Annotated in this window: 46 protein-coding genes, 1 tRNA gene, 1 pseudogene and 1 riboswitch (2 of these 49 cut by a window edge); of the genes and pseudogenes, 36 read left to right on the forward strand and 12 right to left on the reverse strand. The window is 69.5% G+C overall.

The window, feature by feature from the left end:
* From DKM19_RS09455 to DKM19_RS09475, 4 genes are all read right to left on the reverse strand, one after another.
* Positions 1–825 carry the 5' portion of a metal ABC transporter permease gene (locus tag DKM19_RS09455; RefSeq protein WP_110705593.1) on the reverse strand. 9 nt of this gene lie to the left of the window's left edge, so 825 of the gene's 834 nt are visible here — the first part of the coding sequence; it begins with the start codon at positions 823–825; its stop codon lies beyond the left edge, outside the window.
* A complete protein-coding gene (locus DKM19_RS09460) occupies positions 822–1601 on the reverse strand; it encodes a metal ABC transporter ATP-binding protein (RefSeq protein WP_369988431.1) in 780 nt (259 codons plus the stop codon). The genes DKM19_RS09455 and DKM19_RS09460 overlap by 4 nt, the downstream gene beginning before the upstream one ends.
* A 9-nt stretch (positions 1602–1610) precedes the next feature.
* Positions 1611–2546: a metal ABC transporter substrate-binding protein gene (locus tag DKM19_RS09465; RefSeq protein WP_204358721.1), complete on the reverse strand. Its 936-nt coding sequence runs from the start codon at positions 2544–2546 to the stop codon at positions 1611–1613.
* Positions 2547–3033: 487 nt separating this feature from the next.
* Complete coding sequence (locus tag DKM19_RS09475) at positions 3034–4023, reverse strand: 2-dehydropantoate 2-reductase (RefSeq protein ID WP_110695370.1); 990 nt, start codon at positions 4021–4023, stop codon at positions 3034–3036.
* 285 nt (positions 4024–4308) lie between these two features.
* On the opposite strand from DKM19_RS09475, the pseudogene DKM19_RS09480 reads away from it, so the two are divergent.
* From DKM19_RS09480 to DKM19_RS09510, 7 genes and pseudogenes are all read left to right on the forward strand, one after another.
* Positions 4309–5601 (forward strand): annotated as a pseudogene (locus DKM19_RS09480) (molybdopterin molybdotransferase MoeA); the annotation flags it as partial.
* Between the two features lie 76 nt (positions 5602–5677).
* Positions 5678–7369 (forward strand): thiamine pyrophosphate-binding protein, encoded by a 1692-nt coding sequence (locus DKM19_RS09485; protein WP_110695372.1) that lies wholly within the window; start codon positions 5678–5680, stop codon positions 7367–7369.
* 13 nt (positions 7370–7382) lie between these two features.
* Positions 7383–8606, forward strand: coding sequence for a formyl-CoA transferase (gene frc, locus DKM19_RS09490; protein WP_110695373.1), 1224 nt, complete (start codon positions 7383–7385; stop codon positions 8604–8606).
* Complete coding sequence (locus tag DKM19_RS09495) at positions 8606–10741, forward strand: acetate--CoA ligase family protein (protein WP_110695374.1); 2136 nt, start codon at positions 8606–8608, stop codon at positions 10739–10741. The genes frc and DKM19_RS09495 overlap by 1 nt, the downstream gene beginning before the upstream one ends.
* 68 nt (positions 10742–10809) lie before the next feature.
* Positions 10810–12315, forward strand: coding sequence for an Nramp family divalent metal transporter (locus DKM19_RS09500; RefSeq protein ID WP_239514170.1), 1506 nt, complete (start codon positions 10810–10812; stop codon positions 12313–12315).
* Positions 12316–12323: 8 nt separating this feature from the next.
* On the forward strand, positions 12324–12872 hold the full coding sequence (locus DKM19_RS09505; protein ID WP_110695375.1) for a hypothetical protein: 549 nt from the start codon (positions 12324–12326) through the stop codon (positions 12870–12872).
* Between the two features lie 58 nt (positions 12873–12930).
* Complete coding sequence (locus DKM19_RS09510) at positions 12931–13980, forward strand: TerC family protein (protein ID WP_110695376.1); 1050 nt, start codon at positions 12931–12933, stop codon at positions 13978–13980.
* Positions 13981–14035: 55 nt separating this feature from the next.
* On the opposite strand, the gene DKM19_RS09515 is transcribed toward DKM19_RS09510, so the two are convergent.
* The 3 genes from DKM19_RS09515 to DKM19_RS09525 all read right to left on the reverse strand — a co-directional run bounded on the left by DKM19_RS09515 (position 14036) and on the right by DKM19_RS09525 (position 17497).
* Positions 14036–14215, reverse strand: a complete 180-nt coding sequence (locus tag DKM19_RS09515; protein WP_110695377.1) for a hypothetical protein — start codon at positions 14213–14215, stop codon at positions 14036–14038.
* A gap of 1028 nt (positions 14216–15243) precedes the next feature.
* A complete protein-coding gene (locus DKM19_RS09520) occupies positions 15244–15996 on the reverse strand; it encodes a GntR family transcriptional regulator (protein WP_110695378.1) in 753 nt (250 codons plus the stop codon).
* 127 nt (positions 15997–16123) lie between these two features.
* Entirely contained in the window at positions 16124–17497 is a 1374-nt protein-coding gene (locus DKM19_RS09525; RefSeq protein ID WP_162641384.1) for an MFS transporter, read from the reverse strand.
* A 115-nt stretch (positions 17498–17612) separates the two neighbouring features.
* On the opposite strand from DKM19_RS09525, the gene sucC reads away from it, so the two are divergent.
* From sucC to DKM19_RS09555, 6 genes are all read left to right on the forward strand, one after another.
* Positions 17613–18776 carry an ADP-forming succinate--CoA ligase subunit beta gene (sucC, locus tag DKM19_RS09530; RefSeq protein ID WP_110695380.1) on the forward strand — a complete coding sequence of 388 codons (1164 nt, stop codon included), beginning with the start codon at positions 17613–17615 and terminating at the stop codon, positions 18774–18776.
* A gap of 79 nt (positions 18777–18855) precedes the next feature.
* Positions 18856–19839: a succinate--CoA ligase subunit alpha gene (gene sucD, locus DKM19_RS09535; protein WP_110695381.1), complete on the forward strand. Its 984-nt coding sequence runs from the start codon at positions 18856–18858 to the stop codon at positions 19837–19839.
* A complete protein-coding gene (locus DKM19_RS09540) occupies positions 19836–20771 on the forward strand; it encodes a hydroxypyruvate isomerase family protein (RefSeq protein WP_110695382.1) in 936 nt (311 codons plus the stop codon). Before sucD ends, DKM19_RS09540 begins: the two co-directional genes overlap by 4 nt.
* 39 nt (positions 20772–20810) lie before the next feature.
* A complete protein-coding gene (locus DKM19_RS09545; RefSeq protein ID WP_110695383.1) occupies positions 20811–21680 on the forward strand; it encodes a 2-hydroxy-3-oxopropionate reductase in 870 nt (289 codons plus the stop codon).
* A complete protein-coding gene (gene gcl, locus DKM19_RS09550) occupies positions 21677–23407 on the forward strand; it encodes a glyoxylate carboligase (protein WP_204358722.1) in 1731 nt (576 codons plus the stop codon). The genes DKM19_RS09545 and gcl overlap by 4 nt, the downstream gene beginning before the upstream one ends.
* 12 nt (positions 23408–23419) lie before the next feature.
* Complete coding sequence (locus tag DKM19_RS09555; protein ID WP_110695384.1) at positions 23420–24964, forward strand: aldehyde dehydrogenase family protein; 1545 nt, start codon at positions 23420–23422, stop codon at positions 24962–24964.
* A 338-nt stretch (positions 24965–25302) separates the two neighbouring features.
* Here DKM19_RS09555 and DKM19_RS09560 read toward each other — a convergent pair whose 3' ends face one another.
* Positions 25303–25692 (reverse strand): DUF6703 family protein, encoded by a 390-nt coding sequence (locus tag DKM19_RS09560; protein ID WP_110695385.1) that lies wholly within the window; start codon positions 25690–25692, stop codon positions 25303–25305.
* 304 nt (positions 25693–25996) lie between these two features.
* On the opposite strand from DKM19_RS09560, the gene DKM19_RS09565 reads away from it, so the two are divergent.
* The 4 genes from DKM19_RS09565 to DKM19_RS09580 all read left to right on the forward strand — a co-directional run bounded on the left by DKM19_RS09565 (position 25997) and on the right by DKM19_RS09580 (position 32301).
* The gene (locus DKM19_RS09565) at positions 25997–26275 is read left to right on the forward strand and encodes an antibiotic biosynthesis monooxygenase (protein WP_089212131.1); all 279 of its coding nucleotides are present in this window, start codon (positions 25997–25999) and stop codon (positions 26273–26275) included.
* A 139-nt stretch (positions 26276–26414) separates the two neighbouring features.
* A complete protein-coding gene (locus tag DKM19_RS09570; protein ID WP_204358723.1) occupies positions 26415–27800 on the forward strand; it encodes a glycine--tRNA ligase in 1386 nt (461 codons plus the stop codon).
* 477 nt (positions 27801–28277) lie between these two features.
* Positions 28278–30926, forward strand: a complete 2649-nt coding sequence (ppdK, locus tag DKM19_RS09575) for a pyruvate, phosphate dikinase (protein ID WP_110695386.1) — start codon at positions 28278–28280, stop codon at positions 30924–30926.
* Positions 30927–31068: 142 nt separating this feature from the next.
* A complete protein-coding gene (locus DKM19_RS09580; RefSeq protein ID WP_110695387.1) occupies positions 31069–32301 on the forward strand; it encodes a deoxyguanosinetriphosphate triphosphohydrolase in 1233 nt (410 codons plus the stop codon).
* A 177-nt stretch (positions 32302–32478) separates the two neighbouring features.
* Here DKM19_RS09580 and DKM19_RS09585 read toward each other — a convergent pair whose 3' ends face one another.
* Positions 32479–33330, reverse strand: coding sequence for a M23 family metallopeptidase (locus tag DKM19_RS09585; protein ID WP_239514171.1), 852 nt, complete (start codon positions 33328–33330; stop codon positions 32479–32481).
* 235 nt (positions 33331–33565) lie between these two features.
* Between DKM19_RS09585 and dnaG the strand changes: the two genes are divergently transcribed.
* From dnaG to DKM19_RS09610, 6 genes are all read left to right on the forward strand, one after another.
* Positions 33566–35440, forward strand: a complete 1875-nt coding sequence (gene dnaG, locus DKM19_RS09590; RefSeq protein ID WP_110695388.1) for a DNA primase — start codon at positions 33566–33568, stop codon at positions 35438–35440.
* 152 nt (positions 35441–35592) lie between these two features.
* Positions 35593–36729, forward strand: a complete 1137-nt coding sequence (gene rpoD, locus DKM19_RS09595) for an RNA polymerase sigma factor RpoD (protein ID WP_110695389.1) — start codon at positions 35593–35595, stop codon at positions 36727–36729.
* 450 nt (positions 36730–37179) lie between these two features.
* Complete coding sequence (locus tag DKM19_RS49355) at positions 37180–37326, forward strand: hypothetical protein (RefSeq protein WP_162641142.1); 147 nt, start codon at positions 37180–37182, stop codon at positions 37324–37326.
* A gap of 47 nt (positions 37327–37373) precedes the next feature.
* The gene (gene efeB, locus DKM19_RS09600; protein ID WP_110695390.1) at positions 37374–38588 is read left to right on the forward strand and encodes an iron uptake transporter deferrochelatase/peroxidase subunit; all 1215 of its coding nucleotides are present in this window, start codon (positions 37374–37376) and stop codon (positions 38586–38588) included.
* Positions 38589–38672: 84 nt separating this feature from the next.
* Positions 38673–39971: a hypothetical protein gene (locus tag DKM19_RS09605; protein ID WP_110695391.1), complete on the forward strand. Its 1299-nt coding sequence runs from the start codon at positions 38673–38675 to the stop codon at positions 39969–39971.
* Positions 39968–40429, forward strand: a complete 462-nt coding sequence (locus DKM19_RS09610) for a hypothetical protein (RefSeq protein ID WP_110695392.1) — start codon at positions 39968–39970, stop codon at positions 40427–40429. Before DKM19_RS09605 ends, DKM19_RS09610 begins: the two co-directional genes overlap by 4 nt.
* Positions 40430–40704: 275 nt before the next feature.
* On the opposite strand, the gene DKM19_RS09615 is transcribed toward DKM19_RS09610, so the two are convergent.
* Complete coding sequence (locus DKM19_RS09615; RefSeq protein WP_110705598.1) at positions 40705–41025, reverse strand: YtxH domain-containing protein; 321 nt, start codon at positions 41023–41025, stop codon at positions 40705–40707.
* Positions 41026–41199: 174 nt separating this feature from the next.
* Here DKM19_RS09615 and DKM19_RS09620 point away from each other — a divergent pair.
* From DKM19_RS09620 to DKM19_RS09650, 7 genes are all read left to right on the forward strand, one after another.
* Positions 41200–41275, forward strand: a tRNA-Asn gene (locus DKM19_RS09620).
* A gap of 330 nt (positions 41276–41605) precedes the next feature.
* The gene (locus DKM19_RS09625) at positions 41606–42718 is read left to right on the forward strand and encodes a nitric oxide synthase oxygenase (protein WP_239514172.1); all 1113 of its coding nucleotides are present in this window, start codon (positions 41606–41608) and stop codon (positions 42716–42718) included.
* 236 nt (positions 42719–42954) lie between these two features.
* Positions 42955–44121, forward strand: coding sequence for an agmatinase family protein (locus DKM19_RS09630; protein WP_110695394.1), 1167 nt, complete (start codon positions 42955–42957; stop codon positions 44119–44121).
* Positions 44118–45131 carry an ABC transporter substrate-binding protein gene (locus tag DKM19_RS09635; RefSeq protein ID WP_110695395.1) on the forward strand — a complete coding sequence of 338 codons (1014 nt, stop codon included), beginning with the start codon at positions 44118–44120 and terminating at the stop codon, positions 45129–45131. Before DKM19_RS09630 ends, DKM19_RS09635 begins: the two co-directional genes overlap by 4 nt.
* A gap of 16 nt (positions 45132–45147) precedes the next feature.
* Complete coding sequence (locus tag DKM19_RS09640) at positions 45148–46110, forward strand: ABC transporter permease (protein WP_204358724.1); 963 nt, start codon at positions 45148–45150, stop codon at positions 46108–46110.
* The gene (locus DKM19_RS09645; protein WP_110695396.1) at positions 46107–46874 is read left to right on the forward strand and encodes an ABC transporter ATP-binding protein; all 768 of its coding nucleotides are present in this window, start codon (positions 46107–46109) and stop codon (positions 46872–46874) included. Before DKM19_RS09640 ends, DKM19_RS09645 begins: the two co-directional genes overlap by 4 nt.
* Before the next feature lie 80 nt (positions 46875–46954).
* The gene (locus DKM19_RS09650) at positions 46955–47728 is read left to right on the forward strand and encodes an enoyl-CoA hydratase (RefSeq protein ID WP_110695397.1); all 774 of its coding nucleotides are present in this window, start codon (positions 46955–46957) and stop codon (positions 47726–47728) included.
* Between the two features lie 204 nt (positions 47729–47932).
* Here the strand turns inward: DKM19_RS09650 and DKM19_RS09655 are convergent, their stop codons facing one another.
* The gene (locus DKM19_RS09655) at positions 47933–48433 is read right to left on the reverse strand and encodes a DUF402 domain-containing protein (protein WP_110695398.1); all 501 of its coding nucleotides are present in this window, start codon (positions 48431–48433) and stop codon (positions 47933–47935) included.
* Positions 48434–48485: 52 nt separating this feature from the next.
* Positions 48486–48599: riboswitch (SAM riboswitch) on the forward strand.
* Between the two features lie 37 nt (positions 48600–48636).
* Here DKM19_RS09655 and DKM19_RS09660 point away from each other — a divergent pair.
* From DKM19_RS09660 to DKM19_RS09685, 6 genes are all read left to right on the forward strand, one after another.
* Complete coding sequence (locus DKM19_RS09660) at positions 48637–49569, forward strand: glutathione S-transferase C-terminal domain-containing protein (protein WP_110695399.1); 933 nt, start codon at positions 48637–48639, stop codon at positions 49567–49569.
* Between the two features lie 103 nt (positions 49570–49672).
* Positions 49673–51424 carry an FAD/NAD(P)-binding domain-containing protein gene (locus DKM19_RS09665; protein ID WP_110695400.1) on the forward strand — a complete coding sequence of 584 codons (1752 nt, stop codon included), beginning with the start codon at positions 49673–49675 and terminating at the stop codon, positions 51422–51424.
* 202 nt (positions 51425–51626) lie between these two features.
* Complete coding sequence (locus DKM19_RS09670) at positions 51627–53249, forward strand: ABC transporter substrate-binding protein (RefSeq protein WP_110695401.1); 1623 nt, start codon at positions 51627–51629, stop codon at positions 53247–53249.
* Complete coding sequence (locus tag DKM19_RS09675) at positions 53246–54217, forward strand: ABC transporter permease (protein ID WP_110695402.1); 972 nt, start codon at positions 53246–53248, stop codon at positions 54215–54217. Before DKM19_RS09670 ends, DKM19_RS09675 begins: the two co-directional genes overlap by 4 nt.
* 139 nt (positions 54218–54356) lie before the next feature.
* Positions 54357–55226, forward strand: coding sequence for an ABC transporter permease (locus tag DKM19_RS09680; protein ID WP_162641386.1), 870 nt, complete (start codon positions 54357–54359; stop codon positions 55224–55226).
* Complete coding sequence (locus DKM19_RS09685; protein ID WP_204358725.1) at positions 55223–56830, forward strand: ABC transporter ATP-binding protein; 1608 nt, start codon at positions 55223–55225, stop codon at positions 56828–56830. Before DKM19_RS09680 ends, DKM19_RS09685 begins: the two co-directional genes overlap by 4 nt.
* Positions 56831–56849: 19 nt before the next feature.
* On the opposite strand, the gene galK is transcribed toward DKM19_RS09685, so the two are convergent.
* On the reverse strand, positions 56850–57671 hold the 3' portion of the coding sequence (galK, locus tag DKM19_RS09690; protein ID WP_110695405.1) for a galactokinase. Its footprint extends 297 nt past the window's final position; only the last 822 of its 1119 coding nucleotides appear in the window; its start codon lies beyond the right edge, outside the window; its stop codon occupies positions 56850–56852.

The following is a 57671-nucleotide window of genomic DNA, read 5'->3' on the forward strand; positions in this document are numbered from 1 at the left end:
GGCCTCCTGTGGTCGGCTTCGGCGTACGAATCTACCGAGCCCGAGGGCGAGAACGAACCCTGCGAGGGCAACGATCACAATGATTGCGCCTGGCGGAACCTCGACATAGAACGAGGAGGTCAACCCGCCGACAGTAGCAATCATTCCGAAAAGCATAGAAAGCAGCATCGTGCTCCTGAAACCCCTGGTGAGCTGCTGACTTGTCGCCACGGGAACCACCATCAACGCGCTGACGAGAAGCAATCCAACCACACGCATGGCGATGACCACGGTCAGCGCGGCGGTGACGGCGATCAGCAAACTCAGGAAGCGCACCGGCAGGCCGCTGGCCTTGGCGACCTCCTCGTCCTGACAGAGCACATAGAGCTCGCGGCCGAAGAAGACGACCACGCCGAGCACGGCCACCGCCAGAACGCCGATGACCCACACGTCCTCCGTCGGGACGCTGCTGATCGAGCCGAACAGATAGGACATCAGCGTGGCGTTGCTGCCGCCGGGGGCGAGCGAGATCAGCAGCACGCCTCCGGCGATGCCGCCGTAGAACAGCAGCGCGAGCGCCACGTCGCCACTGGTCCTGCCGCGTGCGCGGACCAGTTCGATGGCCACGGCGCCGAGAACCGACACCACCACCGCGGTCAGCACGGGAGCCTGGTTGGTGAGGAAGCCGAGCGCCACGCCGGTCAGCGCGACGTGCCCGATGCCGTCACCCAGCAGGGCCAGGCGGCGCTGCACCATGAACGTGCCGATGGCGGGGGCGACCAGGCCGACCAGCAGGGCGGCGATCAGCGCCCGCCGCATGAAGTCGAACTGCAGAAGCTCGATCACGACGTGGGCCTCCATTCGAGCGGGCTCACGGGTGTCTCCGCGCAGTGGGGATGCACGTGGTCGTGGCCGGGCAGCGCGTGGGTGCCGACCGCCCGGGGCGGCGGGCCGTCATGGCAGACGAATCCGTCCCGGAGCACCACCGCGCGAGTGATCAGGGACTCCAGCGGGCCGAGCTCGTGAGCGACCAGCAGGACCGTTTTCCCCTGGTCGACGAGCCCGGACAGGGTGTCGGCGAGAAGCTGCTGGCTCTCGGAGTCGACGCCCGCCGTGGGTTCGTCCATGACAAAGGTGTCGGGCTCCCCGGCGAGGGCGCGGGCGATCAGCACCCGCTGCTGCTGCCCGCCGGACAGTGCCTGGACCGGGTCCGAGGCACGGTCGGTCATGCCGACGACCGCCAGCGCCCTGTCGGTCGCCTCACGGTCGGCCGCACCGGTCCGCCGGAGGCGTCGCTGTCTGGCGATCCTGCCGGAGGCGACGACCTCGCGGATCGTGGTCGGCACGCCGCCGCCCACCGAGAGCCGCTGCGGCACGTAGCCGATCCGCCACCACTCGCGGAACCGCGCGGGCGGAGTGTCGTAGAGCAGGGTCGTGCCGCCGGTCATGGGGATCAGGCCGAGCAGGGCGCGGATGAGGGTGGACTTGCCCGACCCGTTCGCGCCGAGCACGGCCACCACTTCGCCGGGCTTGACGGTCAGGTCTATGCCGCGCAACACCTGGCGGCGGTCCAGGCTGACCTGGCCGCCGATCATGGTGAAAACCGCTTGGTTGGATGTCACATGTGGCCTTTACGAGCAGCTGAGAGCCGCTTGAAGTGCGGTGAGGTTCTGGCGCATGGCGGACAGGTAGTCGCCGTTCGCCGGCTGGCTTTCGACCGGGTCGAGGACCGCGGTCTTGGCACCGACCTCCTGGGCGAGAACCTCGGCGACCTTTGGGCTGACGAGTGTCTCGGTGAAAATCGTAGTCACTTTCTCCTGCTTGGCCACTTTCGCCACTTCGGCGAGACGGGCGGGAGAGGGTTCGGCGTCCGGATCGAGGCCGCTGATCCCGACCTGGCGGAGCTTGTAGCGGTCGGCGAGATAGCCGAACGCGGCGTGGCTGGTGAAGATCGCGTCAGAGGCGCACGTGCTCAGGCCCTGGGCCATCTCGCCGTCCAGAGCGGTGAGGGCGGCCGCTGTTTTGGCCGCGCGGTCCTTGTAGCCCTGCGCGTGGGCGGGGTCGGCGGCGGCGAGTTTCTCGCCGAGCTGGGTCGCGACCGTCGCGAAGCGGGCCGGGTCGAGCCAGAGGTGGGGGTCATAGCTGACCTCGTGACCGTGTTCCTCTTGAGCATCGCCCTCGTGGCCCTCCTCGGCGACCGCAGGGAGGGTTTTGACCATGGTCGCCGCGTCGAAACCCCGGTCGGGGGCGTGCTCCTCGACCGCCTCGTCCACGGCGGGCTGGACACCTTTGATGTAGACGACGAGCCCGGTCTTCTCCAGCCCGGCCACCTGGGTCAGGGCCAGCTCCAGGTCGTGCGGCTCGGTGCCGGGCTTGGTCAGGCCGGTGACGGTCACATCGGGGCCGCCCACCTGCCCGGCGAGCCACTGCAGGGGATACATGGCGGCGGTGACGTCGGTCTTCTCTCCCTGTGAGCCGTCCGCCCGGGTGGCGGAGTCGGCCGGGTCGGCACCGCAGGCGGAGGTGGCGAGAACGGCGGTGAGTGCAAGCGGACCCGCGGTACGCATATAGATACGTCGGGAGAAGTCGGACATCATGAGTACCAGTATGCGCGTAAATGAAAATGGTTGTCAAAGTCGCACGTCAAGGTGCCCCGGGAAGACGCCCGCACGCCCGGGGAGGGTCTCGGGGTCTCCGGCGGACGTCAGAGAGCCCGGCCGGCGAAGGGGGCGAATCGCGGGCCGGGCTCTCGTCGTCGCGCCGGCGAACCGCCGTACCCCGGCGTCGACGGTCTGTGGGTGTTCTTGTCGGGTGGTGGGGGCGAGTGTCGCGGCGGGTGTCACGGCCCGGCGAGGATTCGGGCCGTGACACCCGCCGACGGAATCGGGCGGGCGGGGAGCCCGGGTTCAGTGATGATCCAGGTCAATCCGCCGCTCTCCGGTGTGGACGTTCATCGAGCTGCCCCTGACGAACCCGATGAGGGTGAGGCCCGCCTCGGCGGTCGGCGCCACGACCGGTGAGGAAGGAGCTGTATACGGTCTACGGTATTCCCTATTAGCTCGCCGCGACAAGGTTCTCCCGCACCTGCTCGTCGAGAAGGTCGGCGACCGCGTGGATCGCACGGAGCGTGGGGACCTCCGTCCCGGTGAGGTCGGCCAGTTCGACGACGGCGGCGAGGATCACGTCGAGCTCCAGGGGCTTGCCCTTCTCCAGGTCCTGGAGCGTGGAGGTCTTGTGCTCCCCGGCCCGCTCGGCGCCGGCGATCCTGCGTTCGATCGAGATCGCCGGGTCGCAGCCGACCCGGCGGGCCACCTCGACGGTCTCGCGCATCATGGAGACGACGAGGTCGCGCGTCCGCCGGTGGCGGCAGATGCCCGCCATCGTCGCCCGGGTGAGGGCGCTGATCGGGTTGAAGGCGATGTTGCCCATGAGCTTGATCCAGATGTCGCGTCGCAGGTCGGCCTCGACCGGGCACTTCAACCCGCCCTCGACCATGGCCTGGCTGAAGGCGACGCAGCGGGGGGAGAGGGAGCCGTCGGGCTCCCCTATGGAGAAACGGGTGCCCTCGAGGTGGCGGATCACGCCGGGCGCCTCGATCTCGGTCGCCGCGTAGACCACGCATCCGATCGCGCGCTCCAGTGGCAGTGCCGCGGTGACCGTCCCGCCGGGGTCGACGCTCTCGATCAGGTGGCCCTGGTAAGGGCCCGGCAGCCGATGGAAGTACCACCACGGGATGCCGTTCTGGGCCGCGATGATGCCGGTGGTCTCGTGGAGCAGGGGCTCGATCATGGGGCCGGCCGCCGCGTAGGAGTTGGCCTTCAGGCCGAGGAAGACGTGGTCCACCTTGCCGATCTCAAGGGGGTTGTCGGTGGTGTGGGGGTGGGCGGTGAAGTCTCCTCGCGGGCTCAGCACCCGCACGCCGGACTTCCGCATCGCCGCGAGGTGTTCGCCTCGGGCGATCAAATGCACCTCGGCACCGGCCCTGTGCAGGGCGGCGCCGACGTAGGCGCCGATAGCGCCGGCGCCAAGAACAGCGACTTTCACAAGTGACTCCGTTCTCGCGTCCATATTGCATTCGGTATACAGTATGGAAAAACGCCGGTCAAGGAGCCGCTGATGGTCATCATCCGGTCCGCCGTTCAAAGGATCTTCAAAGGTCAGGGCACACTCGGGGCGCCGCCAGGACGCTCGCGTGAGGGTCCCGGCGGGGAGCCGCCCGGGGGACCGCGCGAAGGTCAGGCCGGAGCGTCGTGCGCGGATCCGCCCTCCGGGACACGGCCGCCGCCCGCGGCGAGCGGGCATCGCGCCGGAGATGCCGGAGATACCGGGAGCCTCTCCTGGGAGTCCGCCCGCCGGGTGGCGGCGTCGGCCGCGGGGCCGCTTCCCGTCGCGGAGGTCCCCCTCCGGCTTGCGTACGGCCACCGCCTGGCGCGGCCGTTGCACGCCCTCGTTCCGGTCCCCGGGGCCGACGTGGCCGCCATGGACGGCTACGCGGTCGCGGGTGATCCGCCCTGGCGGGTCGTGGGCCTCGTGCTGGCCGGAGGGGCGGCCTTCGGCGCGGCACTCGTGCCGGGCACGGCGGTGGAGATCGCCACCGGTGCCCCCGTGCCGGAGGGCGCCGAGGCGGTGCTGCCCTACGAGGCGGCCGTGCGGGTGATCTCGCCGGCCGCGGAGCGGGCGAAGGTCGTCTCGGGGGTGATCGAGCCGGGGCGCCACATCCGCCGACGCGGCGAGGACTGCCCACAGGGGGCCGTCGTGCTCACCGCGGGGTCGGTCGTCACGCCCGCGGTCCTCGGTCTCGCGGCCGGGCTCGGGCACGACACGCTCCCGGTCAGGGCGAGACCCGTGGTGTCCGTGCTGGTCACCGGTGACGAGGTGGTCACCCGAGGGCTCCCGGGCCCCGGCCGGGTGCGTGACGCGATCGGGCCGATGCTGCCCGGCCTGGTCGAGTGGGCGGGAGGCCGGGCCGAGGAGCCGCTCTGGCTGCCCGACGGCGCCTCGGCCCTCGCCGCCGCGCTCTCGGGGGTCTCGGGGGCCGAAGGCGGCCCGCGGGGCGAGGTGGTCGTGGTGTGCGGCGCCTCCTCGAAGGGGCCCGCGGACCACCTGAGGGAGGTGCTCGCCGGGCTCGGCGCGGAGATCCTCGTCGACGGCGTCGCGGTGCGTCCGGGGCACCCGCAGCTTCTCGCCAGGCTCCCCGACGGGCGTCTGGCCGTCGGGCTTCCCGGAAATCCCTACGCGGCGCTGGTCGCCGCGCTGACGCTGCTCGTACCCGCGCTCAGGGCGCTCTCGGGAGAGCCGGAGATCCCCGGAGAGTCGGCTGCGCTGGTTGTGCCGGCCGGGCCGGACGAGCCGGTTGCGACGGCCGCGTCGCATGGGCCGGGCGAGTCGGTTGCGACGGCCGCGCCGGAGGTGACGGCCGCACCGGCCGGCTCGGTGCGGCCCCACGCCACCGACACCCGGATGGTCGCCGTACGGCGCTGTGCCCAGGGCGTGACGCCGGTCGGGCACGACCGGCCGGGATCGCTGTGGGGGGCGGCGCTCGCCGACGCGCTGGCGGTCGTGCCGCCCGGATGGGAGGGCGGACCGGTGGAGCTTGTGGCTCTGCCCGCACAAAGGGGCTAGACATCGCCCGACCGTGGGGGTAACCATTGCCCTCATACGGTATGCAGTATGGAGAACACAATCGAGAGGATCCAGAATGACCCAGCCAGCGGACACGGCACCGGAAACGATCTCCGGAGGTCACCTGGTGGCGAAGGCGCTGAAAGCGGAGGGGATCGATGTGATCTTCACGCTCTGCGGCGGCCACATCATCGACATCTACGACGGCTGCGTTGACGAGGGCATCGAGGTCATCGACGTCCGCCACGAGCAGGTGGCCGCGCACGCCGCCGACGGTTACGCGCGGATCACCGGCAAGCCGGGGTGCGCGGTTGTGACGGCGGGGCCGGGCACCACCGACGCGATCACCGGGGTGGCCAACGCCTTCAGGGCGGAGAGCCCCATGTTGCTCATCGGAGGTCAAGGGGCCCTCAGCCAGCACAAAATGGGCTCCCTACAGGATTTGCCGCACGTCGACATCATGACCCCGATCACCAAATTTGCGGCCACGGTCCCCTCGACCGAGCGGGTGGCGGACCTCGTTTCCATGGCCTTCAGGGAGTGCTTCAACGGAGCCCCGGGGCCGTCCTTCCTGGAGATTCCCCGCGACGTGCTCGACGCCAGCGTCCCGCTGTCCAAGGCGCGCATCCCCGAGGCCGGCCGCTACCGGGCCTCCACCCGCCAGGCCGGCGACCCCGAGGCGATCGAGCGGCTGGCCGACCTGCTGGCCCACGCCGAGAAGCCCTGCGTGCTGCTGGGCAGCCAGGTCTGGACCACCCGGGGCACCGACGACGCGATCGAGTTCGTCCGCGCCCTGAACGTGCCCGCCTACATGAACGGCTCCGCCCGCGGCACGCTGCCCCCCGGCGACCCGCACCACTACCAGCTCTCCCGGCGCTACGCCTTCAACAACGCCGATCTCATCATCATCGTCGGCACGCCGTTCGACTTCCGCATGGGATACGGCAAGCGCCTGTCGCCCACGGCGACCGTGGTCCAGATCGACCTCGACTACCGGACCGTCGGAAAGAACCGCGACGTCGACCTCGGCATCGTCGGCGACGCCGGGCTGATCCTCTCGGCCGCCGCCCAGGCGGCCTCCGGTCGCATCGAGAACGGCTCGGCCGGGCGCAAGGCGTGGCTGGAGGAGCTGCGCGCCGTCGAGACGGCCGCCTACGAGAAGCGGCTGCCCCGCCAGCTCTCCGACTCCAAGCCGATCGACCCCTACCGGCTCGTGCACGAGATCAACGAGTTCATCACCGAGGACAGCATCTACATCGGTGACGGCGGCGACATCGTCACCTTCTCCGGCCAGGTCGTCCAGCCCAAGTCCCCGGGCCACTGGATGGACCCCGGACCGCTCGGCACGCTCGGCGTCGGCGTCGCCTTCGCCATGGCCGCCAAGTACGCCCGGCCGGACAAGGAGGTGCTCTGCCTCTTCGGCGACGGAGCGTTCAGCCTCACCGGCTGGGACTTCGAGACCATGGTCCGCTTCAACCTCCCGTTCATCGGGGTCATCGGCAACAACTCCTCGATGAACCAGATCCGCTACGGCCAGGCCGCCAAATACGGCGACAACCGCGGCCGGGTCGGCAACACCCTCGGCGACGTCAGATACGACGAGTTCGCCCGGATGCTGGGCGGCCACGGCGAGGAGGTCAGGGACCCCGCGGACATCCGGCCGGCCCTGGAGCGGGCGCGTGAGTCCGGCAAGCCCGCGCTGATCAACGTATGGGTCGATCCGGACGTATACGCCCCCGGAACCATGAACCAGACCATGTACAAGTGAGGGAGAGCTCCCCATGAAGGCACTGGATGGTGTCCGCGTCCTCGACATGACCCATGTGCAGTCGGGTCCGTCCTGCACCCAGCTCCTGGCCTGGCTCGGCGCTGACGTGATCAAGCTGGAGGCGCCCTCGGGCGACATCACCCGCAAGCAGCTGCGCGACGTCCCCGGCGTCGACAGCCTCTACTTCACGATGCTGAACTGCAACAAGCGAAGCATCACCCTCAACATGAAGAGCGAGCGCGGCAAGGAGATCTTCACCAAGCTGGTCGCCGAGTCCGACATCCTCGTCGAGAACTTCGGCCCCGGTGCCGTCGACCGGATGGGCTTCCCCTGGGAGCGGCTCCAGGAGCTCAACCCCCGGCTGGTCTACGCCTCGATCAAGGGCTTCGGCCCGGGGCGCTACGCCGACTTCAAGGCCTACGAGGTGATCGCCCAGGCGATGGGCGGCTCGATGACCACCACCGGCTTCGAAGACGGGCCGCCGCTGGCCACGGGGGCACAGATCGGCGACTCGGGCACCGGCGTCCACGCCCTCGCCGGCATCCTGGCCGCCCTCTACCAGCGCGAGCAGACCGGCCGGGGCCAGCGCGTGCAGGTGGCCATGCAGCACGCCGTGCTCAACCTGTGCCGGGTGAAGCTCCGCGACCAGCAGAGACTCACCTCCGGCCCGCTGACGGAGTATCCCAACAAGACCTTCACCGACGAGGTCCCCCGTTCGGGCAACGCCTCGGGAGGCGGCCAGCCCGGCTGGGCCGTACGGTGCGCTCCCGGCGGTCCCAACGACTACATCTACGTCATCGTGCAGCCCGTCGGCTGGGCGCCGCTCGCCGGGATCATCGGACGCCCCGAGCTGGCCGACGACCCCGAGTGGGCCACCCCCGAGGCGCGGCTGCCCAAGCTCGACAAGATGTTCCAGCTCATCGAGGAGTGGAGCATCGGCCAGGACAAGTGGACGGTCCTCGACCGGCTCAACGCCGTCAGCATCCCCTGCGGGCCGATCCTGTCGACCAAGGAGCTGCTGGAGGACGAGAGCCTCAGGCGGGAGGGCGCGCTCGTCGAGGTCGACCATCCCGAGCGCGGCTCCTTCACGACGGTCGGCAGCCCGCTGCACATGTCCGACTCCCCGGTCGACATCACCAGCCCACCCCTGCTCGGCGAGCACAACACCGAGATCTACGCGGGTCTGGGCCTGACCGCCGAGGATCTGGCAGACCTGAAGACGAACGGAGTCATTTGATGACGCATGACCAGGCCGCCGTGCGAGAGGTGCTGGAGAAGGCCCGCGTGGAGGGCCGCACGGCGCTGACCGCCCCCGAGGGCAAGAGAATCTGCGACGCGTACGGCATCACGACGCCCGGCGAGGGGCTGGCGACCTCGGCGGACGAGGCGGTGTCCGTCGCGGAGGAGATCGGCCTGCCGGTGGTGCTGAAGATCGTCTCTCCCGACATCCTGCACAAGACCGAGGCGGGAGGCGTGCTCGTCGGCCTGCGCGACGCGGAGGCGGTGCGCGCCGGATACGACCAGATCATGGCCGCGGCGCGCGCCTACAACCCCGAGGCGGGCATCGACGGCATCCAGGTGCAGGCCATGGTCGGCGCCGGGCACGAGGTGATCATCGGCGCCGTCACCGACGACACCTTCGGAAAGATCGTCGCCTTCGGCCTCGGCGGCGTGCTGGTCGAGGTGCTCAAGGACGTGACCTTCCGGTTGGCCCCCCTTTCGGGTGATGATGCACTCGGGATGCTCGACGACATCAAGGCGGCCGAAGTGCTGCGTGGTGTCCGTGGTGCGGAGCCGGCGAACAGGGAGGCACTCGCGGACATGATCGAGCGGGTCGGCGCCCTGGTCGGCGACTTCCCGGAGATCGCGGAGGTGGACCTCAACCCCGTCTTCGCCACCGCGCACGGCGCGACGGCGGCCGACGTGCGGATCCTGCTCGCCGACGAGATCCCGCAGGAGAGGGTACGGCTGTCGCGCGAGGAGATCCTCGCCTCGATGAACCGGATCTTCAAGCCGCGGGCCGTCGCGGTGATCGGAGCGTCCGAGGAGACCGGGAAGATCGGCAACTCGGTCATGCGCAACCTGATCAACGGCGGCTACCGGGGCCACATCTACCCGATCAACCCGAAGTCCCCCGAGGTCCTCGGGCTGCCCGCCTACCGCAGCATCGCCGACGTGCCGGGCGAGGTCGACGTCGCGGTCTTCGCGATTCCCGCCAAGTTCGTGGCCGCCGCGCTGGAGGACGTCGGGCGCAAGGGTGTGGCGGGCGCGATCATGATCCCGTCCGGATTCGCCGAGACCGGGAACGTCGAGGGTCAGAACGAGATCGTCGAGATCGCCCGCAAACACGGCGTGCGGATGCTCGGCCCCAACATCTACGGCTACTACTACACCCCGGAAAACCTCTGCGCCACGTTCTGCACGCCGTACGACGTCAAGGGCGGTGTGGCGCTGACCTCGCAGAGCGGGGGCATCGGCATGGCCATCCTGGGCTTCAGCCGGTCGTCGGGCATGGGCGTGTCGGCGATCGTCGGGGTCGGCAACAAGGCCGACGTCGACGAGGACGACCTGCTCACGTTCTTCGAGCAGGACGACAACACCAACTGCGTGGCCATGCACCTGGAAGACCTCAAGGACGGGCGCGGGTTCGTCGAGGCCGCCCAGCGGATCATCCGCAACAAGCCGGTGATCGTGCTCAAGGCCGGGCGCACCGCGATGGGCGCCCGGGCGGCCGGTTCGCACACGGGCGCGCTGGCCGGCGACGACAAGGTCTACGACGACATCCTCCGCCAGGCCGGGGTCGTCCGGGCCCCGGGCCTCAACGACATGCTCGAATACGCGCGGTCGCTGCCGCTGATGCCCACGCCCCAGGGCGAGAACGTCGTCATCATCACCGGGGCGGGCGGCTCGGGAGTCCTGCTCTCCGACGCCTGCGTGGACAACGGACTGTCCCTCATGGAGATCCCGCCGGATCTCGATGAGGCCTTCCGCGCCTACATCCCGCCCTTCGGTGCGGCGGGCAACCCCATCGACATCACCGGTGGCGAGCCGCCCAGCACCTACGAGAACACGATCAGGCTCGGCCTGGCCGACCCGCGCGTCCACGCGCTGGTGATCGGCTACTGGCACACGATCGTGACCCCGCCGATGGTCTTCGCGGAACTGGTCGCGCGCGTGGTGGCCGAGGAGCGGGCCAAGGGCAACAACAAGCCCGTCGTGGCATCACTGGCAGGTGACACCGAGGTCGAGGAGGCCTGCGACCACCTGTTCGCCAACGGAGTCATCGCCTACCCCTACACGACCGAGAAGCCGGTGGCCGTGCTCGGCGCCAAATACCGCTGGGCACGGGCGGCAGGTCTGCTGCGCGGCTGATCGGGTCATGAGCTAGGGGGCGAATCGGGGCACTACCAGGATCAACCAACCCCCCAGGAGGTCCTCAGGTGGACACGTCAAAAACACCGGTGCCGGCGGAGGCCAGCCAGGTCAACGCCGCGCCGGGTCAGGAAGAACGAGTATGGCGGGCGGGCGGCCTGGAGCCGATGCCCATCCGCACCCTGCCCGATGCGCCCCCATCGATCCACATCCTCGGACCGACGGTGTTCCTCGTCGCCCTCGGCGTGGGCATGGGCGAGTCATACATGTGGCCCCGGCTCGTCCTGCTGTTCGGGCCCGAGATCCGCTGGCTGTTCCTCATCGGCGTCACCCTGCAGGCCGTGGTGATGCTGGAGATGGCCCGCTACGCCATGGCGACGGGGGAGAGCATCTTCTTCGGCGCCGCCCGGGTGTTCAAGCCCCTGATGTGGTTCTTCTTCGTCGTCGCGATACTCGTCTACATCTGGCCGGGTCACCTGTCGGCGGGTGCCGCGGCCCTGGAGCAGATAACCGGAATACCCTGGCTGGTCACAGCCTGTATAGGGCTGGTGCTGGTCGGCGTCGTCTTCAGCCTGGCAAAGGTGATCTACAACCTGCTGGAGAGCCTGCTGTCGATCCTGATCGGCACGCTTGTCGTCGGGACCGCCGTCGTGGCGGCGATGGTCGGCACCTGGGGCGACGTGACGAGCACGATCACCGGGATGTTCGCCTTCGGCTACCTGCCGGACCAGGCGCTCACCGCGGCCTGGTTCCCGGTCATCGTGGGCTCGATCGCCTTCGCGGGACCGTCCGGAATGCAGCAGATGTGGTACACCCTGCACCTGCGTGACTCCGGCGCCGGGATGGGCTCTCACATCCCGACCATCCGCGGCCTCCGGCACGCCGGTGAGGAAGAGGTCATGCCGGCGCGTGGCTTCATGTTCGACACCGACAACCCCGAGGAGATGCGCAAGTGGAAGGGATGGCGGCGCTGGGTCACCTTCGACGCCTTCCTGCTCTTCTGGGGCATCACGATGCTGGTGACGGTCTCCTTCACCGTGATCGCCCAGGCCGCGGCGAGGAACACCCCCGGGGTCCGCGCCGTGATCGAGACCGGTGACCGGGAGGTGGCGCTGAACGCGATGGCCAACTCCTTCGCCTCGGCCGGCAGCTCGGTTCTGGGCGCGGTCTTCCTCGGTTTCATCGCGCTGATCGGGCTGAACGCCACGCTCGGCCTGTTCGACTCCTTCTCCAGGGGTCAGGCGGACATGTCCTTCCACTTCGTACGCGGTGCGAAGAAGCTCGGGATGTCCCGCCTGTATGCGGCCTTCCTCTGGGGCGTCATCGGATTCGGCATCCTGATCCTGCTGTTCGGCCCCGCCGACGGCCCGAGCGGGATTCTCGACACGCTGGCCTTCCTGTCGACGTTCGCCATGGGCGCCTACTGCGTCACGCTGCTCCTGGTGAACAACCGCATGCTGCCCAAACCGATCCGGCCGAAGATCTGGACCAACCTGATCATCGGCTTCGGAGCGGTGTTCTACCTGGGAATGCTGTTCTACAGCCTGTTCGCCTTCGGCGTGGTCGTGGGTTGATCCGGCCGATGCGACACCTCACTGAACTCGCCCTTCCCGGGTCACTGATCGGAGTCGTCGCCGGTGCCATGGCAGGGGGGCTGACCCTGCTGGCGGGGCAGCCCGCCGGCTGGGCCGCGGTCTCCGCGCTGGCACTGGCCCTGGCCCTCGGGCTTCTCGGGACCGGATACAGCATGCTGCTGGGCCACGGCCTGTTCAGGCCCGGGGTGTTCGCCCCGGCCGGACTGTACTGGCTGGCCGGCTTCCCGCTGGCCCGGCTGTTCCAGGAGACCGTCACGGGCCTGACCATCCACGGGCAGATCTACCTGCCCGGAGGCGTGGGCGGTTTCCTGGCCTACCAGGCGATCGTGAGCCTCGGCTTCGCGATCGGCTTCATCTGGCTGCACGAGAGGCTCATGCCGCACTGGCTGATGCGTCTGAAGGGCAACCCGAAGGCGCGTGAGCTGCTCGCCACCTACGTCGTTCACGCCGAGTCGATGTGGACGGCCAAGGAGCGCCGCCGCGCTCAGATCCGCGCACAGAGAGCTCGGAATCGCGCGCAGAGAGGAGCGCGATGAGCATCGCCATCCGGGGGTGGCAGGTGAAAGAGCGCCGTCGGGCGCGGAAAGGAGCGCGATGAACCTCCCCACCTGGGTGTGGCTGGTCACGATCGCAGGGTTCATGCTCGTGCTGGCGGTCGACTTCTATCTTGTCGCGCGTAACCCGCGAGAGCCTTCCTTTCGCGAGTGCACATGGTGGGTGATCTTCTACGTACTTCTCGCCGGTGCCTTCGGTACGGGAATACTGCTGATCGGCGGACCCGCCCACGGCGGCGAGTTCTTCGCGGGCTGGATCACCGAATACTCGCTCAGCGTCGACAACCTGTTCGTCTTCCTGCTCATCATGAGCCGTTTCTCGGTGCCGACCCGCTACCGGCAGAAGGTGCTCCTGGTCGGGGTCGTCCTGGCCCTCCTCCTGCGGGGTGTCTTCATCGCGGCCGGTGCGGAGGCCGTGACCCGGTTCGACTGGCTCTTCTACATCTTCGGCGCCTTCCTCATCTACACCGCGTGGAAGCTGATAGGCCACGAGGACGAGGAGGCGGAGTTCTCCGAGAACATCGCGCTCCGCACGGTCAGGCGGATCGTCCCCACGACGGACGCCTATCACGGCTCGGCACTCGCCGTGAAGATCGACGGCCGCCGGGCCGTCACACCGATGCTGATCGTGATGGTGGCGATCGGGACCACGGACCTGTTGTTCGCCCTGGACTCGATCCCCGCCATCTTCGGGCTCACCAAGGAGCCCTACCTGGTGTTCACCGCCAACGCCTTCGCGCTGATGGGGCTGAGGCAGTTGTTCTTCCTGATCGGAGGGCTGCTGGATCGCCTGGTCTATCTCAGCAAGGGCCTGTCGATCGTCCTGGCCTTCATCGGTGTGAAGCTCGTGCTGGAGGCGCTGCACCACGACGGCGTCTCCTGGGCTCCGGAGATCCCCATCATGGTCTCGCTCGGGGTCATCGTCGGCACTCTGCTGATCACCGCCGTCCTCAGCCTGATCAAGTCGAGGGGCGACCGCAGTCGCGCCCTCGCCGACCCACCGGCCGGTTCCGGCCCGGGTGACCTGGCCGGCCAGGTCGATTCCACTGATCCGGACGGAAAGCGGAGCGAGGTTCACGCCGACGGCTGAGGCACGGATGGTCGTCGCGAGCGGGTGGTCTCCTCGGGGGAGGCCTCCCGCTCGCTCACTTGCGCACGTTGACCCTCTGCTCGGTCGTCCAGCGGCCCAGATGGCGCTCGGCGCCGTCGGCCGAGCCGTACTTCCGCATGGCCGTCGCGAGGCCGAGCCCCATCATCCGGCCGTCGGCGTTGTAGCCTCCGAACCTGTCGGAGAGAGAACGGAAGCGCCGAAGAAACGCTTTCATCGATCATCACCACCAATTCTGTTCTTAAGTATCTGCCCCGGGTGTTTCGTTGAAACAATCCGCGGGTGAACTCTGTGTCAACTGAGCTTGGCCGGCTCGCGCCGGGCCTTTCATCTGCGTCTTTCCAGCGTGAAAACCTCCGATTTCAATCCCGGGAGGGAAACGCGGCGGAGTGTCGCGCGGTTCGGTGGCGCGTTCGGCGACGGCGATGACCATGCCGCTCGCGCGCGCGAGCGGCAGTGCGCTTCCCGCCGGTCGGCGGTGCGTTCTCCGCGATCGGCGGAGAGGTGAAACGCCTGTGGAGGCGGTGTGAACCCGAATGGCGTGGGCCGGGCGGGCGGTTGTCGGTGAGGCGGGAGACCCGGTCCGTGAGGGACGGAATTTCCCGGGTTCGACATGGAGAGGATGCCGGTCGGGTTTAACCGGGTTGGAAATGGTCAGCTTGAGGTAGTCCGTCGCAAATGACCGATTCGCATCAGGCTGGTCGAAGTGGCTTGACGCGCGTTTGGTTTTTTGGAAATTCCCGAATCGCGACAGATCAATGAGAAGCGCCCCCGGTCGGCGGTCAGGCCGATCCGGGAATGGCCGACCAGCCTCAGGCCGGTTCGGGAATTGCTCGGCCCGCCCCAGGTTGGTTCGGCAACGGCCCGGCCCGCGTCAGGCCGGCCCGTGTCGTCTCGGGCGTGAGCCGGATCGGCTCACGCTGAGCGAGCTCGTGCCGGGTTCGGTCGCGCGCGGGGTCCGCACGGACCTGCTTGAACTCACGTCGGGTCCGGTACGTGTCCGGTCGACTCGCGCGGGGTCCGCACGGACCGCTTGAGCTCGCGTCGGGTTCGGGTACGTGTCCGGTCGGCTCGTGCCGGGTCCGCACGCGCTGCTCGAACTCGCTCGGGTCGGCGCGCACCAGAGCGAACGCGTCATATCGGTCCAGGTCAACATTGGTCCGGGTCAGCCCGGCCCGGACCGGCTCGGCGTGGGCCGGATCGCTCCGGATCGGCTCGGCGTGGGCCGGATCGCTCCGGATCGGGTCAGCTTGGGCTCAGTGAGCGCGGGCGCCTCCGGCGTGCGGCGGGTGCCTCGGGCTCGTCGGCTCCGTCCGGTTGGGACGTCCGCTGGTCGAGGTATGACGAGCGGGTGTGCTCGGTGTGGTCGCGCATGATCTGCGCGGCGCGCGTCTCGTCGCCCGCCTCGATGGCGTCGATCAGCAGCTCGTGCTCCTCCCAGGAGGCACGGCCGCGCTGGCGGGCCACCGGCGTGTGGTACCACCGGACGCGGCGGGAGACCTGGGATGCCAGCTCGGCCAGCACCTTGTTGCCGGAGAGCTCGGTGACCAGGGCGTGCAGGTCCGAGTTGGCCGCCACCGAGGTTTCGATGTCGTCGGCCTCCAGCGCGCTGAGCCCCCGCGCGCACAGCTCGCGGAGCCGTGCCACGCCGTCGGCCTCGCGGTTCAGGGCGGCCAGCCGTGCGGACTCGGTCTCCAGCAGCGAGCGTACGGCGAGCAGCTGGTCGGCCTCCTGCACGGTCGGCGCGTGGACGAACGCCCCGTGACCGGGACGCAGGTCTACCCAGCCCTCTCCGTTGAGCATCTGCAGAGCCTCGCGGACCGGCTGTCGGGAGACGCCCAGCAACTCCGCGAGATCGCTCTCCGCGAGATGCCGACCGGGGCTGAGACTGCCGTTGATAATGAGCTCCAGGATCGCCTCGAAGACGCTCTCCCGGAGAGTGGCCGGGCGCGGGATCTTGGGCGCCGCCCCCGAATTCGCCAATTCCGACCGCACCATGTGTGTTCAGCTCCAGGATGAGACGACCCGGCCCCCCTTTGTTTGGATGGCCTATTGTCTGTCGTCGACTGCCTACAGTATACAGTTCAGGGTGGACTCTCCGTGGTGAGCCTGATCACATCATCGCTCATCGCGGGAGTGTGACCGGGTGACCCGGCTGACGCAGTGTGACACTGAGGACCGCGGCGGCCAGCACCACTGCCGCGGCGAGGAAGAGAACCGCCGCGTGATCCGACACGGTCAGTGCGAGGCCCGCGAGGCCGACGCCGACCAGTCCGGCGACCGCCTTGGCGCTGTAGACCACGCCGTTGATCGGAGCGGTGTGCTCCTCGCCGAAGTATTCGCGCACCAGGCTGGCGATGAGTGGGTAGAACGCCCCCCCACCGAAGCCGGCGGGCACCGTCGCCACCAAAAGCATAGCTTCCGATCCTGTCACGGCACCCCAGGCCAGGAGTAACTGTCCGAGGGTGAGCAGCGCGAGGACGGCGCTGAGGGTGCGTCCGCGCCCGGCGACCTCGGCGGCGAGCATCGCGCAGGCGCGGCCGACGCCGTTCAGCACCAGCAGCAGCGCCACCGCGGCCCAGGGCGCCACACCGCCGAAGATCGCACCGGCGATCTCGGGCGTGGTCGCCACACCGCTCAAGGTCGCACCGGCGATCTCGGGCGTGGTCGCCGAGGGCACCAGGGCGCCGGAGGTCGCCAGGGCGATCACGTCGAAGATGGAGACCGCGCCCGCGCAGACCAGGATCGACACCAGTGTGGGCAGCGAGCCCGTCCGCAGCGCCTGGCCCAGGGAGAACTGCCGCACCGCCCGGGGCTCCCTGCGCAGCGCCATTCTGTCGAGGGCCCAGATGCGCGGGTCGAGGTGCGAGGGCCACCAGTTCCTGGGCGGCAGGCGCACGAACACCGCCGCCGCGCCCACGGCCGCCCAGGCGACGACCGCCGCCGCCACGAACAACGGCTGGAGGCCACGCCCGTCGAGGCCGATCGCCACCGCGAGCGGGGCGGTGCCGTAGGCGAAGGCCCCGGTCGTGAAACCCACGCGCGCGGCCGGGCGCTCGGGATACCAGCGGGCCACGGCCTCGGTGCACGCGCCGTACACCAGGCCGGCGCCCACGCCGCCGAGCAGCGCGTAGCCGGCGATGATCGTCGGGAGGTCGCGGGCCAGGGCCACGGTGAGCAGCGCCGCTCCGCTGAGCAGGCCCCCGGCCCACAGCGCGACGCGGATCCCGAGCGCGCCGCGCCGCAGGAGGAGGGCTGCGGGCAGGGCGACGGCGGCCTGGCAGACGATCCAGACTGCCAGCGGTGTCAGGGTCGCGATCGCCGACCATCCGTGTGTCTCCAGCAGAGCGGGCACGGCGGCGGCGTAGCCGTACTGCATGGGGCCTATGGCGGCCATGGCCGCCCAGGGGAGCCAGAACATCCATGACCTGGGGCGGTTGATCAGTTCTTGCGGGGTGTCGCCGACGAGATAGTCACGCCCGCGCCAGTCTCGGATCAATTGAGTTTTTTCCATACTGTATGGAATATCCGCCGCGGATGGTCCTTGTCGAGGTCTGGACGGCCAGATTTCCATACGGTATACCGTCTACAAGAACCGTATTCAGGGAGGCCGCGTGGACCTGTTCGAGTACCAGGCGAAGGAGCTCTTCGCACGGCACGGGGTTCCCGTCCCCGAAGGCGCGGTCGCGGGGACTCCTGAGGACGCCCGCCGGATCGCGACGGACCTGGGAGTCCCGGTGGTCGTCAAGGCCCAGGTGAAGACCGGCGGCCGGGGCAAGGCCGGGGGCGTGCGGGCCGCCCCCGGCCCGGCCTCCGCGGAGGACGAGGCGCGGCGGATCCTCGGCATGGACATCAAGGGCCACATCGCGGAGACCGTGCTGGTGGAGTCGGCCACAGTCGCCGTGGAGGAGTACTACGCCGCCTATCTCGTCGACCGGGCCAACCGGTGTTTCCTCGCCATGGCCTCGACCGAGGGCGGCATGGACATCGAGGAGGTCGCCGCCAACCGGCCGGAGGCGCTGATCAGGATGGAGATCGACCCCCTGACCGGGATGACCGCGAGCGCCGCGCACGAGCTCCTGTCGCGCGCGGGGTTTCCGGCCGAGGTCCGGGAGTCCGCGGCCGAGGTGCTGGTCAGCCTCTGGCGGGTCATGGTGGAGGAGGACGCCCTCCTGGTGGAGGTCAACCCGCTGGCCTGGACCGCCGGCGGCGCGATCCTCGCCCTCGACGGCAAGGTCAGCCTGGACGCCGGGGCCGCGTTCCGCCACGACCACGCGGCGCTCGCCGGTCAGGAGGGAGACGGCGGGCTCGAGTCCCGCGCCCACGCCAAGGGCCTGAACTACGTCAAGCTCGACGGCCAGGTGGGCGTCGTCGGCAACGGCGCGGGCCTGGTGATGAGCACCCTCGACGTCGTCGCCCAGGCCGGTACGCGTTTCGGCGGCGTCCGCCCGGCCAACTTCCTCGACATCGGAGGCGGGGCCTCGGCACAGGTCATGGCCGACAGCCTGGAGATCATCCTTTCCGATCCCGACGTCAGGTCGGTCCTCGTCAACGTCTTCGGCGGCATCACGGCCTGCGACGCGGTCGCCGACGGCATCGTCTCCGCCCTCGAACTGCTCGGCGACCGCGGCCTGGGCCGCCCCATCGTCGTACGGCTCGACGGCAACAACGCCGAGCTCGGCCGCCAGATCCTCAGCCAGGCCGGACATCCGGCGGTCCACCAGATCACGACCATGGACGGCGCCGCCGACGAGGCCGCCAGGCTCGCGGCGGCATGAGCCGGCCGACCACCAGACACGGCCAGCCCGCGGATCCGGCAGACGGAGGGCACGCGGGCGCTGAGAGGGAGTGGCAATTATGGCGATCTTCTTGACCGGCGACAGCAGGGTGGTCGTGCAGGGCATGACCGGCTCGGAGGGGAAACGGCACACGGCGAGGATGCTCGCGGCGGGCACCGACGTGGTCGCGGGGGTCACGCCCGGCAAGGGCGGCGGCACGGTCGACTTCGCCGAGCGGCAGGTTCCGGTGTTCGGAACGGTCGCCGAGGCGATCGCCGAGACCCGGGCGGACGTGTCGGTGGTCTTCGTACCGCCGAGGTTCGCCAAGGCCGCGGTCATCGAGGCGATCGACGCGGGGATAGGCCTCTGCGTGGTGATCACCGAGGGCATCCCCGTCCACGACACGCTGACCTTCTGGGCGCACGCCCGGGCCGCCGGCGGCAGGACCCGCGTCATCGGCCCCAACTGCCCCGGGCTGATCAGTCCCGGCGCCTCCAACGCGGGCATCATCCCGGCCGACATCACCAGCGCCGGCCGGATCGGCCTGGTGTCGAAGTCGGGCACGCTGACCTACCAGCTCATGTACGAGCTGCGCGACATCGGGTTCTCCACCGCGGTCGGCATCGGCGGCGACCCGGTCATCGGCACCACCCACATCGATGCCCTGCAGGCCTTCCAGGACGACCCGGGCACCGACGCGATCGTGATGATCGGGGAGATCGGCGGAGACGCCGAGGAGCGTGCCGCCGCCTACATCGAGCAGCACGTGACCAAACCGGTCGTCGCCTACGTCGCGGGCTTCACCGCCCCCGAGGGCAAGACCATGGGCCACGCGGGCGCGATCGTGTCCGGCTCGGCCGGCACCGCGCAGGGCAAGAAGGAGGCTCTGGAGAAGGTCGGCGTCCGCGTCGGCAGAACCCCGAGCGAGACCGCCCGCCTCATGCGCTCGGCGCTGGCCCAGCTCGGCACCGGCATCGACACCGGCACCGGCACCGGCACCGGCGTCGGTGCCGGTGCCGGTGAGGCCTCACTGGCGGCCGTGGCGTCCGGGGAGGCGCCGTGAAGTTCGACGTCAACCTCTCCATCCTCTTCACGGAGCTGCCGCTCCTGGAGCGGCCCGCCGCCGCGGCCAAGGCGGGGTTCGACGCGGTCGAGCTCTGGTGGCCCTTCGACCGTCCCTGCCCGGCCGACCGCGAGATCGACGCCCTGCGGCGCTCGATCGAGGACGCCGGGGTGCGCCTGGTCGGCCTGAACTTCGACGCGGGAGACATGGCGGCGGGCGACCGCGGCCTGCTGTCCAGGCCCGACGGATCCGCGCGGTTCCAGGCCAACATCGACGTCGCGGTGGGCCTGGCCGGCGCGCTCGGCTGCCGGGTGCTCAACGCCCTCTACGGCAACGGCGTGCCCGAGCTGTCCCCGGACGCCCAGCACGACCTGGCGCTGTCCAACCTGTCGCGGGCGGCCGAGGCGGCGGACCGGATCGGGGCCACGGTCGTGGTCGAGGCGCTCAACTCCTACGAGAGCCCCACCTACCCGATCACGTCCTCCGCCGCGGCCTTCGAGGTGATCGACCGGGTGGGCGCCGCCAACGTGGCCTTCCTCGCCGATCTCTACCACCTCCATCGCATGGGCGAGGACGTGCTCGACCTCATCGACGCGAGCGCCGGCAGGTTCGGCCACGTGCAGATCGCCGACGACCCCGGGCGGGGCCGGCCGGGCACCGGCGCCATGCCGTACGACCAGATCCTCGAGCGCCTGGACGCCTCGGCGTACCGGGGGCCCGTCGGGCTCGAATACCGCCCCGACGGCCCGAGCGCGGAGAGCTTCGGGTGGGCGGACCGATGGATGCCGGACGGGCCGGCGAGCGGAGCGGACGCCCGGGGAGCCCTGGACGGCCGGAACTCCCAAGGCGTCCAAGAAGGCCGGGGAGCCCGGGATACCCAAGACACCCGGGACGCACAGCCGTCCGCGGAGCAGGCGAAGAGCGGTGAGTGACCGATGAGTGCGGAGCGTGGAAGGAATGGTGAGTCGCTGATGAACATCGGATTCATCGGTCTCGGGATCATGGGCAGCCCGATGGCCGCCAACCTGGTCCGGGCCGGGCACACCGTCGTCGGCTACGACATGAGCGCGGACCGGATGGACGCGCTCGCCGAGGCCGGGGGCAAGTCCGCGGGCAGCGTGGCGGAGACCATCGCGCAGGCGGAGGTCGTGATCACCATGTTGCCGGACTCACCCCAGGTGGAGGAGGTGACCTTCGGCGAGGACGGACTGCTGGAGCATGGCAGGGCCGGTCTGATCCACCTCGACATGAGCACCGTGAAGCCGGAGACCTCACGCAGGGTCGCGCAGGCCGCGGCCGTCAAGGGGATCGCCGCACTCGACGCTCCGGTGAGCGGCGGAGAGCGCGGCGCGGTCGACGGCACCCTTTCGATCATGGTCGGCGGGCGTCCCGAGGACTTCGCGGCCGTCCGCCCGATCCTGGGGGTCGTGGGCACGACGATCGTGCACGTCGGGCCCTCGGGGGCCGGGCAGACGGTGAAGGCGGCCAACCAGCTCGTCGTCGGAGGGATCTACGGCCTGGTCGCCGAGGCGATCGTGCTGCTCGAGGCCTCGGGGGTCGATCCGAACAGCGGGCTCGACGTTCTGGCGGGCGGGCTGGCGGGCTCCCGGATCCTCGACCTCAAACGGCAATCCATGATCAAGCGGGAGTTCGCCCCCGGATTCCGCATCGACCTGCACCACAAGGACATGGGCATCGCGATCGCCGCCGCACGGGAGGCGGGCGTCTCGCTCCCGCTCACCGGCCTGGTCGCCCAGCTCATCGCCGCCGCCCGTGCCCAGGGGCACGGATCGCTGGACCACTCCGCCCTGCTCAAGGTGATTGAAAGGATCAACCGGTGAAGCGGATCCCCTGCATGGAGGCCGTGGTCGCCGTCCTGGAGTCCGAGGGCGTCGACACCGTCTTCGGCATTCCGGGCGCGGCCATTCTCCCTCTCTACGCCGCACTTCAGCACAGCGACATACGGAACATCACCGTCCGGCACGAAGAGGGCGGCACGCACGCGGCCGACGGCTGGGCACGCGTCACGGGCAACGTCGGCGTCTGCATCGGCACCTCGGGCCCGGCCGGCACCAACATGATCACCGGTCTCTACACCGCGCTCGCCGACTCGATCCCGATGATCTGCATCACCGGACAGGCGCCCCGGGCCAAGCTGCACCAGGAGTCGTTCCAGGCGGTCGACATCGTGGAGATCGCCAGGCCGGTCACCAAGTGGGCGGTCCAGCTCAAGGAGCCGGCCCAGGCGCCCTGGGTGTTCAGGGAGGCCTTCAGGATCGCGCGGTCGGGACGGCCGGGCCCCGTCCTCATCGACCTGCCGATCGACGTGCAGCGCGGCACCTGCCTGTACGACCGGGAGATCGACAGCCCGTTCTCCGTGGAGGTTCCCGAACCCCAGCCGGCGTCCGTCAGAGCCGCGATCGACATGCTCATGGGCGCGTCACGGCCGCTGATCCTGGCCGGTGGAGGGGTCGTCATCGCCGATGCCGCCGCCGAGCTCCGCGCGCTGGCCGAGCATCTGCAGATCCCCGTCCAGGTGACGCTGATGGGCAAGGGATCCTTTCCCGAGGACCACCCCCTCTTCGCGGGCATGGCGGGCATCCAGACCCAGACACGCTGGGGCAACGCGGCTCTGCTGGAGAGTGACCTGGTCCTGGCGGTGGGCGCCCGGTTCGGCGACCGGCACACCGGCGACCTGGAGACCTACCGGAAGGGGCGCAAATTCATCCACGTCGATATCGAACCCACTCAGATCGGGCGGGTCTTCGAGCCCGACCTGGGGGTGGTCGGCCATGCCCGGCCCACGCTGGCGGCCATGGGCCAGGAGGCGCGCCGCCGTACCAAGGAGCGCGCTCCCGGACGGTGGCCCGAGCGGGTCACCGAGCTGCGCCGGACGCTGCTCCGGCGCGACGACTTCGACGACGTGCCGATCAAGCCGCCGCGGGTCTTCCGTGAGATCAACGACTACTTCGGCCCCGACACGACGTTCGTCACCGCGATCGGCCTCTACCAGATCTGGTCGGGACAGTTCCAGAAGACCTATCTGCCGCGGCGCTACCTGGTCTGCGGGCAGGCGGGACCGCTGGGCTGGGAGGTGCCCGCCGCGATGGGGGTCAAGTGCGCCTTCCCCGAGCGCCAGGTGGTGGCCGTCGCGGGCGACTACTCCTTCCAGTTCCTGATGGAGGAGATCGCGGTGGCCGCCCAGTACCGCATCCCCTTTGTCATCGTGATGATCAACAACGAGTATCTGGGTCTGATCCGGCAGGCAGAAATGCCCTACGACATGAATTACGCGGTCGACCTACACTACGGGGAGGGCGGCGTCGACCACGTGAAACTCATGGAGGCGTTCGGCTGCCCGGCCCGGCGTGTCGAGCAGCCGGGTGACATTCGTGACGCGCTGGCCTGGGCCTCGGCCGAATCCGAGCGCGAGCGCCTCCCCGTACTGGTCGAGGTGATGGTCGAGCGCGAAGCCAACGCGGCCATGGGCGCCTCTCTCAACACGATCAAGGAATTCGAGCCGCTGCCCGAGCAGGAACTCGCCCTGGCCATCGACTGGTCCGACTGAGAAGAGGAATCCATGTCGTTCATGCTCAAGCCTGGCACGGCCTGGTCCGACGCCTACGACCGGTGCGTGTCGGCGGTGCCCGAGGCGTTCCACGACGATCGAGTCCTCAACCACTGGGGCGGTTTCTGGCAGCGCGACGGCCGTCCGTCGCCCGGCGTCTCGCCGGTCGACGGAACCGCCATCGCCGGGCCGCCCCGGCTCGACCGGGCCGTGGCCTCCCGCGCGGTGCAGGCGAGCCTCGACGAGCACCGCCTGTGGCGGCACGTTCCGCTCGCCGAGCGTAAGGCGCGTGTCACGGCGGCGCTGGAGGCGATGACCGCCCACCGCGACCTGCTGGCCCTGCTGCTGGTGTGGGAGATCGGCAAGCCGTGGAAGCTGGCGACCGCCGACGTCGACCGGTGCATCGAGGGGGTGCACTGGTACGTGGCCGAGATCGACCGGATGGTCGCGGGCCGGACCCCGCTGCACGGGCCGGTCAGCAACATCGCCAGCTGGAACTACCCGATGAGCGTGCTGATGCACGCCATGCTCGTACAGGTCCTCGCGGGCAACGCGGTCATCGCCAAGGCGCCCACGGACGGCGGCCTGGCCTGCCTCACCCTCGCCTGCGCCCTGGCCGCCAGGGAGGGGTTGCCGATCACCCTGGTCAGCGGGGGAGGGGCCGAGCTCTCCCCGGCACTGGTGCGCGGCAAGGAGCTGGGCTGTGTCTCCTTCGTCGGCGGGCGCGACGCCGGCGGGCAGGTGGCCACCTCGCTCGCCGATCTCGGGCACCGGCACGTCCTCGAACAGGAGGGGCTCAACTGCTGGGGGGTGTGGGAGTACGGCAACTGGGAGCTGCTGACCGGGCAGATCCGTAAGAGCTTCGACTATGCCAAGCAGCGCTGCACGGCCTACCCGCGCTTCGTGGTCCAGCGTTCGCTGTTCCACGAGTTCCTGGCCGCCTACCTGCCGGCGATCCACTCCGTGCGGTTCGGCCACCCGCTGGCCGTGGAGGCCCCCGATGATCCGCTACCGGATCTCGACTTCGGCCCGCTGATCACCAACGCGAAGGTCAAGGAGCTCGCCGACCAGATCGACGAGGCGGTGGCCAAGGGCGGGGTGCCCCTGTACCGGGGGTCCCTCGACGACGGCCGCTTCCTTCCCGGCCAGGACACCTCCGCGTACCTCGCACCCGTCGCCATCCTCACCCCGCCCCGCTCGTCGCCGCTGTTCCACGCCGAGCCGTTCGGGCCGGTCGACACCATCGTGCTGGTCGACACCGAGGCCGAGCTGCTGGCCGCGATGAACGCCAGCAACGGAGCGCTGGTCGCCACGATCTCCTGCGACGAGGAGGAGACGGCCAGACGGCTGGCCTCCGAGGTGCGGGCGTTCAAGGTGGGCGTCAACGTGCCGCGCTCGCGCGGCGACCGCGAAGAGCTGTTCGGCGGCCTCGGCGCGTCGTGGCGGGGCGCGTTCGTGGGTGGCGAGCTGCTTGTCCGGGCCGTCACCCAGGGGCCCGACACGGAGCGTCTGCCGGGCAACTTCCCCGGCTACACGATGCTGCCGCCCTCCGGCTAGCCGACCAGCCACCAGGCCGTCCGGAGCCCGGCCAGAGCACACCCTCGCCCTGGCCGGCCGCTCCGGCTGAGCGGTACGGCGTCCGGCCGTACCGCTCAGAGGTCGTGGCGCTCAGCGCTGAGAGGTCGTACCGCTCAGAGGACGTGGCGCTGGGAGCGTCCAGAGGTCGCGGCACCGAGAGGTCGCGGTGCTGAGCGTTGAGAAAGTCGTACGCTCGGAGGCCGTCGCGCTGCGAGCGTCCAGAAGCTGTGGCGCTGAGAGCGCTCAGAGATCGCGGCACCAAGAGGTCGTGGCGCTGAGCGTTGAGAGGCCGTGGCTTTCAAAAGGCGTCGCGGTCTTCAGAAAGCGCCGAGACGGTCGGCGATCAGCAGGATCAGGAAGGTGAGCAGCGCCACCCGCAGGAGGCGGCCCCCGGCGCCCAGCGACGGCCACGACATGTAGGCGAGCCAGCCGACGAACCCGAGCACCGGCAGCACCGCGACCCCGCCCCAGAAGGACGGCACCGCGAAGCCGACCAGGAGAAGGACGACGAGCAGCACGGGGGCGATCCAGCGGGGCAGCTGGAAGAGGAAGACGAGCGGGGCCGCGCTGCGTAGCTCGATCTTCCGCCGCAGGCCCGTCGCGCCAGGCGTGAAGAACTGCTCGCCCGGCGGCAGCGGGCGCTTGGCCTGCTGAGGACGGCGCTGGGACAGAGGATGTGAGGGGCGTTCACTGCGCTTGTCGGCCACAGCCCGAGCCTAACGCCGCCAAGCCCGGAGCGGCAGACACTGGAGGGCGGACCGGGTCACGGATGGTGCGGACGGTAAGACAGTGGCAGACGGTAGGGCAGAGCAGGCGGTGGACGGCGGGTAGCACGGGACAGGGCGGACAGGGCGGCGAGTGAGCAGGCCAGGGCAAACAGAACAGGCAGCAGGCTGAGTGGGCCGAGTGGGCCGGCCGAACAGGCAGCAGGCCGAGTGGACCGAGCAGGCAGTGGGCAGCCGGCGGAAGGGTCGGAGCGGGGAGGGGACGGGGCTCTGGCATGCTGGGCGGATGCTTGCTCTCATCCGTTACTCGGTGCCGTCCGGCCAGACCGAAGAGTTTCTGACCCAGGCCCACGACATCGTCGACACCCTGGCCGGGCAGCCCGGATATGTGCGTGGCCGGGTGTCCAGGTCGGTGGACGAGCCGGAGCTGTGGGCGCTCGTCAGTGAGTGGGAGGGCGCCGGGTTCTACCGGCGGGCACTGGGCGCGGCGCGGATGTCGATGTATCCGCTGATGACGCTGATGATCAACGAGCCGAGCGCCTTCGAGGACGTCGATAGGCCCTGACGTCCCTTATGCGTCCCGCCGGACAAGGAAAGTGAGGTGGGCGTCATGGTTTAAGCGCATGTCCTGGGGGTCCGGCTCCCCTAAGCTGGATACCCAATCACTTCCTCGCCGACCTCCAGCCGGATGGAGATTTTCCCTTATGGCACGCCGTACGGACATCATGGACACCATCGTCAGCCTCTCCAAGAGACGCGGGCTTGTGTATCCCTCAAGCGAGATCTACGGCGGCCTGCGCGCGTCGTGGGACTACGGTCCGCTTGGCGTGGAGCTCAAGAACAACGTGAAGCGGCAGTGGTGGAAGAGCGTGGTGCAGGGCCGTGACGATGTGGTCGGCCTTGACTCCTCTGTGATCCTGGCCCGTGAGGTGTGGCAGGCCAGCGGCCATGTTGAGACCTTCACGGATCCGTTGACCGAGTGCCAGTCGTGCCACAAGCGCTACCGCGCCGACCACCTCGAAGAGGCCTACGAGGAGAAGCACGGCAAGCCGCCGGTGGGCGGCCTGGCCGAGATCACCTGCCCCAACTGCGGCAACAAGGGCTCCTTCACCACGCCCAAGCAGTTCAGCGGTCTGCTGAAGACCTACCTGGGCGCGGTCGAGGACGAGTCCGGCCTCGCCTACCTGAGGCCGGAGACCGCCCAGGGCATCTTCATCAACTACCTCAACGTGCAGCAGTCGGCGCGTAAGAAGATCCCGTTCGGCATCGGCCAGATCGGCAAGTCGTTCCGCAACGAGATCACTCCGGGCAACTTCATCTTCCGCACCCGCGAGTTCGAGCAGATGGAGATGGAGTTCTTCGTCAAGCCTGGCAGCGACGAGGAGTGGCACCAGTACTGGATCGACGAGCGCTTCCGCTGGTACACCGACCTGGGCATCAACAAGGACAACTTGCGCATCTACGAGCACCCGCAGGAGAAGCTGGCCCACTACGCCAAGCGGACCGTCGACATCGAATACCGCTTCAACTTCACCGGCGGTGAGTGGGGCGAGCTTGAGGGCGTCGCCAACCGCACCGACTTCGACCTGACCGCGCACGGCAAGGCCTCCGGCACCGACCTCAGCTTCTTCGAGCAGGACACCGGCGAGCGTTACGTCCCCTACGTGATCGAGCCGGCGGCCGGTGTCGACCGCGCCACGCTCACCTTCATGATGGACGCCTACACCGAGGACGAGGCGCCCAACGCCAAGGGCGTCATGGAGAAGCGCACGGTCATGCGCCTCGACCACCGCCTCGCGCCGGTCAAGGTCGCGGTGCTTCCGCTGTCGCGTAACGCGGACCTGTCGCCCAAGGCCAAGGACCTGGCCGCCCAGCTCCGCCGCCGCTGGAACGTCGAGTTCGACGACGCGGGCGCGATCGGCCGCCGTTACCGCCGCCAGGACGAGATCGGCACGCCGTTCTGCATCACCGTCGACTTCGACACCCTTGAGGATCACGCGGTGACCATCCGCGAGCGTGACTCCATGGCCCAGGAGCGTGTGGCCCTCGACCAGGTCGAGTCCTACCTCCGCCAGCACCTCAACGACTGATCTTCACGATCCGCTCTTCAGATACGGCTCCCGCCACACAGGCGGGGGCCGTATCTGTATGTGGGGCCCTTCCCGGCCCGGATTTCCTGATCCGTCGGGATCAGGAAACCCGGGCCCGGCCGATCCCGACGGATCAGGAAACAGCCCGGGACGCGGCCCGTATAAGGGAGAGCCGCCTTCACCGGACGGGGTGATCGCGCGGTTGGTCGCGATCTTCTACCACGGATCCTGAAGCTCCCGTGAACGTGTTTGAATGCTGAGAAAATTGGTTTACACCAATTGGTTTATACCAATTCTTGGGGAAGATGATATGGCGATTGATTTTGTTCTGGAGTGAATTGGATTAGACCGCCCTATGGGTCCTGACCTGGGTAAACGTTGTGTTGTCTATCGAGTGACGTTTCATCGGGTCTTCCGTCGGTAGAGTCCGAAGAGAGGCGGAACCAAACGCCGTTTGAAGTCGAAGAAGGAGCAACCGTGCCCAAGTACGTTTACGACTTCACCGAGGGCAACAAAGATCTCAAGGATCTGCTCGGCGGTAAGGGGGCCAACCTGGCGGAGATGACCAATCTCGGACTGCCGGTGCCTCCTGGCTTCACGATCACCAGTGAGGCGTGTCGCAGGTTCCTGGAGGAGGAAGCCCTCCCGGAAGGCCTGGAAGAGGAGATCACCGAGCACCTGGACGCGCTGGAGAGCCGGATGGGCCGTCGCCTGGGGCAGGCGGACGACCCGTTGCTGGTGAGCGTGCGATCCGGGGCCAAGTTCTCGATGCCGGGCATGATGGACACGGTTCTCAACATCGGGCTGAACGACGAGTCGGTGCACGGCCTGACCAAGCAGTCGGGTGGCAACGAGCGCTTCGCCTGGGACTCCTACCGGCGTCTCATCCAGATGTTCGGCAAGACGGTCCAGGGCATCGACGGCGAGCTGTTCGACGGGGCTTTCGAGGAGCTCAAGGGCGGGCGCGACGACCTGGAGCTGGACGCGGCCGACTTCCAGCGTCTGGTGACGACCTACAAGGGCATCGTCCGGGACCAGACCGGCGAGGATTTCCCCGCCGACCCGTACCGGCAGATGAGCATGGCGATGAAGGCCGTCTTCGAGTCCTGGAACGCCCCGCGGGCCGTCATCTACCGCCGCCAGGAGCGCATTCCGACCGACCTGGGCACGGCGGTCAACATCTGCTCGATGGTCTTCGGCAACTGGGGCATGGACTCCGGCACCGGCGTGGCCTTCACCCGGGACCCCGGCACCGGTCACCAGGGCGTGTACGGCGACTACCTGCAGAACGCCCAGGGCGAGGACGTGGTCGCGGGCATCCGCAACACCATCTCCCTGCAGGATCTGGAGGACATCGACAAGCCCGTCTACGACGAGCTCATGAAGATCATGGACAAGCTGGAGAACCACTACCGCGACCTGTGCGACATCGAGTTCACGGTCGAGCGCGGCAAGCTCTGGATGCTCCAGACCCGCGTGGGCAAGCGGACCCCGGGCGCCGCGTTCCGCATCGCCGTGCAGCTGGTGGACCAGGGCATGATCGACATCGACGAGGCCATGACCAGGGTCACCGGCGCCCAGCTCGCCCAGCTCATGTTCCCCCGGTTCGCCAAGGACGCGGAGAGCAAGGTGATCACAAAGGGGATGAACGCCTCGCCGGGCGCCGCCGTCGGCAAGGCCGTCTTCTCCACGGAGAGGGCCGTCGAGCTCGCCGCCCGGGGTGAGTCCGTCATCCTGGTCAGCCGCGAGACCACCCCCGACGACCTGGCCGGAATGATCGCCGCCCAGGGGGTCCTGACGAGCCGCGGAGGCAAGACCTCGCACGCGGCCGTAGTCGCCAGGGGCATGGGCAAGACCTGTGTCTGCGGGGCCGAGGAGCTGGAGGTCTCGGTCGCGGAGCGCAGGTTCACCGCGCCCGGAGGCGTCGTGGTCTCCGAGGGGGACGTCATCTCCATCGACGGCACCAACGGCGCCGTCTATCTCGGAGAGGTGCCCGTGGTCGCCTCCCCGGTCATGGAGTACTTCGAAGGTTCGGGTGAACTCGGCGACGAGGACGAGCTCGTCCAGGCCGTGCACCGCATCATGTCCCACGCCGACGCGTCCCGGAGGCTGGAGGTGCGGGCGAACGCCGACAACGCCGAGGACTCCGCCCGGGCCCGCCGGTTCGGCGCCCAGGGCGTCGGGCTCTGCCGTACGGAGCACATGTTCCTCGGCGACCGCCGCCAGCTGGTCGAGGATCTGGTCCTGGCCACCTCCTCCGAGGAGCGTGAGCAGGCGCTGGCCGCGCTGAAGCCGCTGCAGGAGGCGGACTTCACCGAGATCTTCCAGGAGATGGAAGGCCTGCCCGTCACGATTCGCCTGATCGACCCGCCGTTGCATGAGTTTTTGCCTGACTACACCGAACTGTCGGTGAAGGTCGCCCTCGCGGGTGACCAGGCCGGCGAGAAGGACCGCAAGCTGCTCGCCGCGGTCAAGCGGCTGCACGAGCAGAACCCCATGCTGGGCCTCCGCGGCGTACGGCTCGGCCTGGTCATCCCCGGCCTGTTCGCCATGCAGGTCCGGGCGATCGCGGAGGCGGCCAAGGCCGTCCCGGGCGCCCAGGCGGAGGTCATGATCCCGCTCGTCGGCGCGGTCCAGGAGCTGGAGCACGTGAGGGACGAGGCGCAGAAGATCCTTGCCGAGGTCGGGGTCGAGGCGCTGATCGGCACGATGATCGAGGTGCCGCGCGCGGCGCTGACCGCCGGGCAGATCGCCGAGGCCGCCGAGTTCTTCTCCTTCGGAACCAACGACCTGACCCAGATGACCTGGGGCTTCTCTCGCGACGATGTCGAAGCCGCCTTCTTCTCCAAATATCTGGAGCTGGGGGTTTTCGGCGTCTCCCCGTTCGAGACCCTGGACCGCGACGGTGTCGGCAGGCTCGTCCTGCTCGCCGTGGAGGAGGGCCGCAGGACCCGGCCCGATCTCAAGCTCGGCATCTGCGGTGAGCACGGCGGCGACCCCGACTCCATCCACTTCTGTCACCAGGCGGGTCTCGACTACGTGTCCTGCTCGCCGTTCCGCATTCCGGTCGCCCGGTTGGAGGCCGGCCGCGCTGCCCTGATCGGTGCCGGCTCCGACACCCGCTGACGGCGGCCCTTCGCGATCCGCGATCTCGCGGATCACGAAGGGCTCCGCGGCCCCGCCCCAGGTAGGACATAGGCCTGGTCACCAGGTGTTTCCTCGCCGTTCGGCGTGGACTGACTCTTTCCCGGATAAAATCACAGCACTTATGCATGGTTACGACGAGCACGACCAAGCCCGGTGGGTGCCGGAACCTCCCGGCAACCCTGAGAGACGCCCGTTCGAGCGCGACCGGGCGCGAGTGCTGCACAGCGCGGGACTACGCCGGCTCGCGGCCAAGACCCAGGTGGTCGGTCCGGGGGAGACCCTCGGCAGCGGGCAGCACATGCCCCGCACCCGTCTGACCCACTCCCTGGAGTGCGCGCAGATCGGCCGGGAGATGGGCGAGACGCTCGGCCTGGACCCCGACCTGGTGGAGACCGCCTGCCTGGCCCACGATCTCGGGCATCCGCCGTTCGGCCACAACGGGGAGACCGCGCTCAACGAGCTCGCCGCCGGATGCGGCGGGTTCGAAGGCAACGCGCAGAGCCTGCGCCTGCTGACCCGGCTGGAGGCCAAGGTCGTCACCGAGGACGGCCGCAGCGCCGGGCTCAACCTCACCCGCGCCTCCCTGGACGCCGCGATCAAATATCCGTGGACCCGCGAGACGAGTTCCAAATACTGCGCCTACGACGACGACATGCCGGTCTTCGACTGGATCAGGGAGGGCGCGCCCGCCGGGCGGGTCAGCTTCGAGGCCCAGATCATGGACTGGGCCGACGACGTCGCCTACTCGGTGCACGACCTCGAGGACGCGCTCCACTCCGGCGACGTCGTGCTGGAGATGCTGCGCGACCCGGCGGAGCGCCGCGAGGTCTGCGAGACCACCCGGGCCTGGTACGTCGACGACGCCGATCCCGGCGAGCTGGAGGAGATCTTCGGCCGCCTCGTCGCCCAGCCGCTCTGGCCCCGCCACTTCGACGCCTCCCTTGCCGACCTCGCCGCGATCAAGGGCCTCACCAGCGCGCTCATCGGCCACCTCTGCAGGTCCGCGCAGGTCGCCACCCAGGAGGTGTACGGCCCCACCGTGGGCCGCCACAGCGCCGACCTGATCGTGCCCAGGACCACCCGGCTGGAGTGCGCGGTGCTGAAGGGGCTCACCGTCCACTACGTGATAACCAGGGACGCGCACAACGCCAACCGGGTCAAGCAGCGCGAGCTCATCCACGACCTGGCGCACCTGATCATGCTGGGCGCGCCGGGCACCCTGGAGCCCGCGCTCAGGCCCTTCTTCACCAAGGCCACCACGGACGCCGGACGGCTCCGCGTGGTCGTCGACCAGATCGCCTCGCTCACCGACACCTCGGCGGTCACCTGGCACCGGCACCTCTCCGGACGCTGAGGCCCCGGACCTCCCCGATTTCCAGCCGTCCGGGTTTCCGGTGGTGCCCGGCTTCGGTCGTTCAGAGCTCCGATCATGTCGGTGTCCGGCATTCAGGCCATGCCGGCCTGAGCCGGGCGGTGTTCAGACGGTGCCCGGCCCTCTTGAGCCGTCCGGGGTTCCGGACGGCGTTCAGCCCTAGCCGTTCAGCGTGGTCGGGGGGTTCAGCGTGACCTGGGGAATGGGCTTCGGCGGCCGCTTCGTCGGCTTGCTGACGGGCGGTGTCTTGGACGCGCACAGGGTCGTGCAGCCGGGCGTGGCTCCCGTCCGGTTCATCACGGCCCGCACCTCGTCCTTGGGGGACAGCGTGGCGTTGCCCTTCAGCCAGGCGTCCAGGTAGTCCCACGGCTTGACCATGCCTCGCCGTACCCACCAGAGCGAGGGGTCGGTCTTCCAGGAGATCGCGAAGTAGAGGTTGCTGGCGGTGGAGCGGGCGTTGCCGGAGTTGCCGACCTGGCCGAGGACCTGACCCGCGCTGACCCGGACTCCGGGCTTGATTCCCAGAGCGACCTTGTCCAGGTGGCCGCCCAGGTAGCGCACGCCGTCGTCCCCGATGACCGTGACGAACCGGCCCTCGCGGTCCGCCCCGCGGTCGGTGGAGGGCGTCCACCGGTTCTGGGTGTTGACCTCGTAGACCACGCCGCTCACGGGGGAGACGAAGGAGCATCCCTGCCCGGCCCAGATCGTGGTCTTCGGCAGCACCAGCAACGCGCTCTCATAGGTCACCCGGCACCCCTTCACGGGGAAGACGTAGGCGTACTCGGAGAGCTTCGGAGGCGGGACCTGCACCGGGGCGTCGGGCTTGGGCCGGTCCACCGCCGTCTGAGGAATCGGTGTCGCCGTCGGTGTCGCCTCCGGAATCGTCGCGGTGATCTCGTCCGTCTGCGCCGAGATGACCTTGTCCGCCGCGGGGGTGGGAGGCAGCGTGCTGATGCCGGCCACCCCGCCCGGTGACGCGCAGGCTCCCGTTACGAGAACCGCGCTGGTCACGGCGGTCAATCGTGCTATATGCCCCGATCGCATGATCTCCACCCGCGTAACATTATCGAGAATCCACCTTTACCTTTGTAACCGACCTCCTGATTGGTTATGACCGCTTCGGGAAAGTCGCCCCCTTGTGTGTCCTTCGCGTCCACGTCCCCGTACCCTCCGGGTCCGCATTCGTGCCCGGTCCCGCGTCCGCCGGGGGCTCCGAGTTGTCGGGATGCCGGACTAGACTCACGGCGTGGCAGGCCGGATCAGTGACGAGGACATCGCGCTCGTGCGGGAGCGCTCGCCGATCGCGGACATCGTGGGTGAGCACATCCAGCTCCGCAACGCGGGCGGCGGAAATCTGAAGGGGCTGTGCCCCTTCCATGACGAGAAGAGTCCATCGTTCAACGTCACCCCCGCCCGGGGTTACTGGTACTGCTTCGGGTGCGCGGAGGGCGGCGACGTCATCACCTTCGTCAGGCGCCTGGAGCACCTGTCGTTCGGCGAGGCCGTGGAACAGCTGGCCAACCGGGCGGGCATCCAGCTCCGCTACGAGCAGGGCGGTTACGTCCCCGGGCGGGAGCAGGGCGAGCGCAGCCGCCTCATCGAGGCGCACAAGGCGGCGGCGGAGTTCTACGTCTCGAAGCTGGCCGGCCCCGACGCCGCGATCGGGCGCAAGTTCCTGTCGGAGCGCGGGTTCGAGCGGGTCGACGCCGAGCACTTCGGGGTGGGTTACGCACCCGCCGAGTGGGAGGCGCTCTCGCGGCACCTGATGGGCCGGGGGTTCACCTCGGCCGAGCTGGTCAAGGGCGGGCTCGCCAAGGAGGGACGGCGCGGCCCGATCGACCGGTTCCGGGGACGGCTGGTCTGGCCGATCCGCGACATCACCGGTGACGTGATCGGTTTCGGCGCGCGGAAGCTGAACGAGGCCGAGGACGGCCCCAAATACCTGAACACCCCGGAGAGCCCGCTCTACAAGAAGGGCGAGGTCCTCTACGGCGTCGACCTGGCCAAGCGGGAGATCTCCAAGCGCTCCCAGGCCGTGATCGTCGAGGGCTACACCGACGTGATGGCCTGCCACCTGGCGGGCGTGCCGACGGCGGTGGCCACCTGCGGCACCGCGTTCGGCGAGGAGCACATCAAGGTGCTGCGACGGCTGTTGCTGGACCAGTCGGGGTCGCACGGCGAGGTGGTCTTCACGTTCGACGGCGACGCGGCCGGGCAGAAGGCGGCGCTGCGGGCCTTCGCCGACGAGCAGAAGTTCGTCACCCAGACCTTCGTGGCCGTGCAGCCGGACGGGCTCGACCCGTGCGATCTGCGCATCAAGCACGGCGAGGCGGCCGTGCGCGATCTGATCGCCAGCAGGGAGCCGCTGTTCGCGTTCGCGATCCGCAACGTGATCTCCCGCTACGACGTGAGCACCAACGAGGGCCGGCTGTCCGCGCTGGACGCCGCCGCGCCGATCGTGGCCGGGATCAAGGACCGTTCCCTCCGCCAGCTGTACGGGGTCGACCTCGACCGCTGGCTGGGTTTCAACAACGAGCGGTTCGTCATGGATCGGATCGCCGAGATCTCCGCCGTGGCCCAGCCGCAGGCGCAGCGCGGCGCGGGACCACAGGCACAGCGCCGCGCCGCGCCGCGCAAGGTCGCCGACCTCACCGACCCCGGTGTGCGGACCGAGGCAGAGGTGCTGAAGCTGGCCGTGCAGCGTCCGGCGTTGCTCGGTCCCGGCTTCGAGGCGCTCGGCCCGGAGTCGTTCACGCTCGCCGAGCACACGGCGCTGTACAAGCTGATCGTGGACGCGGGCGGTATGGCGGCGGCCGGCCAGGGCGGGCGTGAGTGGGTGGACCGGCTGCTCGCCGAGGTCAGCGACTCCCTGCGCGGGGTGGTCACCCGGTTCGCGGTGGAGGAGCTCCGGGCGGACCTGGCGAACGAGGAGCGCTACGCCTCGGACCTGCTGGCGGCCCTGGAGCTCGTCTCGGTGGCCCGGGCGATCGAGCAGCTGAAGTCACGCATGCAGCGGACCAACCCGGTCGAGGAGCAGCAGGAGTACAACCGGCTGTTCGGCGAACTGGTCGCGCTGGAGCAGCAGCGACGGTTACTGAAGGAACGCATCGCCTCAAGCTGATGTCGTAATTAGCTTTAATGTCCGCGAGTCGATTCGATCAAACCCTAATAAGGTCTCGATCCGATAATGATCGCGGCCTTACCTTCGGTGACAAAAATAGGTCTGCCATTTAGGGGGACTAATACAGCAGACTGTCTCCCGTGGGTGCATCGGTGCTGCCAAGTGGGCCGCCATCGGTAGACCAGGTGGCCGACCTCGTCACGAAAGGAAGAGAGCGCGGAAGCGTCACGGTTGACGACGTGGCCGCCGCGCTCGACAAGTCCGAGCTGCCGTCCGACGCGCTGGAACGCGTCGTCCGCATGCTCGCCGAGCACGGAGTGGAGGTCCTCGAGCCTCAGGGCGACGAGGAGCCCACCCGGTCCGATGAGGAGGATGTCGGAAAACGGGCGCCGACGAGCGACCTGGTCCGCATCTACCTGCGGGAGATCGGTCGTGTGCCACTGCTCACGGCCGAGGAGGAGGTGGAGCTCGCCAAGTCGATCGAAGCCGGGCTGTTCGCCGAGGACAAGCTGACCAGTGTCGTGTCGCGGTTGGTCTTCCCGGAGTTCAAAGAGCTCGTCTGGCAGGGAACGCGAGCCAAGCAACGGCTGATTGAGGCCAATCTTCGGCTTGTCGTGTCAATCGCCAAAAGATATGTGGGACGCGGCATGCTGTTCCTGGATCTCATCCAGGAGGGCAACCTCGGGCTCATCCGGGCGGTCGAGAAATTCGACTACACCAAGGGCTACAAGTTCTCCACATATGCCACATGGTGGATTCGCCAGGCGATCACCAGGGCCATCGCCGATCAGGCGCGCACCATTCGCATTCCGGTGCATATGGTCGAGACGATCAACAAGCTGGTCCGGGTCCAGCGTCAGCTCCACCAGGATCTCGGTCGCGAGCCCGCGCCCGAGGAGATCGCGTTGGAGATGGATCTCCCGATCGATCGGGTGATCGAGATCCAGCGCATCGCCCAGGAGCCGGTCTCGCTGCAGTCGCCGATCGGCGAGGAGGACTCCGACCTCGGTGACTTCATCGAAGACGCGGACGCGGTCGTCCCGATGGAGGCGGCGGCCTTCATCATGCTGCAGGACCAGCTCGACGACATCCTCGCGACGCTGTCCGAGCGTGAGCAGCGCATCATCCAGTTGCGCTTCGGCCTCGCCGACGGCCACCCCCGGACGTTGGAGGAGGTCGGCCGGGAGTTCGGTGTGACCCGGGAGCGTATCCGGCAGATCGAGTCCAAGACCCTGGCCAAACTCCGTCATCCGACCAGAGCTCAGATGCTCCGCGACTACCTCGACTGAGCGTCCGTCGTCTCGACGGAGAATCGAGAGTCCTTATGGCGAAGGCCCCCGGGAATCCATGATCCGGGGGCCTTCGCCGTTCCCTCGGGCCTTCGCCGTTCCCTCGGGCCTTCGCCGTTTCCTCGGGCCTTCGCCGTTTCCTCGGGCCTTCGCCGTTTCCTCGGGCCTTCGCCGTTTCCTCGGGTTTTCGCCGTTCCACGAGGGCTTTCGCCGCTCCAACGGAGCGCAGCCGGGGGCCTTGGCCGGTTCGCCGGACCGGTCGCGCCGGGCCCTGTCGCTCCGCGCGGGCCCCTGCCGAGGGCATCGGGCAACGGACGTCGAGGCGCCGGCAATGAGAGCCGGGCGATGAGGGTGGCGCCTATCACGCCGATCTGAAGGGGGGTCCGATTGGCTATACAAGGTTAGGGAAAGCTAAGTTAGGGACGCCTAACTGACTATGCAGGAGCCTCCATGTCCGCAGCATTCCGTACCGTCGCCACCTGCGGTGTCCTCGCCTCCTGCGCCAAGCCGCCCAGGGATCGGGTCAAGGAACGCTCCGACGCGGTCAACGCCCTCGCCGAGCCGCTCTCCGGTCTCGTCGCGGTTTCCGCAGACTGATCTTTTTCCAGGGCGGAAGAGATGACCGATTTCCCAGAGGGGGAGAGATGACCGATCTCAGTCGACGCAGGCTCCTGACCGGAGCGGGCCTCGCCGTGGGCGGTGGAGCCGTCGTGGCCGCCGGCGCCGGCCTGCTCCGGCAGACGGAGCAGGGGCCGAGATCGGTCTTGGCCGCGGACTCCGGCCAGTCGATCGCGTTCCACGGTTCCCACCAGGCCGGGATCGCCACCCCGGTCCAGGACCGGCTTCATTTCGCCGCCTTCGACCTGAGCACGGACTCCAAGGAGGACGTGGCGACGATGCTGAAGGCCTGGGCGGCGGCGGCCGTCCAGATGACCGAGGCGAAAGAGGTCGGCGGCGGGGCGACCGGGGCCGAGCTGGCCCCGCCGGACGACACGGGCGAGGCCATCGGACTGCCCGCCTCGCGGCTCACGCTGACGGTCGGGTTCGGCCCCTCGTTCTTCGACAAGCTGAAGCTGCCCAAGCCGGACGGGCTCAAGGAGCTGCCGCACTTTCCCGCGGACAAGCTCGACCCGGCCCGCAGCGGCGGGGACATCTGCGTGCAGGCGTGTGCGGACGACCCCCAGGTCGCGGTGCACGCCATCCGGAACCTGGTGCGCATGGGCTTCGGCGTGGCGTCGATCCGATGGTCCCAGCTCGGTTTCGGCAAGACGTCGTCGACCACGCCGGACGCGCAGACCCCCCGCAACCTCATGGGCTTCAAGGACGGCACCGACAACATCGCGGCGACCGACGAGAAGAAACTGGACACCCACGTCTGGGTCGGGGACGAGGGTCCCGAGTGGATGCGCGGCGGCTCCTACCTGGTCGCCCGGCGGATCCGGATGCACATCGAGACCTGGGATCGCACCTCGCTGAAGGAGCAGGAGGACATCTTCGGCCGCACCAAGCGCGAGGGCGCCCCCTACGGAGGCACCCGCGAGCATGATCCCGTGGTCCTGGACAAGCTTCCGATCGACTCCCACGTACGGCTGGCGCACCCGGACTCCCTGTCCGGGGCGACGATCCTGCGCCGGGGCTACTCCTTCACCGACGGCAGCGACGGCCTGGGACGGCTGGACGCGGGCCTGTTCTTCCTCGCCTACCAGCGTGATCTGGAGAAGGGTTTCATCCCGATCCAGCGGGCCCTGGCGGCCAAGGACACGCTCAACGAATACATCCAGCACGTCGGCTCGGGCGTCTTCGCCTGTCCCGGCGGGGTGAGCCCGGGATCGTTCTGGGGCGCGGCCCTTCTGACGTGACGGCATCCCCCCGTCCGCCGCCCTCCGGGTGACCCGGAAGGCGTAGCCCTATTATCCCCGTCGATAGAGGCGCAGACTGGACAAATGGAGGCGCGGGCGGCGGTAGACGACGTCGCGCTCGGGCGCGAGGCATGGTCCGTGCTCGACGCGAACTGGACGGGCTCCGCCACGGTGCCCGCGCCCGGGCTCTATCCCCACCAGTGGAACTGGGACTCCACCTTCGTCGCGATCGGCCTGTCCCGCTGTGACACCCGCAGGGCGGGAGCCGAGTTGCTCAGCCTGCTGGCGGGGCAGTGGCGCACCGGGATGGTGCCGCACATCGTCTTCCACCCCGCCTCCGCGGAGGCGTATTTCCCCGGCCCGTCCGTCTGGCGCTCCCAGGACCACCCGGCCTCCCCCAACGAAGTGCTCACCTCGGGGCTGACCCAGCCGCCGCTGCAGGGCTTCGCCCTGTGGTGGATGTGGCGGCACACGACGGATCGTGAGATGGCCGCGGCCCTCGTCCGGCGGCTCTATCCGATGCTGGCGGCCCAGCACGACTACCTCACCACGGCCAGGGACCTCGGCGGGGGAGGACTGGCGGCGATCGTGCACCCGTGGGAGTCCGGAATGGACGACAGTCCCGTGTGGGACGCCCCGCTGGAGGCCCTGCCCCAGGTCCGCTACGCCTACCGGAGCGAGGGGTTCCCCGACGGCCATCTCGACAGCCACCACGACCGCTACGTCTGGCTGGCCCTGCGCTACCGCGACTCCGGCTACGACGCGACCTACCTCAGGGAGGATCACCCGTTCGCGGTCGAGGACCCGATGTTCAACGGGATCTGGCTCGCCTCCTGTCAGGCGCTCGCCGAACTGGCCCCGCTGGCGGGCGCCGATCCACAGCCGTACCGGGAAGCGGTCGAGCGGATCCGTGCGGCGCTGCTGGAGCGTCTCTGGGCCGACGGTGTCTTTCACACCCGAGATCTGCGCAGCGGGCGGCTCAGCCCCGTCTGCACGGTCGGCTGCTTCGGGCCGATGCTCGATCCGGGGCTTCCCACCGAGCGGGTGGCGGATCTGGTGAGGCTGCTGGAGTCGCCCCGGTTCATGGGCGCGGTCGGTTATCCGGTGCCGAGCTGTGAGATTCGCGCCCCCCAGTTCGACCGGTCCCGTTACTGGCGGGGGCCGTCCTGGATGAACACCAACTGGCTGCTGCGGCGGGCGGCCGTCATCCACGACCAGACGGGGCTGGCACAGGTGCTCGGGGCGGGCACCCTGCGCCTGGTACGGCAGGCGGGCTTCCGCGAGTGCTTCGATCCCTTCGACGGCAGTGGCCGGGGCAGCAGGGACTTCTCCTGGTCGGCCGCTCTCACCCTCGATCTGCTCGCGGATACCGTTGAGCCATGAAGCTCTTCAACCGCACACCCGCCGAGGTCCGCGAGGCCGTCATACCGCCCGACCGGGCGCTCACCTACGCCGCGGGGCCGGACGGCTACGTGATCGCCACGGACAGGGCGCTCTATCTGGGCGGTGCCCGGCTGCCGTGGTTCCAGGTGGATCGGGCCATGTGGGACGAGGAGGGACTGACGGTCGTCACCACGGACGGGCGGTCGCACCGCGCTCTGCTCCCCGAGCCCGGCCGGGTTCCCGAGGCCGTGCGGGAGCGGGTGACAGCCTCGATCGTGGTCAATCAGTACGCCCCGCTGGACGCGCGAGGGGGAGTGCTGCTGGTGGCCAGGAAGACCGATGAGGACCAGCTTGTCTGGGAGTTCGTGTTCGACCCCGGTCTGGATCCCACCGACCCCGGCCTGCGTGCCCTCGCCGAGCAGGCGCTGGAGGAGACCCGCCGCAGCTTCGGCGTCTGAACCGGAGGGACACGCGCGGCTTCGGCGTCCAAGCGAGGAGCCGGGGAGCCGAACTGCGCACCTGGGCGGCGCGCCGGGGATCGGGCGGCGTGGCGCGGGGGATGCGGGGACGACGTGGGAACAGGGAACAGGGAACTGGGAACAGGGAACTGGGAACACAGCCACACGCGTAGCCGTGACCGGACGCGGATCGGGCGTGTCTTTCGGGTGGGACGGCCTCCCGACATGCGGAAGGCCCCTCTCGGGGGCCTTCCGCCGCCGGCGCGCCGGGTCGCTCAGTAGGGCGTGGCGCCGGTGTTCGTCTGTTCCTGCGGCCAGCCGGTGCCCGTGTCGTCCTGTTTGTCGGTCTGCCAGCCGTTGTTGCCGGAGCGCATGAACGGCAGGCGATGCTTGGCCACGTCGCTCACCTTGTCCTTCGCCACGCCGGTGGCCTTGGAAACTTTGGCGCCCATCAGGCCCGCGGCCTCCTGCACCGTGGGATTGTCGGACACCCGAAGGGCCATCCTCTTGATCTGCTCGTAGCGCTCCCGTCCGGCGCGGCTCCCCAGGATGTAGCCCACCGCGAGACCCACTCCGAACATCAATCGATAACGCATCTCCACCTCCACAGCCGGCTCGGCCGGACCCTGTTCACTGATCGCACACAGCTCGCCGGTTGTTCTCCGACCTACCCCGGAGTATCGATGCGACACACACGGGCGGAGTGCGCTAATCTATTCCTGCGCAGCAAGGAACGGGGAAACACCCGAGCCGACCAGCGTAAAGAGCAATCCCGTGTAGCTCAATCGGCAGAGCAGCCGGCTGTTAACCGGCAGGTTATAGGTTCGAGTCCTATCGCGGGAGCCATCGCAGAAGGCCCCGGGAGCACCAGCTCCCGGGGCCTTTGGCGTTTCAGGCTTTGGTTCTGCGGACAAATCACTGTGATTCGCAGAAAATGAGAGACGCCGCGCCGTGCCTCCCTGCTTGCGCAGGGTGACCCGAGACGCGGAGGCCGCGGACCATAATGACCGCAGTGGGGTAAGGGCCACTGCGTTTAGGGCACCTCGCCGCCCGGAACGGCTGTTGTGCTCGTGAGCCACATTTGGGTGGTTTTCAGTGTTGACCTGGCGGAGGTCCCTGCGTCGTGCGCCCGAACGGGCTGACGATGTCCATGAGCGGAGTTACGCGGTACCGCGCGTGGACGCGGCGGCGGCCGAGGAATACCTGAGGTTGTTCCATGCCGAGAACCCCGCGGCGGGGCCGGTGAAGCCCCGCCTGCACGAGGTGCGGGCCGAGATCGCAAGGACGGGGACCTATACGCACACGCCCGGCGAGCTGACCTTCGGCGCCAAGGTGGCCTGGCGCAACAGCGGCAAATGCATCGGACGGCTGTACTGGCGCTCACTGCGCGTACGCGACCGGCGGCACGTGAACACGCCCGAGGGCATCGCCGTCGAATGCGTGAACCATCTGCGGGAGGCGGCGCCCGTCCGCAGGATCCGGCCGACGATCACGGTGTTCGCCCAGGACCGTCCCGGGATACCGGGACCGAGGATCTGGAACGAGCAGCTGATCCGGTACGCCGGATACGCGATGGACGACGGTTCGATCGTCGGCGATCCCCGCTACGTCGACTTCACCACGATGCTGCGCAAGCTCGGCTGGCCCGGTGGTCCCGGCAGCCCCTTCGACGTGCTTCCCCTGGCGATCTCGATGGGAGACGGCCCGCCGTTGCTCTCCACGGTTCCCGGGGACGCCGTGCTGGAGGTGCCGCTGTCGCATCCCATCTACCCGTGGTTCGAGCAGCTGGGGCTGCGCTGGCACGCCGTACCGGCCATCTCGAACATGTGCCTGGAGATCGGCGGGGTCTGTTATCGGGCGGCGCCGTTCAACGGCTGGTACATGGGCACCGAGATCGGCGCGCGCAACCTGGCCGACACCGACCGCTACGACCTGATGCCCCTGATCGCCCGGAGGATGGGCCTGGACACCGACAGCGACCGCTCGCTCTGGCGGGACTACGCCCTGGTGGAGCTGAACATGGCGGTCCTGCACTCCTTCGAGCAGGCCGGGGTGACGATGACCGACCACCACACCGAGTCCCGGCACTTCCTGACCCACCTGGAGCGCGAGGAGAAGGCCGGGCGCGTCTGCCCGGCCGACTGGACCTGGATCGTCCCGCCGATGTCGGCGTCGGCCACGCCGGTCTTCCACCGCTACTACGAGAACAGGGAGCTGTCGCCGAGCTTCGTCCACCACCCCGACTCCCTGGAGCGAGGACTCGGTCACTGGACTGCAACGGAGGGTTAACCCAGGTGAAACGTCGTGGCGTTGCACTGGTCGTGACCCACTTCATGGTGGGGCGCACCTAGGGTTCCGCCGTCGTCGATGCCGTACGACAAGACGTGAGGCCGTACGGCAACGGCGCGGGGCTGGTCCGAGAGGTGCAGGCGGCCGCCTGGCCGTTCCACGGCGGGACAAAAGCCCGGGAGGCCGGCAGAACCCGGCTGTCTTCCGGCCGGGTTCCGAGCTGTATCGGAGCTCCCATGCACTGGCACCCGTCCGCGTCCGACCCCGACCACCCCGGTCCCGAGCGTCCCGGCGTCGACCACAACGGTCCCGAGGCGCGCTTCGCCGTCGACCGCGAGGCCGAGCTGCCCACCGCCGGCTGGGAACGGGAGGTCGCCTGGGCCCTGGAGGTGGGCCTGCAGGGCGCCGACTCGATCGTCGACCGGCGCATCCCGACCTTCTCCCGCGGCGAGCTGCCGCACTTCGCCGGGATCAACACCTTCCTCAAGGCCCCCTACGTCGAGGATGTGCGGCGGTGCGGCGCGTACGACGTGGCGATCCTGGGCGCGCCGTTCGACGGCGGCACGACCTACAGGTCGGGCACCAGGTTCGGGCCGCAGGGCATCCGCAAGATCTCCGCCCTGTACGGTCCCTACAGCTTCGAGCTCGGCGTCGACCTGCGGGAGTCGATCACGATGGCCGATCTCGGCGACATCTTCACCATCCCCGGCAACATCGAGAAGACCTTCGACCAGATCTCCAAGGCCGTCTCGCACGTCTACTCCAGCGGGGCGTTCCCGGTCGTCCTGGGCGGTGACCACTCGATCGGCTACCCGACCGTGCGGGGCGTGGCCGAACACCTGTCGGGCAACCTCGGGATCATCCACTTCGACCGGCACGTGGACACCCAGGAGACCGACCTCGACGAGCGCATGCACACCACCCCGTGGTTCCACGCGACCGACATCCCCAACGTGCCGCCGCAGAACCTCGTGCAGATCGGCATCGGCGGCTGGCAGGCGCCCCGGCCCGGCGTGAAGGTCGGCCGCGAGCGCGGCACCACGATCATGACGGTCACCGACTGCGTGGAGATGGGCATCGAGGCCGCGGCCGAACGCGCGCTGGAGGTCGCCTGGAAGGACGCCGAGGCCGTCTGGCTCTCCTTCGACGTGGACTGCCTCGACGCCGCCTTCGTCCCCGGCACCGGCTGGCCGGAACCCGGCGGCTTCCTGCCGCGCGAGGTCCTGAAGTTCATCCAGATCATCGCCGACGCCGCGCCGCTGGCGGGCATCGAGATCGTGGAGTGCTCGCCGCCCTACGACAACGCCGAGATCACCGCGCTCATCGCCACCAGGGTGATCTGCGACACCCTCGGCTGCCTGGTCCGCTCCGGTCACCTGCCCAAGAAGGGGGGAGCCTCATGACGCTCCGCCGCCTGTTTCTCGCACTCTGCCTGTTCGCGTTCTGTACGGCCTGCGGTTCCACTCCCGACGGGGCCGGGAGTGGCGCCTCCGCCGCGTCCGCGGGGGGCAAGACCCTCACGCTGGGCTTCTCCGCCTGGCCCGGCTGGTTTCCCTGGCAGGTCGCCCAGGAACGCGGCCTGTTCGCCAAGAACGGGCTCAAGGTCGAGCTCAAATACTTCGACAGCTACACCGACAGCCTGACCGCGCTGGCCACCGGCAACATCGACGCCAACAGCCAGACGCTCAACGACACCCTCGCCTCGGTCTCCGGCGGGGCCAAGCAGACGATCGTGCTGGTGAACGACAACTCCACCGGAAACGACCAGATCATCGCCAGGCCCGGCATCTCCACGGTGGCCGACCTCAAGGGCATGACGGTGGCCGCCGAGCAGGGCACGGTCGACCACTACCTGCTCCTGCTCGCGCTGCAGAAGGCGGGTCTGACCGAGAAGGACATCACGTTCAAACCACTCCCGACCGACGCCGCCGCGGCGGCCTTCAAGGCCGGTCAGGTGGACGCGGTCGGCGTGTTCGCGCCCTTCACCACCACCGCCCTGGAGCTGTCCGGTTCCAAGGCCGTCGCGACGTCCAAGGACTTCCCCGGCGCGATCCCCGACCACCTGGCGGTCGACAAGGCCCTGGTGGCCGAGCGGCCCGACGAGGTGCAGGCGCTGGTGAAGACGTGGTTCGAGACGCTGCGGTGGATCGCCGCCAACAGGACCGAGGCAAACGCGATCATGGCCAAGCGCGGCGGGGTGGACGAGGCGGCCTACGCGAGCTACGACGCCGGGACCACCATCTTCTCCCTTGAGGACAACCTCGCGGCCTTCGAGCCCGGCACCACCGGCGCCAACCTCGACCACCAGGCCTCCCTGATCGCGAAGTTCCTCGTCTCATCCGGCCTGGCCGACACCGAGCCGTCACTGGACGGCCTGTTCGAGCCCAAGTTCGTCAGGAGCCTCACACCATGAGAGCGGGAGCGTGGACATGGAGATTCGGCCCGGACCCGACCGCCTGCGGCCCGGGCGGGTGCAACTCGCCCTGCTCCTCTCCCAGAGGGTCACGGCCCTGATGAGTGCGAGGACCGTCGCTCCCGTCGCGCCCCCCGACACGGGACGCAGGACCTGGGAGCCGCTGCCCCGGCGCGGGAGCCGGTCCCGCCCGGCCTGGACGCGCGGGCACTCCGGTGGGGCGGGGCTCTCCTCCCGCGCCCGCTGGGGTCTGCGCGCCGCCTCGATCCTGGTCCCGCTCGCCGTCTGGACCGCCGTCAGCATGGCGGGGCTGGTCGACCCGGCCTTCCTGCCGTCTCCGCCGGCCGTGCTGGAGGCGTTCGGGGAGATGCTGGGCACCGGGCAGCTGGCCCAGGACACCCTCGCCAGTCTCGGCAGGGTCGGGGCCGGGTTCGGGCTGGCGGTGCTGATCTCGGTGCCGCTCGGCGTCGCGATGGGCACCTCTCGGGTGGCGCTGGCCCTGCTGGAACCGGCCGTCGGCCTGCTCCGCTACATGCCCGCCAGCGCCTTCATCCCGCTTCTGATCATCTGGCTGGGGCTCGGCGAACCGTCCAAGATCGCGATTCTCGTCCTCGGCGTCGTCTTCTTCAACACGCTGATGGTCGCCGACGCCGTACGGAGGGTCCCGGGTGAGCTGGGCCAGGTCGCGGCCACCCTCGGGGCCAGGCCCGGGGAGGTCCTCCGGAAGGTGACCTGGCCGTACGCGCTGCCGGCGATCGTGGACGCGGCCAGGATCAACGCCGCCGCCGCGTGGAACTTCGTGGTGGTGGCCGAGCTCATCGCGGCCGAGTCGGGGCTCGGCTACCGGATCGTCCGCGCCCAGCGGTTCCTGCAGACCGACAAGATCTTCGCGGTGCTCATCGTGATCGGGATCGTCGGCCTGCTGATCGACGTCGCGCTGAGAATCCTGCGCGACCGCCTCGGGAGGTGGGTGGTATGAACCTCGTACTGAGCGGGGTGGCCAAGGACTACGGGACCACGCGCGTGCTGGACGGCATCGACCTGTCGATGGAGCCGGGCGAGTTCGTGTGCGTGGTGGGCGCCAGCGGGTCGGGCAAGTCCACGCTGCTGTCGCTGATCGCCGGTCTGTCGCCGGTCAGCGCGGGCTCGGTCTCGCTCGGCGGGGTGCCCGTCCAGGGGCCGGGCCCCGAACGCGGGCTGGTGTTCCAGTCGGGCGCGCTGTTCCCCTTCCTCACCGTGGCCCAGAATGTGGCCTTCGGGCTGCGGCTGCTGCCGATCTCCAGGGCCGACAGAGAGCGCCGGGTCCGCTGGTACCTGGGCGAGGTCGGGCTGTCGTCCTGGGTGGACGCGCTGCCCCGGCAGCTGTCCGGCGGGCAGCGCCAGCGGGTGGCGATCGCCAGGGCGCTGGCGTGCGAGCCGGCCGTGCTGCTGCTGGACGAGCCGTTCGGGGCGCTCGACGTGCAGACCAAGGAGGACATGCAGCTTTTCCTGCGTGAGGTGTGGCGGGACATGGGAACGACCGTGCTGATGGTCACCCACGACGTCGAGGAGGCCGTCATGCTCGCTCAGCGGGTGCTCGTGTTCTCGTGCGGTCCCGGCCGGGTCGCCGCGGAGGTCCCGATCGGACTGCCCGCCTACCGCGCCCTCGCCATCAAGCGGACCTCCCTCTTTCTCGGGCTGCGCGCCACCGTGGAGGACCTGGTCCGCTCGCACATGCTGTCGCCGGAGAGGGAAAAGGTATAGAACCATATTCTGGAGCTGTCCGGACGGGGAGCTCTCGTGCGGAAGGCCTCCGGGAAAGGGGGCTCCCGGAAGGGGACGAGATGGTCGATCTGGTGCTGTCGTCGATCGAGCGGGGCGTGCTGACGCTGACGTTCAACCGGCCGGACAGGCTCAACGCCTGGACCGCCGAGATGGGGCGGCGTTACTTCGACCAGCTGGCCGAGGCGGAGCTGGACCCCGAGGTCCGGGTGATCGTCGTCACCGGAGCGGGGAAGGGCTTCTGCGCCGGGGCGGACTTCCAGACGCTCAGCTCCATCCAGGACGGCTCCTACAGGGGCGAGCCGGACAAGCGCCCCAACACCTTCCCGACCACGATCCGCAAGCCGATCATCGCCGCGGTCAACGGCGCCTGCGCCGGGCTCGGCATGGTCCACGCCCTGATGTGCGACCTGATCTTCACCGCCGACGAGGCGAAGTGGACCACCGCCTTCGCCCGGCGCGGCCTGATCGCCGAGTACGGCCTGTCGTGGATCCTGCCCCGGCTCATCGGCCATGCCAAGGCCATGGACCTGCTGCTGTCGGGCCGCACCTTCTCCGGGGCCGAGGCCTACGAGCTGGGTCTGGTCAACCGGTCGGTGTCCCGGGAGAGCCTGCTGGAGGAGGCCACGGCCTACGCCCGCGAGCTGGCCGCCTTCAGCTCGCCGGCGTCGATGGCCGTGATGAAGCGTCAGATCTGGGGCGACTGGAGCGAGACCCTGGAGTCGTCGGAGTCCGCGGCGGCGCGCAAGATGGTGGAGGCCTTCTCCCGGCCCGACTTCGCCGAGGGCGTCGCCAGCTTCCTGGAACGCCGCGCCCCCGGCTTCCCTCCGCTGTAGACCCGCCACAGACCGCCCGGCCGGCTCGCGCGGCGGCGAGCCGGCCGGGCCTTGGACGTGTTGGACGTGCGGGCGTTGCGGCGATCGGCGGTGAGCACCGCAGGAGCGTGGGGCGACGGAGCGGGGTGTGGTCGGCGGGTGGCGCCGGGTGGCCGGGCCGTACCGGAGACCGGGCAGGTCACCCTGGACTGGAGGCGGGGCGGCTCAGGTCACCTGAGCCAGCCAGTGGGGCGCGGCGCCGAAGGGGGCGGCGCGGGTGCGGACCGCCTCCATCAGCCGGGCGGCCGTGGTGCGGGCGTTCTCGATGACGTCGGGGGGATAGGCGTAGCGGACCTGGTGCTCCTCGAACTCGTCCTCGTCGTCCAGGATGACCCGGCCGTCGCGCATGCGGATCACGTCGAGGTCCAGGTCGACCATGGTCACCTCGCCGTCGCTCCACTGGGGCACCGTCGCGATGTCGCAGTAGATCTCGACCCTGTTCGGGAGGGCGTTGAAGGAGGCCGTCCACCAGCCGTCCCGGGGGAAGAGCATCACGAACGCGGAGGCTGAGGGGACCACGGGCCCGTCGCCCTTGCGGGCGCCCGAGCCTGCCGTGCAGCCGATCCACACGCCGTGCTCGTCCTCGCCGAGGAGCAGGCTGGGATGGTGCCAGTGCAGAGACCCGTCGTACTTGCGGTAGACCACATTAACGATCTCATGTGACATCCCTCGACTTTAAGGCTTGACATAGATCTATGTATTTCCTACCTTCTAACTAGGTTAAGAGTGTCAGTGCAAAGCCCCGGCTGGCTGACCGGCAACCCTCGCACCGCGGCGGGGTGCCCCCGGGGAGAGACCTGGCGGCACGGTGGGCGTGCCGCAAGCGCGAACCCCTCACCGGGTTACCGAGACATGCCTGGGAGCACCACATGTCCGAGATCACACTCAACTACGCCGGCCCCGTCGACCTCGACACCTACGGCCGCTACCGGCCGGGCGGCCGTCCCGGCCCCCGCTACCCCTTCCAGGGACGGATCGGGACGCCCGAGTTTCCCGCCGAGCCCGGGCGCTACCACCTCTACGTCGCGGCGGTCTGTCCCTACGCGCAGCGTGCGGCGATCGTCCGTTCGCTCAGGGGACTGGAGGACGTGGTCTCGCTGTCCTACGTGGACGACGAGCGCGACGGGCGGGGATGGGCGTTCCGCGAGCGGCGCGGGGCCGACCCGGTGAACGGGTTCGCCACGCTCAGGGAGGCGTACGAGGCGACCGAGCCGGGGTTCGACGGGCACGTCTCGGTGCCGGCGCTGTGGGACAGGGAGACCGGGCGGATCGTGAGCAACAACTTCCCCGACATCACGATCGACCTGGGCACCCGGTTCGACGGCGATCCCGAGGCCGACCTCTACCCCGAGGAGCTGCGCCCGGAGATCGACGCGCTCAACGCGAGGATCTACGAGTACGTCAACACCGCGGCCGGCCGCGTCGGGTCGGCCACGACGGAGGCGGAGTACGGCGAGGCGCGGCAGGCCGTGATCGCCTTCCTGGAGGAGCTCGACGCCCGGCTCGCCGACCGCAGGTTCCTGTTCGGCTCGGGGATCACCGAGGCGGATGTCAGGCTCTGGCCGACGCTGCTCCGGTTCGATGTGAGCGACAACCCGGCGGCCAGGATCAGCGAGCGCCCGCTGACCGCGTTCCCCAACCTGTGGGCCTACGCCAGGGACCTCTACCAGCATCCCGCCTTCCGGGAGAACACCGACCTCACCGCGCTCTCCACTCCGGCGGGGGAGACCGACCCCTGGCGGATCCCGGTCCAGCCGTTCCGGGCCGACTGGGAGCAGTCCCATCACAGAGCCGCCGTATGAGCGGGCGCGGAGCCTTCGCGACCCTCGCCCCGTCGAGTCCGTCGAGTCCGTCGAGTCCGTCGAGTCCGTCGAGTCCGTCGAGTCCGTCGAGGGAGGGGGCCTTATGAGCGCGGTCGCCGTCGTCGGCGCGGGGCCGACCGGCACCTGCCTGGTGGAGCGGATCTGCGCCAACGCGGCCGAACTGCTGAGCTGGCCGTCGCTGGACATCCACGTGATAGACCCCTACCCGCCGGGCGGCGGCCGGGTCTGGCGCAAGGAGCAGCCCGACCTGCTCTGGATGAACTCCACCGCCGCCGACGTGACGCTGTTCACCGACGAGTCGGTCCAGTGCGAGGGCCCGATCCGTCCCGGACCCTCCCTCGCCGAATGGCTCGGCCGCGACTCCGGCCTGTTCGCCTCCCGCCCGGTCCAGAACGCGTACCTGTCCCACGTCTTCCAGCGCGCGGTGAAGACGGCTCCGCGCGGGGTCCGGGTGCACGTGCACGCGACCCGCGTACTCGACCTGGCCGACGTTCCCGGCGGCCAGGCGGTGACGCTGGAGAACGGCCGGACGATCGAGGTGGACGCGGTGATCCTGGCCCAGGGGCACGGAGACGTGACCCCGACCGGGGAGGAACGGTCGCTGGCCGGCCTCGCCGCGGGCAGCGGGCTGCGCTACATTCCCACCGGTTACGCGGCCGACCTCGACCTGGACGTGATCCCCGAGGGAGAGCCGGCGATCGTGCGCGGCATGGGGCTGGCCTTCGTCGACCTGATGGTGCTGCTCACCTCGGGCAGGGGCGGGCGGTTCGTCCGCGAATACGATGAGGAGCTCGTCTACCTGCCCAGCGGGCGGGAGCCGCTGCTCCACGTGGGATCGCGCCGCGGCGTGCCGTACCACTCCAAGACCGGATACCCGTTCCGCGGCGTCCGCCCGCCGGTGCCGCGTTTCCTCACCGCGAAGGCGCTGGGCGAGGGACCGTGGAACTTCCGCCGGGACGTGTGGCCGCTGGTCCGCAAGGAGCTGGCCTTCGCCTACTACCACGAGCTGATCACCGCGCACCCGAAACGGTCCCGGGTGGGCTGGGAGGAGTTCCAGGAGGCGTTCGCGGCCGAGGAGTGGGGCAGCCTCGCGATGCGGAGGCTGATCCGCCAGGCCGTGCCCCGGCACCTGGACCGGCTGGACTTCGAACGGCTGGACCGGCCGCTGGAGAAGATACGGTTCGGCGACTCGGCGGGACTGCAGAAGTGGATGCACGGCTACCTGGCGGCGGATCTCGACCGGCGCTCCGACCCCGCGCACAGCGCCGATCACGCCATGATCCTCGGACTGCTCTCCGTCTACGGCGTCCTCTCCGAGCTGGGCATCTCCGACCCCTGGTTCCACGGCTTCTTCAGCTACGTCGCCAGCGGCCCGCCGGGCCCCCGGCTGGAGGAGCTGCGGGCCCTCGCCAAGGCCGGCGTGGTCACCTTCCTCGGCACCGACCTCCAGGTGGGACACCGCGACGGGCGGTGGCGGGCGCAGAGTCCCAGCGTGCCCGGCGGGGTGGAGGCCACGACCCTGATCGAGGCCAGGCTGCCCGCGCCCAGCGTGAGCCGGGCCACCGACCCGCTGATCACCGCGCTCCGCGACCGGGGCGAGGCCGAGGAGTCCGCCGGGCTGCTGAAGGTACGGCCCGCCGACCGCCGCCTGCTCGATCGATCCGACACCCCGCATCCCCGCAGGTTCGCCTTCGGCCCCTGGGTCGTCGGCGGACGGGCCACCGGCGGTTTCGCCCGGCCCGGATTCAACGCCCCGCTGTTCCGGCACGCCGACGCGCTCGCCCGGATCGTGCTGTCCGAGACCGTCGCCACCCAGATCAGCCACGTCGCATGAACCGCCTGGAGCGGTCACCGCGTATGAGCCGCCGCCTGGAGCGGTCACCTCGTGTGAGCCGCCGCCTGCAGCGGTCATCGCGCAGGAGCCGTCGTCATCCGGATCGGCCGTGCCGGATGAGCTGCCGTAAGAACCGCATGAGCCGGATGAGCCGCATGAACGGTACGAGCCGTCGCGTGAGTCGTCGGATGAGGAGAAGTCAGTGAAATCGCAATGGGGCGTCCTGGCGCTGGCCGGGGTGCTGACACTGGCGGCGTGCGGGAGCGAGGCTCCGGCGGCGACGGCCGGCGAGGGGGGCGGCGGATCGCTGGTGTGGGCCGTGGAGACGCAGCCGATCACCTTCAACCCGCACCAGTGGGGCCAGAACAAGGCCCGGTTGCTGGTGCACAACCAGTTCGACAACCTGATCGCCCGGGGGAAGAACGGCGAGTTCCTGCCGTGGCTGGCCAAGGACTGGGAGGTCTCCAAGGACGGCCTGACCTACACCTTCCGGCTCCGCGAGGACGTGACCTTCCACGACGGGGAGAAGTTCGACGCCGCGGCGGTGAAGGCCAACCTCGACCGGCTCGTCTCGGAGGGCTACAACCCCGCGGTCAAGGCGATCCAGCTCCGCAACTTCGGCTCGGCCGAGGTGACCGGACCGTACGCCCTGAAGGTCACGCTGAAGGCCCCCGACGGTATCTTCCTGGATTTCCTCGCCTCACCGCTGGCCGGCCAGGTCTCGCCCAGGTCGCTGAAGAACGCCAAGGACCTCAAGGCCGGCGGGGTCGACGTGGTCGGCACCGGGCCGTTCATCCTGGACCGCTTCACGCCGGGCCAGGAGGTCCACTACAAGCGCAACCCGGACTACAACTGGGCGCCGCCCAGCGCCGGCCACCAGGGTCCGGCGTACCTCGCCGAGCTGACCTACCGCTTCCTGCCCGAGGCCGCGGTCCGGGTCGGCGCGCTGACCTCGCAGCAGGTCCAGGTCATCGAGGGCGTGCCCGCCACCGAGGTCGGCCTGATCAAGAGTGACCCGGCGTTGAAGCTGGAGACCAGCCTCAACTCGGGGAGCGCGTTCTCCTACTACTTCAACCTCTCGCACGCGCCCTTCGACGACAAGCGGGTGCGCGAGGCGTTCCGGGACGCCGTCGACGTGGACGCCGTGCTCAACTCGGTCTACCAGGGCACCGCCAAGCGGGCCTGGAGCATCATCGGCCAGGGCAGTCCGGCGTTCTACGACGCCTCGCTGGAGAACACCTTCGGCGGCAACCCGGCACGGGCCAACAAGCTGCTCGACGAGGCGGGCTGGGACAAGCGCGACGGCGAGGGCTTCCGGGTCAAGGACGGCAAGCGGCTGAGCGTACGGTCGGTGTCCTCGGCACCGTACGTCAGGGACCGCCGTGACGTCCTCGCCCAGGCGATCCAGGCGGCGGTGAAGCAGAGCGCGGGCATCGACTTCCAGGTCAAGCTCGTCGACGACGGCACCGCGCAGAAGGCCTACAAGGAAGACCAGTACGAGGTCTTCGAGAACTCGCGCGGCGACACCGACGCCGGGGCGGCGCTCAACCTGATCCTGCCGAAGGGCGCCGCGATCAACCGTACCCACGTCGAGAGCGCCGAGCTGGACGGGCTGCTCGCCGAGGCGTCGGCCACCTCCGACCAGACCGAGCGCAAGGAGCTCTACGCCAAGGTGCAGAAGATCGTCGTCACCGACGAGGCGCTGCTGCTCCCGCTCTACGTGCCCGCCGACCAGATCGCCCACGGCGCGGGCGTCACCGGGGTCACCTTCGAGCCGGTCTCCGGCACCCCCAACAGTGCTTACGACGTCCGGATCGGGACGTGAGCACTCTCCAACTCACCCGGCGGCGGGGGCTGGCCGCCGCCGGGTGGCTCGGCCCCGTGGTCCGGCGGCTCGGGTCCGGCCTCGCCGTACTCTGGGCCGCCGCCACGGCGGCCTACGTCGCCCTGCTGTTCGCCCCCGGCGACACCGTGGACGTGCTGATCGGCGACGGCCTCGACACCCCCGAACGGCGGGCGCAGATCATCGCCGAGTGGGGGCTGGACCGTTCGGCGCTGGAGCAGTACGGCGACTATCTGGCCCGGCTGCTCCGGGGAGACCTCGGCCACTCCTACATCCTGCAGCGCGGAGTCGGCGACGTCCTGTCCTCGCAGATCTGGCCGACCGTCTCCCTGGCGCTCACCGCCGCGGTCTTCGGGGTGGCGCTCGCCCTGGTGCTCGCGCTGGCCACCGCCGGGCGCAGGTCCCGGTTCGGCGACCTGGTCGGCCTGTCCGAGCTGGTGGTGGTCTCGGTGCCGCCGTTCCTGATCGGGATCCTGCTGCTCGCGGTGTTCTCCTTCACCCTCGGCTGGTTCCCGGTCTCCGGGGACCGCGGCTTCGTCTCGCTCGTACTGCCCGCCGTGGCGCTGGGACTGCAGATCTCCGGAGTGCTCGGCCAGGTGCTGCGCGAGGGTCTGGAACGGGCGCTGGAGGAGCCGTTCGCGGTGACCGCGCGCTCGCGTGGCATCACCGAGTGGCGGCTTGTCATCCGGCACGCCCTGCGGCACGCGCTGCTCCCCGCCGTCACCCTCCTCGGCTGGTTCACCGGTGTCCTGCTCGGCGGCGCGATCATCATCGAGGCCGTCTTCGGCCGCCCCGGGCTCGGCCAGGTCACCGTCTCCGCGGTGACCGGAAAGGACATGCCCGTGGTGATGGCGGTCGTGCTGCTGTCCGCGCTCGCCTACGTGACGGTCAGCACGATCGTCGACCTCGCCTACCTCGCGATCGACCCCCGCCTGAGGAGAAGCCGATGACGTTCCAGCCGATGAGAGGCCGCGACGACATCAACGGCATCGGCGGCGTCACAGCCGGGGAGTCGCCGACGTCCCGTCCGAGGACGTCCAGGTCGTGCAGGTCGTGCAGGTCGTGGAGAAACCGCCCGAGGAGAAGCCGATGACAACGGTCACCGAGGCGCCGCAGATCACCCCCTCCGCTCCCACCCCCGTCAGGCGCCGGTACGGCGTGCCTCCCGGGCTGATCCCCCCGCTGCTGTTCCTGATCGTCGCCGCGGTCGCCGCGACGGTTCCGAGCCTGCTGACCGGGGTGGACCCGCTGGCCGCGGATCCGCTGCACGCGCTCGCCGGGCCGAGCGCCGGGCACTGGTTCGGCACCGACCATCTGGGCCGGGACGTGCTGGCCCGCGTCGTCCACGGCGCCGGGCACTCGCTGAGCATCGGCGCGGCGGCGATCCTGCTCGCCACCGGGATCGGCACGCTCCTGGGCATCGTGGCGGGGCTCTCTCCCCGATACCTCGACGAGCTGCTCAGCCGCCTGTTCGACGTCCTGGCCACCTTCCCCGAGCTGCTGCTCGCCCTCATGGTCATCGCGATCACCGGTCCCGGCACCGGCAACGTCATCCTCGCGATCGGCGTGGCCCAGATCCCGAACTACGCCCGGGTGATCCGGGCCCAGACGTTCGTGGTCCGCCGGTCCGGCTACGTCGAGCAGGCGGTCACCTTCGGGCTGTCCCGGCCGGTGCTGGTCCTGCGGCACGTCCTGCCCAACGTGCTGGGCCCGCTGCCGGTGCTCGCCACGATCGGCATGGGCACCGCCATCATCGCCACCTCGGGTCTCAGCTTCCTCGGCATGGGCCCGCAGCCGCCCAGTCCCGAATGGGGCTCCATGCTGTCAGAGGCCCGCAACTACCTGCGCGTCGCCCCGTGGACGGCGCTCTTTCCCGGCCTCGCCGTCACGCTGACCGTCATCAGCCTGACGCTGGTCGGGCGTCGGCTGCAACGCCGTTTCGAAGGGAGAACCCCGTGAGCCTGATCGAGGTCGAGGACCTGCGGGTCGCCTTTCCCAAGGCCGGCGTGGAGGCCGTACGAGGAATGAGCCTGTCGATCGCGCCGGGGGAGTGCGTGGCGATCGTCGGGGAGTCCGGCTCGGGCAAGAGCGTCACGGCCAGGACCCTGGTGGGACTGACCGGCCCGGGCGGGGTGGTGACCGCGGGCAGGTTCACGGTGAAGGGGCAGGACGCGCTCCGGTTCGGGCAGCGGGACTGGCGGCGGCTGCGCGGCCGGTTCGCCGGGCTGGTGCTGCAGGACGCGCTCCTGTCGCTCGACCCGCTCCGCACGGTCGGCGACGAGATCGCCGAGGTGCTCGCCACCCATGACGTCGTGCCCCGTGCGGACCGCAGGGCGAGGGTGATCGAGCTGCTCGACGCGGTCGGCGTGCCGGAGCCGGAGGTGCGTGCCCGGCAGTACGCCCACCAGCTCTCCGGAGGGCTGCGCCAGCGTGCCCTGATCGCCTCGGCCATCGCCGCCGACCCTCCGCTGATCATCGCCGACGAGCCGACGACCGCGCTCGACGTCACCGTGCAGGCCCAGATCCTGCGCCTGCTCGCCGCCCGCAGAGCGGAGGGCACCGCCCTGCTCATGATCAGCCACGATCTGGCGGTGGTCTCCTCCATCGCCGACCGCGTACTCGTCATGAAGGACGGTGTGATCGTCGAGGAGGGGCCGACCGCCCGCGTGCTGTCCACGCCCACGCACGACTACACCAGGCTGCTGCTGGCCGCCGTACCCTCGGCCGCCTCACGCGGCACCCGCCTGTCCGCGATCGCCGGAGGCGTGTCGCTGCGTGCCCCGCTGCCCGAGCGGCACGTCGGCCACGGCTCGCCGGTCGTGGAGGTCTCGGGCCTGTCCGCGGCGTACGGCGCCCGCCGGGTGGTGGACGACGTCTCCTTCGAGGTCTGTCCGGGTGAGACCGTCGGCATCGTGGGGGAGTCGGGTTCGGGCAAGACGACCGTCGCCCGGCTCGTGCTGGGCCTGCTCGAGCCCGTCTCCGGCGGGGTACGGCTGAACGGCGAACCCTGGTCGGGCGTCTCCGAGCGCCGGCGCCGCTCGCGCCGATCCGGCATCCAGGTGATCTCCCAGAACCCGCTCGGCTCCTTCGACCCCCGCTACACCGTCGGCCGCCTGATCGCCGAACCCCTCGACGGATCCTCCTCGGACAGGAAGGCCCGGGTGACCGAGCTGCTGGGCCGGGTGGGTCTCGCACCCGACATCGCCGGACGGCACCCCCGGCGTCTCTCCGGCGGGCAGCGCCAGCGGGTGGCCATCGCCAGAGCCATCGCTCCCCGGCCCGACGTGCTCGTCTGCGACGAACCGGTCTCCGCGCTGGACGTGTCGATCCAGGCCCAGGTGCTCGACCTGCTCGCGGAGATCCAGGCGGCCGACGGCACCGCGCTGATCTTCATCTCCCACGACCTCGGAGTGGTGCACCACATCAGCGACCGGGTCCTGGTCATGCGCGAGGGACGGGTCGTGGAGGAGGGACACGTGGACGAGGTGTTCTTCATCCCCAAGCACGACTACACCCGCGAGCTGCTCGGCGCGGTGCCCAAACTGGCCCCGGCCGAGCCCTGACGGAAGCACGGCCACTGCGTCAGGCCAGTCGGCGGGCTCCCGCCGCGGGGGTGGCGGGGTAGATCTCCGGCGCGGACCAGCCGCGCTCGGCGTAGGCCCGGGTCACCGACTCCCGTACGGACTCCACCCGGTCGTCGGCGACCAGCGCGATGGCCGATCCGCCGAACCCGCCGCCGGTCATCCGCGCTCCGCGGGCCCCACCCCGGATCGCCGACTCCACGGCCACGTCCAGCTCGGCGCAGGACACCTCGTACTGGTCGCGCAGTGACAGGTGGGAGGCGTTCAGCAGGCCTCCGATCTCCTGTACGGCCCCCGCTCGCAGAAGCCCGATCAGCGCCTCGACCCGGTGGTTCTCCGTCACCACGTGCTGGGTGCGCTTGCGCTCGTCACCGCGCAGCTTGGAGAGGGCGCCCGCCAGGTCGGTGACGTCGCGCAGCGCTTCGACGCCCAGGTGCTTGGCGGCGTTCTCGCAGTCCTGACGGCGGCGGGCGTACTGCCCGTCGGCGAGCTCGTGGTGCACCCCGGTATTGATGATCAGCAGCTGGAGACCGTGCTGCGCCAGATCGAACGGGACGTTCCTGGTGCCGAGGCTCCGGCAGTCCATGAACAGGGCCTTTCCCTGCTCTCCGAGTGCGGAGGCGGCCTGGTCCATGATCCCGCACGGCACGCCCACGAAGTCGTTCTCGGCCTTCTGCGCCGCGAGGGCGACCTCCATCTTGGTGAGGCCCAGACCGTACAGCTCGTTGAGGGCGGTCCCGACGACCACCTCCAGCGCCGCACTCGACGACAGCCCCGCTCCCTGAGGCACGTCCCCGTCGATCACCAGGTCCGCGCCCCGGAC

The sequence above is a fragment of the Streptosporangium sp. 'caverna' genome (assembly GCF_003203775.1).
In the GTDB taxonomy this organism is placed as follows: Bacteria; Actinomycetota; Actinomycetes; order Streptosporangiales; family Streptosporangiaceae; genus Streptosporangium; species Streptosporangium subroseum.

What these genes read in the sequence shown, in the direction of transcription:
- DKM19_RS09465 (WP_204358721.1), bottom strand. Translation starts at nt 2,546, where the DNA reads ATGCGTACCGCGGGTCCGCTTGCACTCACCGCCGTTCTCGCCACCTCC.
- DKM19_RS09485 (WP_110695372.1), top strand. Translation starts at nt 5,678, where the DNA reads ATGACCCAGCCAGCGGACACGGCACCGGAAACGATCTCCGGAGGTCAC.
- frc (WP_110695373.1), top strand. Translation starts at nt 7,383, where the DNA reads ATGAAGGCACTGGATGGTGTCCGCGTCCTCGACATGACCCATGTGCAG.
- DKM19_RS09495 (WP_110695374.1), top strand. Translation starts at nt 8,606, where the DNA reads ATGACGCATGACCAGGCCGCCGTGCGAGAGGTGCTGGAGAAGGCCCGC.
- DKM19_RS09505 (WP_110695375.1), top strand. Translation starts at nt 12,324, where the DNA reads ATGCGACACCTCACTGAACTCGCCCTTCCCGGGTCACTGATCGGAGTC.
- DKM19_RS09510 (WP_110695376.1), top strand. Translation starts at nt 12,931, where the DNA reads ATGAACCTCCCCACCTGGGTGTGGCTGGTCACGATCGCAGGGTTCATG.
- DKM19_RS09515 (WP_110695377.1), bottom strand. Translation starts at nt 14,215, where the DNA reads ATGAAAGCGTTTCTTCGGCGCTTCCGTTCTCTCTCCGACAGGTTCGGA.
- DKM19_RS09520 (WP_110695378.1), bottom strand. Translation starts at nt 15,996, where the DNA reads ATGGTGCGGTCGGAATTGGCGAATTCGGGGGCGGCGCCCAAGATCCCG.
- sucD (WP_110695381.1), top strand. Translation starts at nt 18,856, where the DNA reads ATGGCGATCTTCTTGACCGGCGACAGCAGGGTGGTCGTGCAGGGCATG.
- DKM19_RS09545 (WP_110695383.1), top strand. Translation starts at nt 20,811, where the DNA reads ATGAACATCGGATTCATCGGTCTCGGGATCATGGGCAGCCCGATGGCC.
- DKM19_RS09555 (WP_110695384.1), top strand. Translation starts at nt 23,420, where the DNA reads ATGTCGTTCATGCTCAAGCCTGGCACGGCCTGGTCCGACGCCTACGAC.
- DKM19_RS09565 (WP_089212131.1), top strand. Translation starts at nt 25,997, where the DNA reads ATGCTTGCTCTCATCCGTTACTCGGTGCCGTCCGGCCAGACCGAAGAG.
- DKM19_RS09570 (WP_204358723.1), top strand. Translation starts at nt 26,415, where the DNA reads ATGGCACGCCGTACGGACATCATGGACACCATCGTCAGCCTCTCCAAG.
- DKM19_RS09580 (WP_110695387.1), top strand. Translation starts at nt 31,069, where the DNA reads ATGCATGGTTACGACGAGCACGACCAAGCCCGGTGGGTGCCGGAACCT.
- DKM19_RS49355 (WP_162641142.1), top strand. Translation starts at nt 37,180, where the DNA reads ATGTCCGCAGCATTCCGTACCGTCGCCACCTGCGGTGTCCTCGCCTCC.
- efeB (WP_110695390.1), top strand. Translation starts at nt 37,374, where the DNA reads ATGACCGATCTCAGTCGACGCAGGCTCCTGACCGGAGCGGGCCTCGCC.
- DKM19_RS09605 (WP_110695391.1), top strand. Translation starts at nt 38,673, where the DNA reads ATGGAGGCGCGGGCGGCGGTAGACGACGTCGCGCTCGGGCGCGAGGCA.
- DKM19_RS09610 (WP_110695392.1), top strand. Translation starts at nt 39,968, where the DNA reads ATGAAGCTCTTCAACCGCACACCCGCCGAGGTCCGCGAGGCCGTCATA.
- DKM19_RS09615 (WP_110705598.1), bottom strand. Translation starts at nt 41,025, where the DNA reads ATGCGTTATCGATTGATGTTCGGAGTGGGTCTCGCGGTGGGCTACATC.
- DKM19_RS09630 (WP_110695394.1), top strand. Translation starts at nt 42,955, where the DNA reads ATGCACTGGCACCCGTCCGCGTCCGACCCCGACCACCCCGGTCCCGAG.
- DKM19_RS09635 (WP_110695395.1), top strand. Translation starts at nt 44,118, where the DNA reads ATGACGCTCCGCCGCCTGTTTCTCGCACTCTGCCTGTTCGCGTTCTGT.
- DKM19_RS09640 (WP_204358724.1), top strand. Translation starts at nt 45,148, where the DNA reads ATGGAGATTCGGCCCGGACCCGACCGCCTGCGGCCCGGGCGGGTGCAA.
- DKM19_RS09645 (WP_110695396.1), top strand. Translation starts at nt 46,107, where the DNA reads ATGAACCTCGTACTGAGCGGGGTGGCCAAGGACTACGGGACCACGCGC.
- DKM19_RS09650 (WP_110695397.1), top strand. Translation starts at nt 46,955, where the DNA reads ATGGTCGATCTGGTGCTGTCGTCGATCGAGCGGGGCGTGCTGACGCTG.
- DKM19_RS09655 (WP_110695398.1), bottom strand. Translation starts at nt 48,433, where the DNA reads ATGTCACATGAGATCGTTAATGTGGTCTACCGCAAGTACGACGGGTCT.
- DKM19_RS09660 (WP_110695399.1), top strand. Translation starts at nt 48,637, where the DNA reads ATGTCCGAGATCACACTCAACTACGCCGGCCCCGTCGACCTCGACACC.
- DKM19_RS09665 (WP_110695400.1), top strand. Translation starts at nt 49,673, where the DNA reads ATGAGCGCGGTCGCCGTCGTCGGCGCGGGGCCGACCGGCACCTGCCTG.
- DKM19_RS09680 (WP_162641386.1), top strand. Translation starts at nt 54,357, where the DNA reads ATGACAACGGTCACCGAGGCGCCGCAGATCACCCCCTCCGCTCCCACC.